At 27.5% G+C, this 57671-nt stretch carries 62 protein-coding genes, 2 tRNA genes and 1 rRNA gene (1 of these 65 running past the window's edge); 43 read left to right on the forward strand and 22 right to left on the reverse strand.

The window, feature by feature from the left end; all coding sequences use genetic code 11:
- The 9 genes from ACTTA6_RS00005 to ACTTA6_RS00045 form a co-directional block, all read left to right on the forward strand.
- Window positions 1–234 (forward strand): GDP-mannose 4,6-dehydratase (locus tag ACTTA6_RS00005; RefSeq protein ID WP_440680337.1); only part of this gene is annotated, 234 nt, incomplete at its 5' end.
- Window positions 235–244: 10 nt separating this feature from the next.
- On the forward strand, window positions 245–1249 hold the full coding sequence (locus ACTTA6_RS00010; protein WP_440680338.1) for an NAD-dependent epimerase/dehydratase family protein: 1005 nt from the start codon (window positions 245–247) through the stop codon (window positions 1247–1249).
- On the forward strand, window positions 1246–2418 hold the full coding sequence (locus tag ACTTA6_RS00015; RefSeq protein WP_440680339.1) for a hypothetical protein: 1173 nt from the start codon (window positions 1246–1248) through the stop codon (window positions 2416–2418). Before ACTTA6_RS00010 ends, ACTTA6_RS00015 begins: the two co-directional genes overlap by 4 nt.
- Window positions 2415–3866 (forward strand): hypothetical protein, encoded by a 1452-nt coding sequence (locus tag ACTTA6_RS00020; RefSeq protein ID WP_440680340.1) that lies wholly within the window; start codon window positions 2415–2417, stop codon window positions 3864–3866. Before ACTTA6_RS00015 ends, ACTTA6_RS00020 begins: the two co-directional genes overlap by 4 nt.
- On the forward strand, window positions 3863–5599 hold the full coding sequence (locus ACTTA6_RS00025) for a carbamoyltransferase family protein (protein ID WP_440680341.1): 1737 nt from the start codon (window positions 3863–3865) through the stop codon (window positions 5597–5599). Before ACTTA6_RS00020 ends, ACTTA6_RS00025 begins: the two co-directional genes overlap by 4 nt.
- Window positions 5592–7079: a hypothetical protein gene (locus tag ACTTA6_RS00030; RefSeq protein ID WP_440680342.1), complete on the forward strand. Its 1488-nt coding sequence runs from the start codon at window positions 5592–5594 to the stop codon at window positions 7077–7079. The genes ACTTA6_RS00025 and ACTTA6_RS00030 overlap by 8 nt, the downstream gene beginning before the upstream one ends.
- Window positions 7080–8243: a hypothetical protein gene (locus tag ACTTA6_RS00035; RefSeq protein WP_440613965.1), complete on the forward strand. Its 1164-nt coding sequence runs from the start codon at window positions 7080–7082 to the stop codon at window positions 8241–8243.
- On the forward strand, window positions 8244–9887 hold the full coding sequence (locus tag ACTTA6_RS00040) for an LIC_10190 family membrane protein (RefSeq protein ID WP_440613966.1): 1644 nt from the start codon (window positions 8244–8246) through the stop codon (window positions 9885–9887).
- A gap of 25 nt (window positions 9888–9912) precedes the next feature.
- Window positions 9913–11046, forward strand: coding sequence for a glycosyltransferase family 2 protein (locus tag ACTTA6_RS00045; RefSeq protein ID WP_440613967.1), 1134 nt, complete (start codon window positions 9913–9915; stop codon window positions 11044–11046).
- On the opposite strand, the gene ACTTA6_RS00050 is transcribed toward ACTTA6_RS00045, so the two are convergent.
- The 3 genes from ACTTA6_RS00050 to ACTTA6_RS00060 are packed head-to-tail and all read right to left on the reverse strand — an operon-like array spanning window position 11015 to window position 13144.
- Entirely contained in the window at window positions 11015–11713 is a 699-nt protein-coding gene (locus ACTTA6_RS00050; RefSeq protein WP_440613968.1) for a glycosyltransferase family 2 protein, read from the reverse strand. The two genes, ACTTA6_RS00045 and ACTTA6_RS00050, sit on opposite strands and share 32 nt — an antisense overlap.
- A complete protein-coding gene (locus ACTTA6_RS00055) occupies window positions 11713–12384 on the reverse strand; it encodes a methyltransferase domain-containing protein (protein WP_440613969.1) in 672 nt (223 codons plus the stop codon). The genes ACTTA6_RS00050 and ACTTA6_RS00055 overlap by 1 nt, the downstream gene beginning before the upstream one ends.
- 4 nt (window positions 12385–12388) lie before the next feature.
- Complete coding sequence (locus ACTTA6_RS00060; RefSeq protein ID WP_440613970.1) at window positions 12389–13144, reverse strand: TylF/MycF/NovP-related O-methyltransferase; 756 nt, start codon at window positions 13142–13144, stop codon at window positions 12389–12391.
- A gap of 64 nt (window positions 13145–13208) precedes the next feature.
- Here ACTTA6_RS00060 and ACTTA6_RS00065 point away from each other — a divergent pair, with 64 nt between their 5' ends.
- Genes ACTTA6_RS00065 through ACTTA6_RS00075 form a run of 3 tightly spaced genes read left to right on the forward strand, consistent with a single transcriptional unit; the run spans window position 13209 to window position 17316 of the window.
- The gene (locus tag ACTTA6_RS00065) at window positions 13209–14210 is read left to right on the forward strand and encodes an NAD-dependent epimerase/dehydratase family protein (protein WP_440613971.1); all 1002 of its coding nucleotides are present in this window, start codon (window positions 13209–13211) and stop codon (window positions 14208–14210) included.
- Complete coding sequence (locus tag ACTTA6_RS00070) at window positions 14170–15465, forward strand: nucleotide sugar dehydrogenase (protein WP_440613972.1); 1296 nt, start codon at window positions 14170–14172, stop codon at window positions 15463–15465. Before ACTTA6_RS00065 ends, ACTTA6_RS00070 begins: the two co-directional genes overlap by 41 nt.
- 42 nt (window positions 15466–15507) lie before the next feature.
- The gene (locus ACTTA6_RS00075; RefSeq protein WP_440613973.1) at window positions 15508–17316 is read left to right on the forward strand and encodes a DUF1420 family protein; all 1809 of its coding nucleotides are present in this window, start codon (window positions 15508–15510) and stop codon (window positions 17314–17316) included.
- Window positions 17317–17318: 2 nt separating this feature from the next.
- On the opposite strand, the gene ACTTA6_RS00080 is transcribed toward ACTTA6_RS00075, so the two are convergent.
- Window positions 17319–19013: an LIC_10190 family membrane protein gene (locus ACTTA6_RS00080; RefSeq protein ID WP_440613974.1), complete on the reverse strand. Its 1695-nt coding sequence runs from the start codon at window positions 19011–19013 to the stop codon at window positions 17319–17321.
- Between the two features lie 94 nt (window positions 19014–19107).
- On the opposite strand from ACTTA6_RS00080, the gene ACTTA6_RS00085 reads away from it, so the two are divergent.
- The 8 genes from ACTTA6_RS00085 (at window position 19108) to ACTTA6_RS00120 (ending at window position 23736) form a co-directional block, all read left to right on the forward strand.
- Window positions 19108–19806, forward strand: coding sequence for a glycosyltransferase family 2 protein (locus tag ACTTA6_RS00085; protein WP_440613975.1), 699 nt, complete (start codon window positions 19108–19110; stop codon window positions 19804–19806).
- 39 nt (window positions 19807–19845) lie between these two features.
- Window positions 19846–19960 (forward strand): 5S ribosomal RNA (gene rrf / locus ACTTA6_RS00090).
- Window positions 19961–19974: 14 nt separating this feature from the next.
- Complete coding sequence (gene ykgO, locus ACTTA6_RS00095; protein ID WP_008545413.1) at window positions 19975–20100, forward strand: type B 50S ribosomal protein L36; 126 nt, start codon at window positions 19975–19977, stop codon at window positions 20098–20100.
- A gap of 3 nt (window positions 20101–20103) precedes the next feature.
- Window positions 20104–20214, forward strand: coding sequence for an aa3-type cytochrome c oxidase subunit IV (locus ACTTA6_RS00100; protein ID WP_440613976.1), 111 nt, complete (start codon window positions 20104–20106; stop codon window positions 20212–20214).
- A gap of 18 nt (window positions 20215–20232) precedes the next feature.
- Window positions 20233–21321 (forward strand): Re/Si-specific NAD(P)(+) transhydrogenase subunit alpha, encoded by a 1089-nt coding sequence (locus ACTTA6_RS00105; protein WP_440613977.1) that lies wholly within the window; start codon window positions 20233–20235, stop codon window positions 21319–21321.
- 4 nt (window positions 21322–21325) lie between these two features.
- A complete protein-coding gene (locus ACTTA6_RS00110; protein ID WP_262590263.1) occupies window positions 21326–21634 on the forward strand; it encodes a proton-translocating transhydrogenase family protein in 309 nt (102 codons plus the stop codon).
- A 3-nt stretch (window positions 21635–21637) separates the two neighbouring features.
- The gene (locus ACTTA6_RS00115; RefSeq protein ID WP_440613978.1) at window positions 21638–23032 is read left to right on the forward strand and encodes an NAD(P)(+) transhydrogenase (Re/Si-specific) subunit beta; all 1395 of its coding nucleotides are present in this window, start codon (window positions 21638–21640) and stop codon (window positions 23030–23032) included.
- Between the two features lie 5 nt (window positions 23033–23037).
- Window positions 23038–23736 (forward strand): transaldolase family protein, encoded by a 699-nt coding sequence (locus tag ACTTA6_RS00120; RefSeq protein WP_440613979.1) that lies wholly within the window; start codon window positions 23038–23040, stop codon window positions 23734–23736.
- Window positions 23737–23742: 6 nt separating this feature from the next.
- On the opposite strand, the gene ACTTA6_RS00125 is transcribed toward ACTTA6_RS00120, so the two are convergent.
- The 11 genes from ACTTA6_RS00125 to tkt all read right to left on the reverse strand — a co-directional run bounded on the left by ACTTA6_RS00125 (window position 23743) and on the right by tkt (window position 31990).
- Window positions 23743–23819: transfer RNA gene (locus tag ACTTA6_RS00125), tRNA-Met, on the reverse strand.
- Window positions 23820–23825: 6 nt separating this feature from the next.
- A complete protein-coding gene (gene rpsU, locus ACTTA6_RS00130) occupies window positions 23826–24020 on the reverse strand; it encodes a 30S ribosomal protein S21 (RefSeq protein ID WP_075484443.1) in 195 nt (64 codons plus the stop codon).
- Window positions 24021–24083: 63 nt separating this feature from the next.
- The gene (locus ACTTA6_RS00135; protein ID WP_440613980.1) at window positions 24084–24665 is read right to left on the reverse strand and encodes a cell cycle transcriptional regulator TrcR; all 582 of its coding nucleotides are present in this window, start codon (window positions 24663–24665) and stop codon (window positions 24084–24086) included.
- Window positions 24666–24896, reverse strand: a complete 231-nt coding sequence (gene rpmE, locus ACTTA6_RS00140) for a 50S ribosomal protein L31 (protein WP_075506043.1) — start codon at window positions 24894–24896, stop codon at window positions 24666–24668.
- A 35-nt stretch (window positions 24897–24931) separates the two neighbouring features.
- Window positions 24932–25672 carry an inositol monophosphatase family protein gene (locus tag ACTTA6_RS00145; RefSeq protein WP_440613981.1) on the reverse strand — a complete coding sequence of 247 codons (741 nt, stop codon included), beginning with the start codon at window positions 25670–25672 and terminating at the stop codon, window positions 24932–24934.
- Between the two features lies 1 nt (window position 25673).
- The gene (gene efp, locus ACTTA6_RS00150; RefSeq protein ID WP_440613982.1) at window positions 25674–26234 is read right to left on the reverse strand and encodes an elongation factor P; all 561 of its coding nucleotides are present in this window, start codon (window positions 26232–26234) and stop codon (window positions 25674–25676) included.
- Window positions 26231–26845 (reverse strand): thiamine phosphate synthase, encoded by a 615-nt coding sequence (thiE, locus tag ACTTA6_RS00155; protein ID WP_440613983.1) that lies wholly within the window; start codon window positions 26843–26845, stop codon window positions 26231–26233. The genes efp and thiE overlap by 4 nt, the downstream gene beginning before the upstream one ends.
- Window positions 26832–27842, reverse strand: coding sequence for a class I fructose-bisphosphate aldolase (locus ACTTA6_RS00160; protein WP_440613984.1), 1011 nt, complete (start codon window positions 27840–27842; stop codon window positions 26832–26834). The genes thiE and ACTTA6_RS00160 overlap by 14 nt, the downstream gene beginning before the upstream one ends.
- Window position 27843: 1 nt before the next feature.
- Window positions 27844–29019, reverse strand: a complete 1176-nt coding sequence (locus tag ACTTA6_RS00165) for a phosphoglycerate kinase (RefSeq protein ID WP_440613985.1) — start codon at window positions 29017–29019, stop codon at window positions 27844–27846.
- On the reverse strand, window positions 29019–30026 hold the full coding sequence (gap, locus tag ACTTA6_RS00170) for a type I glyceraldehyde-3-phosphate dehydrogenase (protein WP_440613986.1): 1008 nt from the start codon (window positions 30024–30026) through the stop codon (window positions 29019–29021). Before gap ends, ACTTA6_RS00165 begins: the two co-directional genes overlap by 1 nt.
- A 2-nt stretch (window positions 30027–30028) precedes the next feature.
- Window positions 30029–31990 carry a transketolase gene (gene tkt / locus ACTTA6_RS00175; protein ID WP_440613987.1) on the reverse strand — a complete coding sequence of 654 codons (1962 nt, stop codon included), beginning with the start codon at window positions 31988–31990 and terminating at the stop codon, window positions 30029–30031.
- A 53-nt stretch (window positions 31991–32043) separates the two neighbouring features.
- On the opposite strand from tkt, the gene ACTTA6_RS00180 reads away from it, so the two are divergent.
- The 18 genes from ACTTA6_RS00180 to ACTTA6_RS00265 all read left to right on the forward strand — a co-directional run bounded on the left by ACTTA6_RS00180 (window position 32044) and on the right by ACTTA6_RS00265 (window position 47920).
- Window positions 32044–32367 (forward strand): 5-formyltetrahydrofolate cyclo-ligase, encoded by a 324-nt coding sequence (locus tag ACTTA6_RS00180; protein ID WP_075506051.1) that lies wholly within the window; start codon window positions 32044–32046, stop codon window positions 32365–32367.
- The gene (locus tag ACTTA6_RS00185; protein ID WP_440613988.1) at window positions 32355–32801 is read left to right on the forward strand and encodes a cell division protein ZapA; all 447 of its coding nucleotides are present in this window, start codon (window positions 32355–32357) and stop codon (window positions 32799–32801) included. Before ACTTA6_RS00180 ends, ACTTA6_RS00185 begins: the two co-directional genes overlap by 13 nt.
- A gap of 4 nt (window positions 32802–32805) precedes the next feature.
- Window positions 32806–33351: a 5-formyltetrahydrofolate cyclo-ligase gene (locus ACTTA6_RS00190; RefSeq protein WP_440613989.1), complete on the forward strand. Its 546-nt coding sequence runs from the start codon at window positions 32806–32808 to the stop codon at window positions 33349–33351.
- Window positions 33348–34151, forward strand: coding sequence for a TIGR00282 family metallophosphoesterase (locus ACTTA6_RS00195; protein WP_440613990.1), 804 nt, complete (start codon window positions 33348–33350; stop codon window positions 34149–34151). The genes ACTTA6_RS00190 and ACTTA6_RS00195 overlap by 4 nt, the downstream gene beginning before the upstream one ends.
- Before the next feature lie 7 nt (window positions 34152–34158).
- Complete coding sequence (locus tag ACTTA6_RS00200) at window positions 34159–34884, forward strand: YebC/PmpR family DNA-binding transcriptional regulator (RefSeq protein WP_440613991.1); 726 nt, start codon at window positions 34159–34161, stop codon at window positions 34882–34884.
- Window positions 34884–35375 (forward strand): crossover junction endodeoxyribonuclease, encoded by a 492-nt coding sequence (locus ACTTA6_RS00205; RefSeq protein WP_440613992.1) that lies wholly within the window; start codon window positions 34884–34886, stop codon window positions 35373–35375. The genes ACTTA6_RS00200 and ACTTA6_RS00205 overlap by 1 nt, the downstream gene beginning before the upstream one ends.
- A 53-nt stretch (window positions 35376–35428) precedes the next feature.
- Entirely contained in the window at window positions 35429–36103 is a 675-nt protein-coding gene (gene tolQ / locus ACTTA6_RS00210; RefSeq protein ID WP_440613993.1) for a protein TolQ, read from the forward strand.
- The gene (tolR, locus tag ACTTA6_RS00215; protein WP_075506058.1) at window positions 36104–36520 is read left to right on the forward strand and encodes a protein TolR; all 417 of its coding nucleotides are present in this window, start codon (window positions 36104–36106) and stop codon (window positions 36518–36520) included. It abuts the gene before it with no gap.
- Window positions 36521–36525: 5 nt separating this feature from the next.
- Complete coding sequence (locus ACTTA6_RS00220) at window positions 36526–37389, forward strand: energy transducer TonB (protein WP_440613994.1); 864 nt, start codon at window positions 36526–36528, stop codon at window positions 37387–37389.
- 12 nt (window positions 37390–37401) lie between these two features.
- Window positions 37402–38742: a Tol-Pal system beta propeller repeat protein TolB gene (gene tolB / locus ACTTA6_RS00225; protein WP_440613995.1), complete on the forward strand. Its 1341-nt coding sequence runs from the start codon at window positions 37402–37404 to the stop codon at window positions 38740–38742.
- A 106-nt stretch (window positions 38743–38848) separates the two neighbouring features.
- Window positions 38849–39388: a peptidoglycan-associated lipoprotein Pal gene (pal, locus tag ACTTA6_RS00230; RefSeq protein ID WP_440614677.1), complete on the forward strand. Its 540-nt coding sequence runs from the start codon at window positions 38849–38851 to the stop codon at window positions 39386–39388.
- 78 nt (window positions 39389–39466) lie between these two features.
- Window positions 39467–40471 (forward strand): tol-pal system protein YbgF, encoded by a 1005-nt coding sequence (gene ybgF / locus ACTTA6_RS00235; protein WP_440613996.1) that lies wholly within the window; start codon window positions 39467–39469, stop codon window positions 40469–40471.
- On the forward strand, window positions 40431–41453 hold the full coding sequence (tilS, locus tag ACTTA6_RS00240) for a tRNA lysidine(34) synthetase TilS (RefSeq protein ID WP_440613997.1): 1023 nt from the start codon (window positions 40431–40433) through the stop codon (window positions 41451–41453). Before ybgF ends, tilS begins: the two co-directional genes overlap by 41 nt.
- A gap of 63 nt (window positions 41454–41516) precedes the next feature.
- The gene (gene ftsH, locus ACTTA6_RS00245) at window positions 41517–43424 is read left to right on the forward strand and encodes an ATP-dependent zinc metalloprotease FtsH (RefSeq protein WP_440613998.1); all 1908 of its coding nucleotides are present in this window, start codon (window positions 41517–41519) and stop codon (window positions 43422–43424) included.
- A 6-nt stretch (window positions 43425–43430) separates the two neighbouring features.
- Entirely contained in the window at window positions 43431–44483 is a 1053-nt protein-coding gene (gene folP, locus ACTTA6_RS00250) for a dihydropteroate synthase (RefSeq protein ID WP_440613999.1), read from the forward strand.
- On the forward strand, window positions 44483–45814 hold the full coding sequence (gene glmM, locus ACTTA6_RS00255; RefSeq protein WP_440614000.1) for a phosphoglucosamine mutase: 1332 nt from the start codon (window positions 44483–44485) through the stop codon (window positions 45812–45814). The genes folP and glmM overlap by 1 nt, the downstream gene beginning before the upstream one ends.
- Before the next feature lies 1 nt (window position 45815).
- The gene (thiD, locus tag ACTTA6_RS00260; RefSeq protein ID WP_440614001.1) at window positions 45816–46628 is read left to right on the forward strand and encodes a bifunctional hydroxymethylpyrimidine kinase/phosphomethylpyrimidine kinase; all 813 of its coding nucleotides are present in this window, start codon (window positions 45816–45818) and stop codon (window positions 46626–46628) included.
- Entirely contained in the window at window positions 46628–47920 is a 1293-nt protein-coding gene (locus ACTTA6_RS00265; RefSeq protein ID WP_440614002.1) for an adenylosuccinate synthase, read from the forward strand. The genes thiD and ACTTA6_RS00265 overlap by 1 nt, the downstream gene beginning before the upstream one ends.
- Here ACTTA6_RS00265 and rpoH read toward each other — a convergent pair.
- On the reverse strand, window positions 47917–48798 hold the full coding sequence (gene rpoH, locus ACTTA6_RS00270; RefSeq protein ID WP_440614678.1) for an RNA polymerase sigma factor RpoH: 882 nt from the start codon (window positions 48796–48798) through the stop codon (window positions 47917–47919). The two genes, ACTTA6_RS00265 and rpoH, sit on opposite strands and share 4 nt — an antisense overlap.
- A gap of 53 nt (window positions 48799–48851) precedes the next feature.
- Window positions 48852–49832 (reverse strand): RluA family pseudouridine synthase, encoded by a 981-nt coding sequence (locus tag ACTTA6_RS00275; protein WP_440614003.1) that lies wholly within the window; start codon window positions 49830–49832, stop codon window positions 48852–48854.
- 23 nt (window positions 49833–49855) lie between these two features.
- On the opposite strand from ACTTA6_RS00275, the gene ACTTA6_RS00280 reads away from it, so the two are divergent.
- Window positions 49856–49932: transfer RNA gene (locus ACTTA6_RS00280), tRNA-Arg, on the forward strand.
- A gap of 1 nt (window position 49933) precedes the next feature.
- On the opposite strand, the gene ACTTA6_RS00285 is transcribed toward ACTTA6_RS00280, so the two are convergent.
- From ACTTA6_RS00285 to ACTTA6_RS00295, 3 genes are read right to left on the reverse strand one after another with little or no spacing between them, the layout of a single operon-like run.
- Window positions 49934–50725, reverse strand: a complete 792-nt coding sequence (locus tag ACTTA6_RS00285; RefSeq protein WP_440614004.1) for an ABC transporter permease — start codon at window positions 50723–50725, stop codon at window positions 49934–49936.
- On the reverse strand, window positions 50722–51450 hold the full coding sequence (locus ACTTA6_RS00290; RefSeq protein WP_440614005.1) for an ABC transporter ATP-binding protein: 729 nt from the start codon (window positions 51448–51450) through the stop codon (window positions 50722–50724). Before ACTTA6_RS00290 ends, ACTTA6_RS00285 begins: the two co-directional genes overlap by 4 nt.
- Entirely contained in the window at window positions 51447–52382 is a 936-nt protein-coding gene (locus ACTTA6_RS00295; protein WP_440614006.1) for an L-threonylcarbamoyladenylate synthase, read from the reverse strand. Before ACTTA6_RS00295 ends, ACTTA6_RS00290 begins: the two co-directional genes overlap by 4 nt.
- A 20-nt stretch (window positions 52383–52402) precedes the next feature.
- On the opposite strand from ACTTA6_RS00295, the gene ACTTA6_RS00300 reads away from it, so the two are divergent.
- The 3 genes from ACTTA6_RS00300 to dxs are packed head-to-tail and all read left to right on the forward strand — an operon-like array spanning window position 52403 to window position 55421.
- Window positions 52403–52639, forward strand: coding sequence for an exonuclease VII small subunit (locus ACTTA6_RS00300; protein WP_262590296.1), 237 nt, complete (start codon window positions 52403–52405; stop codon window positions 52637–52639).
- Window positions 52636–53508: a polyprenyl synthetase family protein gene (locus ACTTA6_RS00305; RefSeq protein WP_440614007.1), complete on the forward strand. Its 873-nt coding sequence runs from the start codon at window positions 52636–52638 to the stop codon at window positions 53506–53508. The genes ACTTA6_RS00300 and ACTTA6_RS00305 overlap by 4 nt, the downstream gene beginning before the upstream one ends.
- Window positions 53505–55421 carry a 1-deoxy-D-xylulose-5-phosphate synthase gene (gene dxs / locus ACTTA6_RS00310; protein ID WP_440614008.1) on the forward strand — a complete coding sequence of 639 codons (1917 nt, stop codon included), beginning with the start codon at window positions 53505–53507 and terminating at the stop codon, window positions 55419–55421. The genes ACTTA6_RS00305 and dxs overlap by 4 nt, the downstream gene beginning before the upstream one ends.
- Window positions 55422–55425: 4 nt before the next feature.
- Here the strand turns inward: dxs and aroC are convergent, their stop codons facing one another.
- Entirely contained in the window at window positions 55426–56508 is a 1083-nt protein-coding gene (gene aroC / locus ACTTA6_RS00315) for a chorismate synthase (protein WP_440614009.1), read from the reverse strand.
- Between the two features lie 33 nt (window positions 56509–56541).
- Here aroC and pdxH point away from each other — a divergent pair, with 33 nt between their 5' ends.
- Window positions 56542–57168, forward strand: a complete 627-nt coding sequence (pdxH, locus tag ACTTA6_RS00320; RefSeq protein WP_440614010.1) for a pyridoxamine 5'-phosphate oxidase — start codon at window positions 56542–56544, stop codon at window positions 57166–57168.
- On the opposite strand, the gene ACTTA6_RS00325 is transcribed toward pdxH, so the two are convergent.
- On the reverse strand, window positions 57165–57671 hold the final stretch of the coding sequence (locus ACTTA6_RS00325; RefSeq protein WP_440614011.1) for a polyprenyl synthetase family protein. It continues 507 nt past the right edge of the window; 507 of the gene's 1014 nt are visible here — the last part of the coding sequence; the start codon falls outside the window, past its right edge; it ends in the stop codon at window positions 57165–57167. The two genes, pdxH and ACTTA6_RS00325, sit on opposite strands and share 4 nt — an antisense overlap.

The raw sequence follows: 57671 nt of genomic DNA on the forward strand, positions 1-57671 counted from the left end.
GCAAAGTATTTAAATTTAAAATTAAAATGGAAGGGTACAGGAATCAATACCAAGGCTTATGACACTGAAGGGAATTGTATAATTGAATGTGATAAAAAATACTTTAGACCTACCGAAGTTGATATTTTATTGGGAAATGCAAATAAAGCAAAAAAAATCTTAAAGTGGAAACCAATAACTACAATAGACTCTTTGGTTAAAGAGATGATAGATGCAGATTTAAAAAGTATATAAAATTATTAAAATGCAAATTTTCATAACTGGTATTGCAGGTTTTCTTGGTTCAAATTTAGCTGATTATTATATTAAAAAAGGATTTAAAGTTTCTGGCTGTGATAATCTTATTGGTGGCGACTTATATAATGTTGATCCAAAAGTAAAATTTTATAATGCAGATTGTGAAGACCTTGTAAAGATGAAGAAGATTATAAAGGATGTTGATGTAGTTATCCATGCTGCAGCTTATGCTCATGAAAATTTATCAATTTTTTCTCCCAACCTAATTTCAAAAAATATTATTAATGGTTCAACATCAGTTTTTAGTGCAGCGATTTCTAACAAAGTAAAACGTATAGTTTTTTGTTCTTCAATTGCTAGGTATGGTGAAGTTAAAATACCTTATTTAGAAAGTGGACCAACAATGCCATCTGACCCCTACGGCATCTCAAAATTAGCAGCAGAAAAAATTCTAATTAATCTATGTAATACTTATGGAGTTGAATATAATATCGCAGTTCCGCATAATATAATTGGAATTAAGCAAAAATATGATGATCCATTTAGAAATGTTGCATCAATAATGATAAATTTAATGTTACAAAATAGACAACCAATAATTTATGGAGATGGCGAACAAAAGAGAAGTTTTTCAGATGTTGATGATTGTGTTTACTGTATAGATAAACTTGCTACAGATCCTGATATAAAATTTGAATTAGTTAATATAGGCCCAGGTCCAGAAAATGAAATATCAGTAAATGATTTATTTAAAAAAATATCTAACCAAGTTCGGTTTAATCAAAAACCTATTTACAAACCAGAGAGAGTAAATGAGGTTAAAAATGCTATTTGCTCTTCTTCTTTGGCTGAAAAATTGTTTAAGGTGAAATCAAATCAAGATATTGAGAGCATAATATCTAAAATGATACAATTTATAAAAACAAAAGGTGTTAAAAAATTCAATTATAATTATGAAATAGAGATTAATAACGAACTAACCCCAGATACATGGAGTAAAAAATTAATTTGACATTTTTTGAAAATTTATTTTCTAAAGAAAAAGATATTGAAATTCAGTCACTTACATATGGATTGAACCTTTTTATTCCAACATTTGTATTAATTTTGTCTTCTCTGTTCCAAAATTATGATTTAACAGCTGAGCTTGGTATTTTAATTGGTTTTAATATTATTTTTACGCAAATATTTTCATCTAATGCTAGAAGTTTAATAATTTCAAATAAATCACTTTCTTCACTAAGAAATTTTCTTTTATTCAGAATTTTAATATCGATTATAATTTTAATATTTAATTTAATTATTATTCATCATTATGACTTTGTTTATAAGCATATATTATTACAATTATCAATTTTAATCGTTTTGCAATGGTTAAATGAATTGATTTTAACATATTTTGAAATTTACAAAAAAAAAAATGAAATTAAGTTTTATCTTTATTTTAAAATAATTTTTTTAATAATTTTAATTGTAGATTTTATTTTTTTTGAATACTTATTATATACTTTTTTAGCTTTTAATTTTTTAATTTTTTTATTTTTTTTAAAATACTTTTCAATATTTAAAAAAAAAAATTTTTATTCAAATAATATTAAAAAGTTATTTATAAAATCAATATCTTCATTGTCTTTTTATTCATCTTTTTCAATTTCTTTTGCAAATTTGATATGGAGATTATTTATAATTATGTTTTGTGGAAAAATTTTGGCCGGTATATACTTTGCAGGCTTTGCAATAGGATCTCTTCCAGGAACTTTTTTTAATAATACATTTGGACCCTCTATTATAAAAAAAAAAATTAAATATAGAAAAATGAAAAATTTTTTAAAATATTTTGCTATTATCTTGATGTTATTTTTATTTATTTATGTGACAAATATTTATAGCAATATTTTCAAAATTAACTTTGATACTCAAATAATATGTACATTTTTATCCTTGTTAGGATCTTTTTTTATGATGAAAGGTTTGTATATGAGGCAATATTTAATACAAAAAACTGAGTATAAATCTCAAGTATTTAAAACTGATATTTTATATTCAGTTTTAATAACATCTATTGTCCCTTTATTGTTTTTATTTGGTGGATATAAATTTATCATTTTGGCTTTTCTACTTTCTTCAATCACATCAAATATCATTTATGGTGTAATTTATCGATTTTATTTTAAACAATGAGCTTAATTAAAATTTTTGCATATAGTTTAGGAATATTAATAATAATTATTTTTCCTTTTGCTTACAGTGAGTATAGAGGAGATAAATTTTATTATATTTTATTTACCCTAATCTACTCTTTTGCGCTGTTTTATAATTTAAGAAAAGGTTCTATATCTTTTGAAACCTTTTTCTGCTTACTATTATGGTTAGGTTTTTGGTTTAAATTTTCAGTTCAAATTGCTTTTTTAAATTCAATGTTTCCTGAAGGTATTGGTAAATTTTCTCATGATCCCAAAGCTTATGACGAAGTTATCTTAGTATCGCAAGTTGCTATTTTAGCGTTAGTTTTTGCATCTTACATAAGAGAAAAATTTTTTTTCTCTTATGTAAAATTAGAGGAAAAAAAAAAAGAACCTCAAAAATTAATTAAATTTTATTTAAAATTTAAAAAAAAAATAATTTATATACTACTCTTTGTTCTAATAATAATAACTTCTATAAATTTAGGTTTTAGTTTTTTTCAAAAAGGTACAATCCCAGATCTAATTCTTCCAATGGGGTTAAATAATATTTTTAAATGGTTATTGATGTTTGGCCTAAGTTCTTTTTTTACTGTGATAATTTACTTTGAGTTCTTAATTAAAAAAAAAAATAGCAATAATATTTTAAAATATGGATTTTTAGAAAATTTCCTTTCATCTATTTCTTCAATTAGTAGAGGAATGATCTTTAATAGTACTGCTATATTTTACGGCTATTATAGATTAACAGAACTAAATAGATTTAAAATAAGCAAAATAAAGTTTTTTAAATATTTTTTAATAATATGTATTTTATTTTTAATTTCTTTATTGATAGTGAGCAAAATCAGACAAGCAAATGATTTTCCTGTTGGTCATGAGGTTCATAACTATTTACCCACTTTAGAAAAAGATTCGAATATAATTTCAGAACCGATTAATGATATAATTTTAGAAATGAATCAAATTATATTTCTAATTGCAGGTAGATGGGTGGGTGTAGATTCATTGATGGCGGTACAATCATTTGAAAATAAGGGGCTTCATTTAATATACGAATCTTTAGAAGAAAAATTTGATTACAATAACTCTTTTTATGAAAATAAAATAAAGAATAGTTATTTCACGTTTAAAAGCGAACCAAAAGTTTATACAATTTACGTACCAGGAATAGTTGCATATTTATATTATTCTAATTCAATATTTTTCGTTTTTATCTCTATTTTTTTAATAAGTTTTTTCTGTGCATTAATTGAGTTACTTTCTTACAAAATATCAGAAAGCAATATTATTTTTTCTAGTTTAATAGGAAATGTTTTAGCTTATAGATTGGCTCATTTTGGATACATGCCATTGAATTCATATAAATTAATTTTTGCTATATTTTTAAATTTATTAATTTTATATTTTATCTTTAAAGTTATAAATTATCTCAATAAAAAATGAACATACTTGGATTAAATGTCTTTCATGCAGACACCTCAGCTTGTATTTTAAAGAATGGAAAAATAGTTGTAGCTATTGAAGAGGAAAGATTTACAAGAATAAAACATTTTACAGGATTTCCAAAAAATTCTATTGATTTTTGTCTTAAAAAAGCTAGACTAAATTTAAGTGAAATAGATTATATCTGTGTAAATTTTAACAATAATTACAATCTTAGAGAAAAATTATATTTTTCTATAAAAAATTTAAATTCTTTAAATATATACAATAAACTTTTTAGTCTGATTAAAAAAAAATCTTTATCAGGTTTATTTAAAAAGTTTTATAATTATGAAGCTACAAATAAAATAAAATATATTCCTCATCATTTAGCTCATATTTATTCAACTTTTTATTATCAAGATATTGAAGATGCTATTGGTTTTTCATTTGACGGATCTGGTGATTTTTCAACTGTTGAAATTTATAAACTTGAAAAGGGAAAGAAAATTGAAATACTTGAAAAAACAAATTACCCAGACTCTATAGGTATTTTTTACCAGGCTTTCACACAATTCTTGGGATTTAAAAATTATGGTGATGAATATAAAGTAATGGGACTAGCCTCTTATGGCAAGCCTATTTACAAGGAGAGAATTAAAAAAGTGTTAAAAAAGGGAAAAAATTTTTTTCAATTAGATTTATCATATTTTGATTTCAAAAATACAATAATTGATTATGATTTTGACTCAGGAACTCCTTTTTTTGATGATTTGTATTCAAATAAAATTGAAAAACTTTTTGGTAAACCTAGGGAAATTAATGAACCAATTAAACAAATCCATAAAGATATTGCATCCTCGCTTCAAGTTGGTTTAGAAGAAGTTGTTTTAGAAAAAATTTATGAACTAAAAAACAAATATAAATCTAAAAATCTTTGTTTGTCAGGTGGTTGTGCTTTTAATTCAACACTTAATGGAAAAATAATTAAATATTCAGGTTTTGATAATGTTTATTTATCTCCAAACCCAGGCGATGCGGGTGGAGCAGCTGGTGCAGCTTTATACTATGCTGCAGAAAAAAAAGTAAATATAATAACTGATTGTAATCCTTACTTAGGTACCAATTATAGTAATCATTATATTGAAAATAATATTATTTCAAAAATAAAAAACTTTAAGCATATAAAAGTTACCAAATTTGAGGAATTTGATGATCTTTGCACAGCTACAGCTAAAATTTTAATGGGACCAAATGTTATTGGATGGTTTCAGGATAGAATGGAATGGGGCCCTAGAGCTCTTGGAAATAGGTCAATTCTTGCAAACCCATCTTATGAGACAATGAGAGAAATAATTAACATTAAAATCAAAAGAAGAGAAGAATTTAGGCCATTTGCGCCAGCAATTTTAGAAGAAAAAGTTGACGATTATTTTGAGGTAAAAGATAATAATGCCGCTAGCTATATGGGTGCAATTTATGATGTTAAAGATTATGCCAAAAAAAAAATTCCATCAGTAATTCATGTAGACAATACAGCTAGAGTTCAAATTGTATCAAATCAAAGCAATTTAAAGTTTTATAATCTTATTAAAGAATTTGATAAATTAACAAATATACCAGTTCTTCTAAATACATCATTGAATGTAAACGAACCAATTTGTGAGAGCCCAGAGAATGCATTAGAAGTTTTCACAAAAACATCAATGGATGCACTCATAATTGAAAACTGGCTACTTTTGAAAAATGAATAAAGAATATATTAATAATGATCTATTTTTTATAATATTATTCTCTTTTTCAATATTTCTCTCTTATACCTCGATTTATAACTTAGAATTTAGATTTTTATATTTAATAATTTTACCATTTGTTTTTTTTGATAAACAAAAATTAAAAATTTTATTTACATCAAATAAATTTTTAATTTCAAGTCTTTTGATATTTTTTATCTATTTCTACTCAAGTTATTTTTATTTTTATGAATTTAAAAATTTTGCAGGAACTAAATTAAATTTTGAACTTATAATTAATGAATTTAACATTAAAACATTAGGTCAAGTAATAATTATTGGAATTACATTATTAATCATTTATTTTTATAAAAATTTAATTATTAAAAATCTCATAAAACTAGTTGATATTTTTGTTGTCTCTTTTGTAGTTTTAATACTTATTTATAATTTTAATAAAAATAATATTTTAGTTGATACATTGTTTAGTTGTAATTTAGGTTTTTTTTATTACACAAGATTTTTATTTTTTGAAAATTCACATTTTGCTGTTATTTCAGCAAGTATTATTACTTATTTTTTTTTTTACATTAAGGATTACTTTAATAAAAAAATTTTATTTTGTTTTTATATATTGTTTTTCATTTTTTCGATAGGGAGTACGACAATTACATTAACATTTTTTCTATGCATGATTTTATCAATCTTAACAAGTTTAATATTTTGTAGAAGAAAAAAAAATTATTCAATTTATTCTCTAATAATATTGTTAATATTTGTAAACTTAAATTTTTTTTATGGTAAAGAATTTTTTTTAAATTTAAATACCAATAAATATTTTAGTTTAGACCCGAGTAAAAAACGAAGTGTAGGTAGTGAAGTTTTTCATTCTATGTCGCCAACAAATTTTAAATCACAATACTGTTCTGTAAAAAATAATAATGTTAAAAATAAAATTGACCTTAAATCAAGGGATTTATTTAAAGGAAGCTTAATTTACGATAAATCTAAACTTAATCATATATTAAGAAAAGATGTTGTAAATTTATCAGTAGGTATTCAACTATATTCTTTGTACTTTGCTAAAAACACAATTACTAAATATCCATTTGGTATTGGTTTAAATAATTATAGCAATTTCAGAGAAGTTTTTGATAAAGATCAAGTAATTGAAGGAGAAAAGCCATATCAAAAAATTATCTTCAATGATTTGTTTATTAAATCTATGCCTGCAATTGTTTTAGATTTTAATAAGAATTCAGGATCGAATAATTTTTCAAAACTAATTGTAGAATTTGGTATCTTGGGATTAATATTGTTAACCATAATTTTTTATATGCTGTGTTCAAATAAAATTGATAATTCTGTAAAAATTATTTTTTTGACATTGTTTGTAAACCAACTTTTTATAAGAGGGACAGGCTATTTTAACAGTGGGTTCTTGATAATAATTATTTTTATGATTTTAATTTTTTTTGAAAAAAAAGTAAAAGTCAATTAAATGTTTAAAATTTTAAGATTAGAATTAATATTTTTATTTATCTTATTGATTTTTGGAATTTATCTTAGTTTTATTTCTGGATATGGTTCTGACGAAGATACTCTTGCTTTAATAGGGGCATATGAGTCAATGATGGGTGGACAAAAACTCATGGCGTCTCGTTTTACACCTTATCCAGTAGCAGAAATTGGAATAGGATTTCTATCTTATCAGTTTGGGAGCTGGGCTTCTAACTTGTCAACTTTCATTTTTTCTGTATTAAGTTATTTATTTTTCTTTAAAGCCGTAGAGAAAAAAATTACATTTCAAAATATTTCTATTTTTGTAATTCTTTGCCTTTCCAATCCAATTCTATTTTATGATAATTTAGAACCAATTGATTATTCTTGGGCGTTACTTCCGTTCACAATAGGTGTTTTCTTTTTGAGAAAAAATAAATTTGAACTCGCAATTGTTTTTTTTGGAATTTCAATTGGGGCTAGAATAAATTTTGTCTTATTTGTTTTTATTGGAATAATGTTGTTTGATTATGTACCAACCCTAAAAATAAAAAAAAAATTAATATTATTTGTCATATCCTTTTTTATTGGAGGTTTATTTTATTTACCAATCTGGTTCTCAAACGGTTTAAGTTTAAGTTGGCTCACTGCTGTTACACCTAACGATCAAGGTAATTTTGGTTTATTTGCTAGATTTATTTATAAAACTATTTTGTCTCTAACGGTTTTAAGTTTATTATTTATTCTAATTAACTTTATTATAAAAAAAAAAGTTATTTATTTTGATAATCTTAGATTTATTTTAGGTATTATAATTTCCAATTTAATTTTATTTTTTTTTATACCAGCAGAAATATCATATTTGCAGCCTTTTATTATCGCTCTATATTATTTTCTTTATAAAAATTTTAAAAAAAAAATTATTATTACTTTAGTAATTTTAAATCTACTTTCATGGGTTACAGAAATTGACTTTTTAAAAATAAAATATAAATCACAAAATAAATGTGATAATGTGCAAGCAGTATCAGCAGAGATCTTTATAAATTTAAAACCAGGAAGATTTTTTCAATTTACAAATTCTAGAGATAAAATTTCTTGCTGGGTTAAAGATGATAGTGAAAGATCTAGAAAAATTTTAAGCGGAAAAGCATTAAAAAAATAAATGTTAGAGAGTTATTTATCCACATTATTTTTGTTGTTTTGTATATTTGGATATGCTGCTTTTTTAAAGAAAATATTAAATGGTTCAAAAAAAATTTATAATATTGACTTCATATATGGGCTATTATTTTTAACAATCATTGCAATTTTTTTAAATTTATTTTTTCCTTTAAAATATTTTTCTTTATTAATTTTATTAACTGGATTTATAATATTTATACGATTTTTTTGGACTAGATCTTATCAATTCAATTTAAATTTATTATTATTAGTATCATTATTTGTAGTTTTTATAAGTCATGGCCAAGGCATTTCTTATGATAGTCAATTATATCATTTGCAGATTTTACAACAAAGTTTAAATAACAAATCTATTTTTGGCATAGGAAATTTACAACCACATTATGCTATGAATTCGTCTTGGCATAGCATGTTGGGTATTCTTAATTTAAAATTAATTCATACAAATTTTATATATTTAGCAAACTTGGTGCTTTTAATCATTTTAATAAATGAAAGTTTAATAAAATTTTTAAATAAAAATAAACTTTTAAGCAATTATTTTTTACTTTTATCTGTTTTATATATTTTATTTTATTCAATGGTTCACCCATATGGAAATGGCACGATGTTAAATTCGTTAGGCTCACCTGAGGTAGATATTCCAGCTGCAATTTTATTTTTAATCACAATTTATCTTTTGATCACTTACCACGAGAAAAAAGATAAGGACTTATTAAAATTAATTTTAATTTCATCTTTTTTGGTTGTTACAATAAAAATAAGTTACATTGGAATTATTTTAGTAACACTGTACACAATATTTTATATTAAGAAAAATTTTTTTTTATATGACAAAATAAATTGGATTTTATTTTTTGGGTGTATTTTCTGGTTATTCAAAAGTTTTATATATTCAGGTTGTTTCATTTTCCCCATAAGTTTTACATGTACCTCATTTTTTTGGTCAGTTGATATAAATGATGTAAAAAGTTATAGTTATATAGTTCAATCATTTGCAAGAGATACACCTTTAAGATTAAATTTTACTAATTTTGATTATACATTAAACTCCTGGCAATGGTTTTTTCCTTGGATTAAAGAATATTTTTTGAAAACAGAATTTTTATTTGTTTCATTTTTGTTAGTATCTATACTAACTAGTTATTTCGTTTTTTTATTTATTCACTTAAAATATAAATTGATCGTATTAAAAAAAAATTTTTATTTCCATTTATATATTATACTAATTATTAATATATTAATTTGGATGAGGGCACCAGAAATTAGATTTGGGTATGGTTCAATTATTTCATTAACATGTTTTTGTTTAGCGATACTATTATTTAAAAATTCTAAAAAAAACCTTTTTAATAAAAAAATTTTATGGAATTATATTATTTTAGTTACTTTTGTATCACTAACATTTAAAAATATTAATAATTTTAAAAGTTTTAGTGATATCTCTTTTGTAAGAAATTTTGAAAATTCTAATTTTAAAAATATTTACAATACAAATGGTTATAGAATTTATCAACCAAGTGATAATTTTTGTAATAATTTTGAGGGTTTTTGTACCTACCAAGGTTTTAAAGTTAATGTTGAAAAAAAAGGGGGTTATGTATTAGTTACAAGAAAAAAATAAAATTTAAAATATATTAAACACACTTATGGAATTAAGTATTGTCATACCTTGCCTCAATGAAATTGAAACGATAGAAATTTGCATAAATAAATGTAAGACAGCAATAAAAAAAATGGACATTGACGCTGAAATTATCTTGGCAGATAATGGAAGCAATGATGGATCGGTCGAAATAGCAAAACAATTAGGTGCTAGAGTAGTGAGTGTAAATCAAAAGGGTTATGGAAATGCATTGAAGGGGGGAATTAATTCAGCTAAGGGCAAATATATTATTATGGCTGACTGTGACAATAGTTATGATTTTTTACAAATTGATAAATTTTATAAAAAATTGAAAGATGGATTCGATATAGTTCAAGGGTGCAGATTCCCAATAGGTGGTGGAAAAATAGAATATAAAGCGATGCCTATTTCACATAAATATATTGGAAACCCTTTTTTTAGTTTTATATCAAAGATATTTTTTTCTTTACCATTTAATGATGTTTATTGTGGTTACAGAGGATTTAACAGATTGAAGTTTCTAGAATTAGATCATTTTTCTAATGGAATGGTTTTTGCAATTGAAAATTTAATTAAATTTAAGGTTGCGGGTTCAAAATGTGCAGAAATTCCAGTAACACTTCATAGAGATGGAAGAAAAACAAATAAAAGCCATCTTAATACAATCTCTGATGGCTGGAATACTCTTAGATTCCTAATGATTACATGTCCTAAATGGTTATTTTTTTTTCCATCCTTTATATTTTTTATTATCTCTTTATTTTATTTCAACAATGTTTTGGAATTATTTTTATTTAAGACAAATTATGTATCTATAGAAAATATTTTATTATTTGTTTTTTATTTTTTAATTAGTTTTCAAATTTTTATGTTTGGATTATTTTCTTCATTAATAGCAACAAAATTAAAAATGTTAGAGTCAAAAAACATTAATAGTTTTTTTAGAATATTTAAAATGAGATATGCTTTTTTAATTAGCTTTAGTATATTAAGTTTTATGTTTATTGATCATGTATTTTTTGATTTTTTTATTAATAATATAAATTTAAAAAAAATATTTTATTATTTTGGTATTTTTTTTAGTTTAATTTTAATCACAAATTCTTTTTTTGTATCTTTAATAACTATCGATCAACAGAACAAAAAAAATATTTAAAAATTAGGTAAACTGCCATCAAACCATCTCTGAATTTTATTTTTTTTCCTTCTTCGTAAGATCTTCCATTATAGGATATTCCAACCTCAAAAATTTTTAGTTTCATTTTAGATATTTTCATAGTTAATTCAATTTCTATACCAAAAGAATTCTCGTTTAGAGTTAATTTTTTTAGTGTAGATTTTCGAAAAACTTTATATCCCGTCTCAACATCAGTGAAGTTTATATTTGTAAAAATATTTACTAGATTTGTTAAAAAAAAATTTGCCGCCCTATGAGAATAATAAATTAACCTGTGAGCAGAAGAACCCATAAATCGTGAACCATAAACAACATCTGCCTGGTTATTAATAAATGGTTTGATGAGTTTTTTATAATCCTCAGGGTCATACTCAAGATCAGAATCTTGAAAAATTATGATCTCTCCTGTTGAAATTTTAATTGCCTCTTTGAGCGCCGCACCTTTTCCTCTATTTTCTTTACCTAAAATTAATTTATCAAAAAAGTTTTTATTTTCCTTCAATAATTGAATTGTTTTATCATTTGATCCATCATCTGAGACAATTATTTCTAGGTCAAAATTTTTTTTTTGTAAGTTAACTTTTTTTAATATTTCTATGATTGTATTCTCTTCATTATAACAAGGTATAATTATTGTAATTTTCATTATTTTATCCAATCATTATATTCTAAATTTTTCTTGTTTTTACTTATATAAATTGACAAAAGATTTTTTTGTTTTTTAAAAATCATGAAAAAAATACTAAATAATAAATTAATTAATTTAGAGTTTGTAAATTTAATTTGATAATCATAATCAAAAAAAATTTTATGTTTAAGTTCGGGCCTAAATGATTTCATCAATTTAATAACTTCTCTCTCTGTCCATCTATAAACATAATTTGGTATATTTGTATTGTCCACTCCACCACTAATAATATTTTTTTTTATTGCAGATAATTCATATTCTTCTGAGAAACCTAATTTACAAGATAATCTTGATAACAAACTATCATTTGCCTCAATAATTAATGATCCTTCAGAACAAACTCTGAATAGTTCAAGTATAGCTAAATGAGGCTTTGAGGAATGATGAATACATGCATGAGCCACACAATAATCGTAAGAATTATCATTTAATTTTATATCATGAAGATTATTAAAGTGATCCAAATTATCTTCTTTTGAATTTTCAATATTAGTAAATTTTACATTTTTATAATTTAAATTTTTAAATATATCCTGATCAAGTTTACCAGCACCTAATACTAAAATTTTTGCATTTTTATTTTTAATATATTTAGCAACTTGTTTTTGATAAAAGACTTCTCTACCCATATAGTCAATCTTTAATAATTAGCCTGCATGCATAATCTACATAATGCATCCATACAAATTTATCTGAAAAAAATTCGTCTACTGCTTTTTTGGATCCTCCCCAGTGGCCATAATCATCAATAATAATTATGCCACCAATTGAAACTTTTTTATAAAGAACTTCAAGCTCTTTCTTGGTACTTTGATACCAATCTGTATCTAATCTAAGAAGACTAATTTTTTCTGGAATATTTTTATTTTCATTTAAAGTTTTTTCTACAGCACCCTTAACAAAGTAAATATTTCTTAAATCTTTGGTATGCTTGGAAATATTTTTTTTTACTTGGTCTAAACTACATATACCCCAAACATTAGTTTTTTTATTTTTATCTTTTTGTAATAATTTTGTTGCTGTATCTTTGCTACTAATTTCAATATCATTTTCATCAGGATCTGTCATTCCCTGAAAAGTATCAAATGCATAAATATTTCTCAGGCTGGAGTCTTCATTCTCTAAAAATTTTTTAAATAATAAAATATTCCCTCCTTTCCAAACTCCACATTCAACATAATCACCTTCAATTTTTTTTATTTTTATGTGTCTCAGTGCTTGCAGTAGATTATATATTCTAATTTTTGGCGTCATTGAATAATTCTTAACTAAATTAATTAACTCATCATCTTTTTTTGAGAGTTCTACTATTTTTTGGTTATGGTTTATTACTGAGTAACCCATTTTACCTAAAGCTTTAGAGATTAAACTTTTTAAGGCGTTAATCATTTTATGATAAATTTAATTTTATATTGATAGACATTTTCATACTAATACTATATTTGACCTGATTATGAACATTTTTATAACAGGAATAGCAGGTTTTCTTGGTTCAAATTTAGCTGATTATTATATTAAAAAAGGATTTAAAGTTTCTGGCTGTGATAATTTAGTTGGTGGTGATTTAGAAAATATTGATCCTAAAGTAAATTTTACAAAATCAGACTGTGAAGATCTTAGATCAATGAAGGAATTAACAAGAAATTGTGATATAGTTATCCATGCTGCAGCTTATGCTCATGAAGGTCTTTCAGTAGTTTCTCCAAATATAATTTGTTCTAATATTGTTAATGCATCAACTTCTGTCTTCAGTGCTTCAATTCAAAATAAAATAAAGAGAATAGTATTTTGTTCTTCAATGGCAAGATATGGAAATATCAAACAACCTTTTAGTGAAGAAGATACACCCAATCCAGTTGACCCCTACGGCATCTCAAAATTAGCAGCAGAAAAAATTCTAATTAATCTATGTAATACTTATGGAGTTGAATATAATATCGCAGTTCCGCATAATATAATTGGAATTAAGCAAAAATATGATGATCCATTTAGAAATGTTGCATCAATAATGATAAATTTAATGTTACAAAATAGACAACCAATAATTTATGGAGATGGCGAACAAAAGAGAAGTTTTTCAGATGTTGATGATTGTGTTTACTGTATAGATAAACTTGCTACAGATCCTGATATTACCAGTCAATTAGTTAACATTGGTCCTGAAGATAACTTTATTTCTGTTAATGATTTATTTAAAAAACTTTCAAATAAACTTAAATTTAACCAAGAACCTATTTTTTTTAAAGATAGACCTAATGAAGTTAAATTTGCAAATTGCTCTGCCTATAAAGCAGAAAAATTACTTAACTATAGAAAAAGAATATCTTTAGATGAATCTTTGGACAAGATGATTGATTACATAAAAAAATTAGGTCCTAGAAAATTTAAATATAATTACGATTTAGAAATAATTAATGAAAAAACACCGAAAACTTGGCTTGAAAAAAAATTCTAGAAAAGTAATTGGAGTGATTGGAGCAGGTTATGTAGGTTTGCCACTTGCTGTTAATCTTTCTAAATATTTTAAGGTGATAGCGTACGATAAAAATAATAAAAGAATTATAGATTTAAAAAAAGGTATTGATACAAACAGAGAGTTTAATAATAAAGAATTAAAAATCAAAAAAATTAATTATACAAGCGACTATAAAAATTTAAAACAATGTAATGTATTTATAATTACTCTACCAACACCACTTAATAATAAAAAGCTTCCAGACATTTCACTTGTTATTAATGCTACTAAAAATTTGTCAAAAATAATTCATAAAGGAAGTTTAATAATTTATGAGTCTACATTTTATCCAGGAACTGTAGAAGATTATCTTATTCCAATATTAGAAAATGTTTCCAAACTTAAATGTAATAAAGATTTTTTTGTTGGTTATAGTCCTGAAAGGATCAATCCTGGAGACAAAGTGCATACTTTTTCAAATGTTGTGAAGGTTGTTTCTGGAAGTAACAAAAAAACACTTAAAAAAGTAAAAGAAATATATTCAAAAGTTGTTAAAGCAGGTGTTTTTGAGGCATCAAATATTAAAGCAGCAGAATTAAGTAAAATTTTAGAAAATACACAAAGATTTATAAATATTGCTCTGATGAATAACATATCAACTCTGTGTAATAAAATGAAAATTAACACAAAAGAAGTAATAGATATTGCATCAACAAAATGGAACTTTAATAAATTTTACCCTGGTTATGTTGGAGGTCATTGTGTTGCAGTTGATCCTCTTTATTTAACATACAAACAAAGAAAACTTAGAGTTTCTTCTGACTTCATACAGGAAGCTGAACGAATAAATAGCTCAAAACATATTGAGGTGGTTAACAAGCTTAAGAAAATCTATTCTAAATATAAAAAATTTAAATTGTTAATGTTAGGTGTAACTTTTAAAGAAAATTGTCCAGATTTGAGAAATTCTGGATCTTTAAATCTTATCAAAGAACTTAATAAAAGCAAAATTAAACCATTTATACATGATCCATATCTAAAAAAGGATGATTTAAAAAATCTAAAAAAATTTAAGTTTGAATTTTTACCAACTATCAAAAAGAACAGTTATGATTGTATAATTCTAACTGTTCCACACAATTATTATAAAAAGCTTGGAGTTAATAGAATTAAAAGTATTTCTAGAAATAAGAATTGTTTGATATTCGATTTAAAAAGTGTTTTTAAAAAAGAAAGTGTGAATTATCAGATGTAAAATTAAATTTTAATTTAATTATACATTAGTTTAATTATATTAATGGAAAATTTTATATTATCACCAATACAATCAACTATAATTTCAGTATTATTATTATCTGGTTGTTACGAATTTGGAAAATTTATTTCTTCAAAAGTCAAACTTCAAGATACTTTATCTAAGGTTTCTATTTTAGAATTTCAGTATTGTTCAATTGGAATAGTTTTTTTGTTAATTATCTTATTTCCTATCACTGCATTTACTGATTTTTCTAAAGAAGCATTTAAAATTACTGCAATTTTTTTATTATTTTTAGGAGTAAAATTTTTATTTTTTTTAAAAAAAAATTTTAAAAAAATATTAATCAAATTAAAGCAAAATAAAGATTTTTTTTTTTACACAGCTCTTTTTTTATTTGTATTATATTTTTTTTTAGCTTTAGCGCCATTAACTGCAGCAGATGTTTTAGATTATCATTCAGGGGTTGCATTAAATATTTTGCGATTTGGAAAATATTTACTTTTTCCAGAATGGTTTACAGGATTGCAAGCAGGTACTGGAGAGGTATTAATCTCTCTAGGTTTTTCAATTGGATCAGAACAATTTGGTTCGTTAGTTCAGTTTGTGTCTATTATATCAATTACAGGAATTATAATCAAAAAATTCGATAAAAATTATATTTTTTCATCAAAATATTTAATTGTTTCGATTATATTAACTTGTCCGATTTTAATATTTTTATTAAGTGGAAATAAACCACAAATTTTTTTCTCAAGTTTAATTTTTCTTGCACTAAGTATGGGTTTTTCAAAAATTCATTCTCAAAATCAATTTATTAAAACGTTCTTAATAATTAATATTTTATTATGCACATCGGTTATGGGTAAATTTTCTTTTGGTCTATCTGCTTTTTTAGTTTGGATTGTTAGTGCCATTAATCTAATAAATAAAAAAAATTGTAAATTCATAATATTAATACCTGTATTAGTTTTTTTATTTCAATTTTTTCCTTTTTTATTATGGAAAATAGAAAATTTAGGAGGCACATTGATTAATTATGTTTTTAGCCCTTTTCCATTGCATTTGCCTGGATATGAAAATTTTTTGAATCATAACAAAGGTTCGCAAGAAATCCCATTTCCAAAATTTTTAATTTATACATCTTTATCAAGAGCTACAGAATTTCTTGGTTTAAATACATTGTTAATAATTTTTCTTTTGTTAAATTTTTATAAAAATAAAAATATTTTTTCAATTTTTATAATTTCATTTCTTTTTATTACCTTTTCAAATTTATATGCATCTCCAAGTGCAAGGTATTATTTAGATCCAATACTCTGGTCAGTATTGGGAATTTCTTTCTTAAAAAATATTAAATTAAGCAAATTTTTTGAATATTTGTTTTATCCACAAATTTTGGCAGTGATCATAATTCTTTTATATTCAAATTATATTTTTTTACCTGGAGCTTTAATGAAAGAAAATTATTTAAAAGTTAAAAATAATTATGCATATATGTACTCAGGTATAAGTTGGGCTAATAAAAATATTCCTGATGAAGCAAGGGTAATTATAATTAATCGACCTATCGCAAATTATAAAGATTTTGCAGTATCAGGTGGATTTAATTATTTTACAAATTCAGAGGAAGCAAAATACTATAAACAATTAATTAAAAATTATAAAATAGATTATTTGGTATATTTAGGAAACGCACCTGATTTAATGCACTTAAAAAACTGTGTTGGTGAAATTTATAAATTCAAGGAGAATGTAGGTTTTCATGCAACTAGAAATCCTTTTAATAAAGGAAGTTACTACAATGCATATATATTTGAGTTTGAAAATAACAAACTTGATAAATGTTAGAATTATTTTGTGATGCTATAGATATCAAAGGAAAACTTATTTATTTTTTCAATTTGATTTAGTTTAAAATTTGTGCAGGGAGGTCTGCTGTACATACATAATTCTCCACTACTATAATAATATAAATTTTGATTTCTTGATTTTATAATTTGAAAATTTTTTTCAATATTTTTATCTTCATCTTTTAATGAATAAATACGAGGCCATGGATATTCAAAATAATCTTGATTAAAATTATCAATTATTTTTATTGAATTTTTTGAAAAAAAACCAAAAAAAGCCAAAATAATAATGAAATTGAAGTATTTTTTATAAATAAAAAAATTTACTTTCTTGCAAATAAAAAATGCTAGTAAAATTATAGTTAGACAAACAAAGGAAGAGCCATATCTGTAAAGAGGAAATTTTAAAAACCAAAATAACAAGAAAATTAAATTAAAAACAATAATAAGTTTTAATGAAGAATTAATTTTATAATCATTTTTATTTTTTCCACCAGATTTAAAAAAATTATAATAAAAAAATATTATTGTTATTGTTAAAAAAATTATTAAAGGTAGCGTTTTTTCAAATATTTTCTTTAGATGATGGTTAGACCAAGTGCTTAGCCAATTAAAATTCTCATTATATTGCTTTTGATCAAAAATTTTTGGATTTTGATCACTCCATCCCTTCGACCAAGCCTCGCTAGCACTTATTACATTTGAAATATTTCTATCATCATAAAAGCTAAGTTTTGCAATGCAGGTAGATTTTATAGGGTATATAAAACAACCAGTTGTTAGAATATTTTTTATGATCCAGCTGGAAAAAAATAATGTACATAGAACAAAATTTTTATTTATTAAAATTTGTTTTTTTATTTTTGAATAAAAAAATAAAAATAGAGGGATTAAACCAGTCAATCCCATAAAAACTTTTAAAGATATTAAATAAACAGATATATAGGTAATTTTATAAAAATGAATTTCATCTATTTTCTTTAATTTGGATATTTTTAACAAAACAATAATTAAGAATAAATAGTAGAAATGAGCAGGTGCATCATTTCCATAACTACTATATCTATTAAAACTCAATATTACATAAATAAAAATAAAAAAAAATATTAAGCTATAAAATTTATTTGAGTTGAATGATTTAAGAAATTCTTTAACTGTGAACATTATAAATATTGAAGCTATAGAAGCTAATGGCATAGTTATAGATGATGTTGAAAATAAAATATTATTATAAATTGCTGAAAGATATTGAGCTGAAGATATATGGCCAAATCTAAAATGAATGTTAGAGACTCCTAAAATTATTTTACTTTCATTAATAATACTTATGTAGGGTAAGTGATATAAGCCAGCGTCAGGTCTATTTACATTTGCTAGAACAATTAAAACAAAAGATATTAAGGATGTATATAATAAAAATTTAATCGATGTTTTAACATTTTTTGATTTAAAAATAAAAAAAACAAAAATTATCAGTCCTGTTAAAATTGAAAAAGTTCCAACAATTTTATTTAGTGGTAAAAAAAAATTTATTAATAATGCTATGAAGCTTAAAAAAATTACACCGAATAGTGAAGTTTCATAGAAATTAATATTATCAGAAATTTTTTGGTTAAAAGATAAATAACAAAATACTAAACCATATGAAAATAGAATAATTGAGCTAATTAAGGATAAGATTATTATTTCTATCATTACAGGTTTTAATTTATTTTCTATGAATATTAATATAAAAGTTTTAACAAGTTTTATATTAATTAATTTTAGATTTTTTTAGTGATTACTCAAAATGTTGTTAACAGTAATTATACCTTGTTTTAATGAAGAAAATACTATCATAAAAATTTTAGAGAAAATTAACAATCAAAAAAATTACCTAAATATAGAAATTATTGTTTCAGATGATGGTTCCACGGATGAAACTATAAATTTATTAAAAAAAAATAAAAACTTGTATGATAAATTAGTTGATGGAAAAATAAATAAAGGCAAAGGCGCTGCAATTAAAAACTCACTAGAATTTATAAATGGAGATATAATTCTTATTCAAGATGCAGACCTAGAGTACGATCCACAAGATTATAAAAATCTTGTTGATCCAATTTTAAATAATGAATCAGAAGTGGTCTATGGTTCAAGAGTTTTAAAAAATGGTAGATATAAAAATAAACAATTTACATCTTTGTTTAGAATTCTTTGTAACCATATTCTTACGGAGGTATCAAATTTTGTTAATAATCAAAAACTTACTGATGCTCATACTTGTTACAAAGTATTTAATTCTAGGGTATTAAAATTGGTTAAACTAGAACAAAATGATTTTAGTTTTTGCCCAGAAATTAATACAAAATTATCTAATTTAAAAATTGATATAATAGAAGTTCCAATCAGTTATAATGGCCGCACATATAAAGACGGAAAAAAAATTCGGTTTATTGACGGTATAATTGCAATAATTACAATAATTAAATATAAATTTTTTAAATAATCTCACTTTACTTTGAAAGCTGTAATGATATAAGGCCTTGCCGGTGATTATTGCAAAGGTGTTATACCCGATCCCATTCCGAACTCGGAAGTCAAGCCCTTTAGCGCCGATGGTACTTTGTCTTAAGACATGGAAGAGTAGGTCATTGCCGGCATAAAATTCTAAAATATGAAAATTAAAAGTTCACTAAAATCTATAAAAAAAAGAGACTTGAATTCAAAGTTAGTCAGACGGAGAGGTAGAGTCTACGTAATAAATAAAACAAATCCTAAATTTAAAGCAAGACAAAAATAGTTTATGGATAACGAGAGCCATAAGAATACTTGGAATAATTTCACCAAGTTTGTTTTATGGGGAACAATTGCTGTAATTTTAGTTTTAGTTTTGATGGCAATATTCCTTTTATAACATTTAATAAATTTTATTATGAATTTATCTTCAATTTCTGAAAACCAAAATTTTGAAAAGAGGATAGCTATCACACCAGAGATAGCAAAAAAATATATAAGTTTAGGATTTAATTTAACATTATCAAATAATTATGGAGCTCATTTAGGTTTTAATGATGAAGATTATAAAAGTTTAGGAGTCAATTTTTTAGATAAAGATGAAGAAATAATTAAAAAATCTGAGATTGTTGTTCAACTAGGATTACCAGATGAAGAAAAATTATCTTTATTTAAAGAAAACCAAACTTTGATTGGTTCATTGAATGCTTTTTTAAATAAAGAGAAGTTAGAAAATTTAAAATCAAAAAAAATAAATTGTTTTTCCTTAGAGATGCTTCCAAGAATAACAAGAGCACAATCTATGGATATCTTATCGTCACAAGCTAACTTAGCAGGTTATAAAGCAGTAGTTGAAGCTTTTCAAGCTTATGAGAGAGCAATACCAATGATGATGACTGCGGCTGGAACAATTCCTGCAGCAAAAGTATTAGTAGTTGGAGCAGGTGTTGCTGGATTGCAAGCAATTGCAACTGCAAAAAGAATGGGGGCTGTTGTATTTGCAACTGATGTAAGAATGGCATCTAAAGAACAAGTTGAAAGTTTAGGTGGCAAGTTTCTTACAGTTGAGGGATCAGAGAACTTAGAAACTGAAGGTGGTTACGCAAAGGAGGCTTCAGATGAGTTTAAAAAGAAACAGGAAGAATTATTATCAGAGACATTAAAAAAAATTGATATAATAATTTGCACTGCTTTAATTCCAGGAAGAGAAGCTCCAAAGATTATTAAAGAAGATATGTTCAAAAATTTACAACCAGGATCAGTGATTTATGACTTAGCAGCCGTTCAAGGAGGAAATACGGTTTTTACTGAAGTTGATAAAACTGTTGAAAAAGATGGTGTTAAAATTTTAGGGGAGGCAAATATACTAAACAAATTACCTGTATCAGCTTCTAATTTGTATGCTAAGAATGTGTTCAATTTTATCTCTAATTTATATGATAAAGAAAACAAGAAATTAAATTTTAATTTAGAAGATGAAATAATAGAGAAAACACTTATTAAATAGAATTATGGAAATAGATCCTTTTATATTCAGATTGAGCATATTTATATTGTCAATATTTGTTGGATATTATGTGGTGTGGAGTGTAACCCCCTCATTACATACACCATTGATGTCAGTAACTAATGCAATTTCCTCAGTAATTATCGTTGGTGCAATCATTGCAGCTTTATCGGGGAGTGATGGAGTAGTGTTTTCATCATCAAGTATTTATGGATTTTTAGCGATTATTTTAGCAGCTGTTAATATTTTTGGTGGATTTTTAGTTACCCAAAGAATGTTAGCTATGTATAAAAAAAAGAAAAAGGATAAATAACTAATGTCAGCAAATTTATCTGCAATTTTATATTTAGTATCTGGGGTATTGTTTATCTTGGCTTTAAGAGGATTGTCATCTCCAGAAACCTCAAGACAAGGAAATTTATTTGGAATAATCGGAATGGTTATTGCTGTAACAGTTACATTTCTTTCTGTCGGAAATTTTTCATCAGGATTTATTTATGTTTTAATATTTTTAGCAATTGGAGGAAGTATTGGCGCATTTATAGCATATCGTATACCAATGACGGCAATGCCAGAATTAGTTGCAGGTTTTCATAGTTTGGTTGGACTAGCAGCAGTATTTGTTGCAATATCTGCATTTATTAATCCTGCTGCATTTAATCTTGGTGCACCTGGCAATATTAAGCTTGCGAGCTTGATTGAAATGGCAATAGGAGCAGCAGTTGGTGCAATTACTTTTTCTGGATCAGTTATAGCTTTCTTAAAATTACAGGGAATAATGTCTGGAGCGCCTATTACTTTTAAAGGTCAGCATTTATTAAATGCTTTGTTATTAATAGTAATTGTAATACTTACAATTTATCTTTGTTCTACTCAATCACCTAATTTATTTTGGATATTAATTGCTGTTTCTTTTTTAATAGGATTTCTAATTATTATTCCTATTGGTGGTGCGGATATGCCAGTTGTAATCTCAATGTTAAATTCATATTCAGGTTGGGCTGCAGCAGGAATAGGATTTACTTTAGAAAATACTGCTTTAATTATTACAGGTGCTTTAGTTGGATCATCTGGCGCAATACTCTCTTACATAATGTGTAAAGGAATGAACAGATCATTCTTTAACGTAATATTAGGTGGTTTTGGTGCTACAGACCAATCAACTGGAGGTCAAACTAAAGAACAAAGACCAGTAAAAAGTGGCAATGCAGATGACGCAGCTTTTTTAATGAAAAATGCTTCTTCAGTTATAATTGTTCCAGGATATGGAATGGCTGTTGCGCAAGCTCAACATGCTCTTAGAGAGATGGTAGATACGTTAAAGAAAAATGATATTAAGGTTTCATACGCTATTCATCCAGTTGCAGGACGAATGCCTGGACACATGAATGTATTGTTGGCAGAAGCAAATGTGCCATACGATGAAGTATTTGAATTAGAGGAGATTAATAACGATTTTGCAAATGCAGATGTTGCATTTGTAATTGGTGCAAATGACGTTACTAATCCTGTAGCAAAAACAGACCCACAAAGTCCAATATATGGAATGCCAGTTTTAGATGTGGAGAAATGTAAGTCAGTATTATTTGTTAAAAGAAGTTTATCCCCTGGATACGCAGGAATTGATAACGATTTGTTCTATAAAGAGAACACTTTAATGTTATTCGCAGATGCAAAAAAAATGACTGAAGATATAACAAAGAATTTATAGATCTTATGATTACTAAAATTTTTTGTGATATTGCAGATATTTCATCTATTAAAAAATTTAATAAAAAATCAATTGTAAAAGGATTTACCACAAATCCAAGTTTAATGAGAAAAGCTGGAGCAAAAGATTACAAATCATACTCTAAACAAATACTTAAAGTTTGTAAAATTAAACCAATTTCATTTGAAGTGTTTGCTGATGATCAAAAATCTATGATTGAACAAGGAAAAGAAATAAATACTTGGGGAGAAAATGTATACGTCAAAGTTCCAGTAGTTAATTCAAAAAATAAATTTTCAGGTAAAGTTATTAAAGAGTTAAATAGTAAAAATATTAAGTTGAATATAACAGCAGTATACACAGCTAAACAAACTTCAAAAATACTTAAAGTAATAAATAAAAAAACAAATGTAATTATATCTATTTTTGCTGGAAGGGCAGGAGACGTTGGTAAAGATCCAATTCCAGAATTTGTTAAAAGTATAAAATTAGCAAAGAAATTTAAAAATGTAGAAATCTTATGGGCTAGTGTGAGAGAACCTTATAATTTTTTGCAAGCTAAACAATTAGGATGTAATATAATTACTATCCCGCCAACTTTAATTGAAAAAATTGAAAAGTTCGGTAAGTCTTTTAATCAGCTAACTGTTGAAACAGTCAAAGCATTTCTAATCGATAGCAAAAAATCTAATTTTAAATTATAGCTAAATTGGTTGCGGGGGACGGATTTGAACCGCCGACCTTCAGGTTATGAGCCTGACGAGCTACCAGACTGCTCCACCCCGCGATATATTTAAATTCTATTCTTAAGTTTGTTTAACTTTTTAACTCTTTTAATGTTTTCTTGAAGAATTCTTTTTTTCTTTTCGGAAGGTTTTTCGTATGTATTTTTTAATTTAATAACCTTAAAGAAACCATCTCTTTGCAGTTTTCTTTTTAATACTCTTAATGCTTGTTCAACATTATTATCTTTAACTTCTATTTTAATAACTACCTCCGAAAAAGTGGTTTGTTATCACTTTTATTAATTTATGTCTATTAGTTTTGTTCATTATATACTTGTTTGATTAACTTTATTTTGTTTTTCTTTTTCTTTTTTTTCTCTCTTAATTCTTCTTTCAGCTTTTTCTATTGCGTCTATCAGATCTTTTTGAGAAAATAAATTTAATGCTACAGGATCTTTTGGGTTAAGATTGTTGTAATTCCAATAACTTTTATTTCTTATTGAAGTTACAGAATTTTTTGTAATTCCAACCAATTTAGCTATTTGTGAATCTTTTAAAATATTATGCTGTCTTATAAGCCACAAAGCAGAATCTGGCTTGTCTTGTCTTTTTGAAAGAGGGATATATTTTTTTATTTTCTTTTCATCATTTGAAATCTCAATATCACTACTTTTGATTTGTAGTGGTCTGCTCTCATCTTTAGATGATAGTTCTATTTCCTCTCTTGAAAGTTGTCCTGAAATAATTGGATTATAAGCTTTAATCCCTTTCGCAACCTCACCATCTGCTATACCTTGTATCTCTACTTCGTGTAGTTTACAAAAATCTGCTATCTGTTTGAATGTTAGAGTCGTATTTTCTACTAACCAAACGGCTGTAGCCATTGGCATTAGAGGCGCATTTGACATTTAATTTTTCTTTTCCGATTTAAAGTTTTGAAATTTTTTATTAAATTTACTTATTCGACCTTTATCCATCAATTTCTGTTTTCCACCTGTCCAAGCAGCGTGTGATTTTGGATCAATTTCAAGTTTAAGCAAATCACCTTCAGCACCCCAAGTTGATTTAGTTTCAAATTGTGTACCGTCAGTCATTTCTACTTTTATAGTATGATAATTTGGATGAATATTTTTTTTCATGCGGAGACTTATAGCAAAAGAATTTTTTAAAACAATTAAAAGTTAACTAATTTTTCAAGCATTTTATCGTTAATTGCACTACTTGAAGCTCGTATATCAATACTTTTTATATCAAATTTGTTAATTTCGTTAACTATTCCACCAGCCTCTTTAACCATTAAAGCACCAGCTGCTACATCCCAAATATTAATTTTATTATGAAAAAAACCATCAAGTCTTCCAGAGGCTACATATGCAAGATCAAGCGCTGCACATCCACTACATCTCATATTTAGATCACTAAATTTTGTACCTTCATGATTACTTGAGAATAAACAATCTTCAGTAGAAGTTTTTTTTGACACTCTTAGTCTTTGATTGTTCAAGTATGCTCCCTTATTTCTTTCAGAAAAAAACATTTCATCTTTTATTGGATCAAAAATTAATCCACTTATAACTTCGTTGTTTGACATGTGCGCAATACAAATAGCGAAGTGAGGAATACCGTGAAGAAAATTAGTTGTTCCATCTATTGGATCAATAATCCAAAAATTTTCTTTATCCTTGTTATTTATCTTGCCAGTTTCTTCTGTAATAAATGAGTAATTTTTTTTTGATTTAGATAATTCTTCAATTAAAATTTTTTCTACATTTTTATCTGTTTTTGTAACAAAATCATAAGGACCCTTTTTAGAAACCTGTAATTTTTCCACTTCACCAAAATCTCTTATCACTGATTTAGATGCTTTTTCAGCAGCTTTTATCATCAAGTTAAGATTCGAAGATATAGATAACATTTCAAATCTTTTTTACGTACTCTAAATTTCTGGTATCAACAATGACTTCGTCACCAGCTTCTATGAATGGTGGAACTTGAATATTTAAACCATTATCTAAAGTGGCAGGCTTGTAAGACGAAGATACAGTTTGACCTTTTAATGCTGCATCAGTAGTTTCTATTTTACAATGTACCTGATTTGGTAATTCAACTGAAATTGGATTTTCATTATAAAAACTTACAGATACTTCAAGATTTTCAGTTAATAATTTACCCTGCTCTCCAATGATTTCTTTTTTAATTTCAATTTGTTCAAAAGTTTTAGGTTCCATAAAAAAGTAATTAGTATCGTCTTCATACATATAATTGTATTTATTTTCATCTAATGATGCTTTTTCTACAGTTTCACTAGATCTAAATCTTTCATTTAGTTTGGTATTTTTACCAACACTTTTCATTTCTACTTGTGCAAATGCACCACCTTTTCCAGGTTTTACATGTTGTGTTTTTAGAACTTGCCAAAGATCATTTTTATATTCTAAAAGCATCCCAACTCTAATTTCACTTGCATTTATTTTCATATTAAACTTTCTATAGCTTCTTTAGGTTTGTATTTTTTATTATTCCAAATGTAGCCTGAGATAGCTAAAAAATTTGCATTGTTCAATAAAAGTTTTTTATAGTTCTCATTTGTTATTCCACCTATAGCTACGATGGGAATATTTGTTAATTTTTTTACTTTATTCAAAGTTTTTATATTAGCCCTGTATTTAGCTTTTTTTGTTTTCGTTGGAAAAAAAGCACCAAACGCAATGTAATTAGCTCTATTTTTAATTGCTTCTTTTGCAATTTTAATTGAGTTGTGACATGTTATTCCAATAATTTTATTTCCAATTATTTTTTTGGCTTCTTTAATATTCATATCTTTTTGCCCTAAATGACATCCATCAGCATCCAATTTTTTCGCAAGAACTGGGTCATCATTAACAATAAATTTTACATTATTTTTTTTACATAATTGTCTGATCTTTTTTCCTATCAAAATTTTTTTTTTAAATGAGTATTTTTTAAATCTCATTTGAAAAAAACTTATTTTACTTGATTTCAATACCTCATTCAGCATCTTGTAAAAATTTTTTGTTATTTTATTTGGAGAGATAAGATAAATAAATTTTTTTTTATTTATTCTCAAGATCTTTTGTCCATTTTCCTTGAGCAGCTAAAGTACACATTCTTGCTCTATGATTAAACACATCCTGTGTTTCGTTAGTTTTAGCGTTGTCTTTAGACCAAAATTTAAGTGCACTTTGTTGTAAAGCTCGACCATATGAATAGGTCATTATAAAATTTGTACTATTGTTTTTGCTAATTAAATTGAGATTTTCTGTTGCTTCTACTTCGGATTGACCTCCAGACAGGAAAGCAATTCCTGGTACTTCTGTAGGTACTGAATTTTTAAGACATTCGAGTGTCTTGTCTGAAACTTCTTCATTAGAGATTTTGTTTTTTGAGTTACTTCCAGCTAAAATCATATTTGGTTTTAATATGATCCCTGATAAATCAATTTTATGCATAATTAATTCCTCAAAACATTTTTTTATAACTTCTGAAGTTTTTTCCAAACACTCATCAGCTGAATGATCACCATCCATTAAAACTTCTGGTTCTACTATAGGAACCATTTCACATTCTTGAACTAAAGCGGCATATCTTGCAAGTGCATGAGCATTAGAATGAATTGCAAGTTTGCTAGGATAGTTATTGCTTATCGAATAAACACCTCTCCATTTTGTAAATCTTGCACCAAGCTCATAGTATTTTTTTAATCTTTCTCTTAGCCCGTCTAGTCCTTCTGTAATTTTTTCCTCTGGAGAGTTTGCTAAAATTTTTGCACCTGTATCTACTTTAATTCCAGGTACTGCTCCACTAGCAGAGATTAATTCAGGAATTGATTTACCTAAACTTGAAATTTGGTTTATTGTTTCATCGTATAAGATCACACCACCGATACAATCTTTCATGCTTTCTGAACTTAAAAGTGTTTCTCTAAAAGAGAGTCTGTTTTTTGGTGTAGACTCAATATTTACAGCCTCAAGTCTTTTTGTCATAGTTCCGTTACTTTCATCTGCCGCAAATATTCCTTTGCCATTTGAAAGTATTTTAAGAGCTATTTTATTTAGTTCTGACATATCAATTCAAGGAGCTTATACCAGGAAGTTCTTTTCCTTCAAGATATTCCAAAAATGCTCCACCTGCAGTTGAAACAAAATTAAAGTCATTAACAGCATTCAAAGAATTAATTAATGAAACGGTATCTCCACCACCTACAACAGAGTAAATTTTATCTTCTTTATTTTTTTCAACTATTTTTTTTGCAATTGCAGCACTTCCATTAGCAAAATTAGGATTTTCAAAATATCCAGCAGGACCGTTCCATAATATGGTATTTGTATTATCAATAATATTACATATACTTTCAATAGTTTTTGGACCTATATCCAAAATCATTTCATCTAATTTAATTTGATTCAATTCTTTAATTTTAGGCTGACCATTTAAACCATTTGCCACTATTACATCTTCTGGAAAAATTATATTACATTTTTTTTCTTTTGAATATGAGAGTATGTCATTAACTATAGAATTAACATTTTCTTCTTTAAGAGATTTTCCAATGTTGTATCCATCGTGTTCAATTAAGTTATTCGCCATTGCACCTACAATTATTATGTTATCAAATTTTGGAATTAAATTTTTAATAATATTAATTTTAGTAGAAATTTTAGATCCTCCAATTATGCAAGTAACAGGTTTAATTATATTAGATGTAATTTTTTTTAATGCACCAATCTCTAAATCTAGTTGTAATCCTGAAAAAGACGGTAAAAATTTTGAAATTTCACAAACAGATGTATGAGCTCTATGTGAGCATGAAAAAGCATCATTTACATAAATATCACCTAAACTTGCTAAATGTTTTGCAAAATTAGTGTCATTTTTTTCTTCTTCTGGATAAAATCTAATATTTTCAATTAATAAAATTTTTTCACTGAAATTATCAAGTAAGTCTTTATTTATCTCATAAATACTTTTTTCAATAAGGTTTATTTTTTCATTTAATTTTTTTTCTATATCATTTTGAATTGGTTTTAACGAAAGATCTTTAATTACTTTTCCTTTAGGTCGACCAACGTGAGATAAGATAACTATTTTTGAATTTTGCTCTAATAAAAATTCTATTGTTGGAAGAACTTTGTCAATTCTCGTTGTATCAGTTATCTCACCATTGTTAAGAGGGACATTTAAATCCAATCTTAAAATAACTTTTTTACCTTGTAGGTTGGTTAGTTTGGAAACACTTTGCATTAAGAATTTTGATGAATAAATTCTGCAATATCACACATACGATTTGAGAAACCCCATTCATTATCATACCATGCTGAAATTTTACCCATATTGTCTCCAACAACATTGGTAAGAGATCCATCAACAATCGCAGATGCAGGATTATGATTAAAATCTATTGATACTAACTTTTCATGAGTGATTTCTAATACATTTTTAAGATTATTTTTTGATGCTAATTCAAATGATTTATTTATATTTTCTTTGTTGATATTTTTTTTTGTACAGAAAACTAATTCTACAAGTGAAACATTTGGGGTAGGTACTCTCATTGCAACTCCCTCTAATTTACCTTTCAAGCTAGGAATTATTTCACCAATTGCTTTTGATGAACCAGTAGATGTTGGGACAATTGATTGACTTGCTGATCTTGCTCTTCTTGGGTCTTTATGTGAATTATCCAGAATTCTTTGATCACTTGTAAACGCATGAATAGTGGTCATAAACCCTTTTTCAATTTCAAAATTTTCATTTAGTGTATGTACAACTGGAGCCAAACAGTTTGTGGTGCATGATGCGGCTGAGATTATTTGGTCCTTACTGGTTATATCTTTTTCATTTACACCAAATACAATTGTTTTATCTGCGTTTTTACATGGCGCAGATACTATTACTTTTTTTGCTCCATTTTTAACATGAGCTAAAAGTTTTTCTTTAGAATTAAATTTTCCTGTACACTCAAAAACATAATCAACATCAAATTTTTTCCAGTCTATGTTTTCAATATTAGACTCCTGTGAAAATGTAATTTTTTCATTATTTATTATTAAGTGATTTTCATCAAAATCTAAATCAGCATCAAATCTACCATGAATTGAGTCATATTTTATTAATGTACAAGTAGTCTCAGAATTTGATCTATTGTTTATGTGTTGTATTTTTATTTTTTTATCCTGGTTTTCTATAATTGATCGAACTACCATTCGACCAATTCTACCCATTCCATTAATTCCAACTTTAATTGTCATAATTAATTTTTAATTAAATTTTTTGATTTATTGGTTATATTTTCTTTTGTTAGCCCAAAATATTTATATATTTCTTTAAATGGTGCACTTTTACCAAATTCATTAATTCCAAAATTCTTTCCATTTTCACCAACATACTTTTTCCAACAATCACTTGAACCAGCTTCTATAGAGATTTTATTTTTGGTTTCATTTAGTATTTTATTTCTATAAGTTTTACTTTGTTTATCAAAAAGCTCCATACAAGGTACTGATATAACTTTAGAATAAATTTTATCTTTAGCAAGTTTATGGCTAGCCTCGATTGCAAGATTTACTTCTGAACCACTTGCCAAAATTGTTAATTTAATTTTCTTATTTGTTCTAAGCACCTCATAAGCTCCAAGTGAACATTTATTATTTGAGGAATATTTTTTTCTAATCGGATTTAAATTTTGTCTTGTTAGAGACAACACACTTGGGGTCTTTGTAGTTTTTAAAGCATGCTCCCAGCATTCAATTGTTTCAATTCTGTCTGCAGGTCTAAATACATTAAGGTTTGGAATTGATCTTAAACCAGATAATTGCTCAATTGGCTGATGTGTTGGTCCATCTTCACCTAAGCCTATTGAATCATGTGTCATTACATAAATAACTCTTTGTTGCATTAGAGCTGACAATCTTATTGATGGTTTGCAGTAATCAGAAAATATTAAAAAAGTTCCACCATAAGGAATAAAATTACTATGGAGTGCGATCCCATTCATAACTCCACTCATTGCATGTTCTCTTACACCATAGTGAATATAATTTCCCTCAAAATTACCTGGTGTAATAATTTTATGTTTTTTTGTTTTTGTATTGTTAGATCCAGCCAAATCTGCAGAACCACCAATAAGATTATTATTTGAATTGGTTAATGCGCTTAAAGTTAACTCAGAACATTTTCTTGTTGCTAAGCTTTTAGGTTCTTTGATTGCAAGTTTCTTTTCTGTATTTAAAACATTTTTAAAGTTATTATTATTTTTGATTAGATTTAATTTTTTACTTTGTTTTTTAGTTAATTTGTCCCATTTTTTTTCAATTAACTGACCCTTTCTTCCAATAGCTCTCCATTGGTCTAATAATTTATTTGGAATTTCAAAAGGTTTATATTTCCATTTAAGTAATTTTCTTACTAATTTAATTTCATCTAATCCCAAAGGACTACCATGTGAAGACGACTTACCAGATTTATTTGGAGAACCATATCCAATTTTTGTTTTACAAGAAATTACTGTTGGTTTTTTTGCATTTTGAACTCTTTTTAAAGCTCTATAAATATGATTTTGATTGTGACCATCAATTAATATGTAATCCCATCCATAGCTTTCAAATCTTTTTTTAAAATTATCTGATACAGTAAGGCTTGTTGGACCATCAATTGAAATATTATTATTATCGAAAAGCATCACCAAATTTTTTAATTTTAAGTGACCAGCTAAACTCATTGCTTCGTGACTAATACCTTCCATTAAGCAACCATCGCCAGCTAGAACATAAGTTTTGTGATTAATTAGATTTTTACCTAATTTTTTTTTGAGGATTTCTTCAGCTATTGCAAATCCAACTGCATTAGCTATTCCTTGTCCAAGTGGTCCAGTGGTTGTTTCAATTCCAGTTTTTGGATGATACTCTGGATGACCTGCACAAATGGATTTTAGTTGTCTAAACTTTTTAATCGAATTTAACGAAATACTTTTATAACCAGTTAAGTATAATAATGAATAAAGAAGCATTGAGCCATGCCCAGCTGATAAAACAAATCTATCTCTATTTATCCAATTTGGATTTTGTGGATTGAATTTTAAAAAATACCTAAAAAGTACTGTCGCAACGTCCGCCATACCCATTGGCATTCCTGGGTGGCCAGAATTAGCTTTTTGAACTGCATCAATAGATAAAAATCTAATACAATTTGCTAAATCGTTATGTATTTTACTCAAAATTATCCTGACTAGACTAAGAAGATTCTATTTAATATTATAAGTATATATATATGAATTCTATAAACGAAAAAGAAAAAAAACTTAATCAAGCTTTAGAAGAATTAAAAAATTTAGATCTAACTAATCCAGATTTGAAAAATAATATTCAAAATCTTAATTTGCAAAAAAATCAATTAGAGATTGAAAAAAATGAGCTAGAAAAAAAATATAAAGAGCTATCAGATCAGAACGAAATTTTGTCAAAAAGATTAGATGAGTTCAGAAGTAAAGAAAAGGCTGAAGAAAGAAAACAAATAGAGTTTTCTGAGAAAATTGATGAATTAAATCAAGAAACAGATACTTTGTTGGAAGAGATTGATAAATGGCAAATGTAAGTATTAAATTTAATAATAAAGAGTTTTTACTATCTTGTGATGATGGGCAAGAGGAACATCTAGAAGAATTGTTAATACAAATAAACCAAAAATTTAATCATTTAAAAAATGATCTTGGCAATTTAGGAGAGAATAAACTCTTATTAATTACGGCAGTTAAAATAATGGATGAATACTACGAAACAAAAAAGAAAGTTGAACAAAAAAAACAAGAATTAAAAGATTTATCAAATAAATTTAAGGAATTAAAAACTCTAATTTATGAATATAAAGATAAAAAAGAAGAAGAAATAAAAGAGTTAAATTTAAATCATGATAAATTAAAAATCGAGATTGAAACTAATCAAAAAAAATATGAAGATTTAATTGATACTGCAGCAGAGAAAATTTCAAGTTTTGTGGAAAAAGCAAAACAAGAAAATTTACCTCAATAAATTTGTGAATAAATCTAAATTAAGAAGAAAGATAACATCACTTAGAAAAAAAAATTTTCAAGAAAATTTGAAAATCAATTCTTTAAAATTAATTAAATTCCTAAGTGATAATAAGCTTAAAACAAGAATTGTTGGAGGATATTATCCATGCAATCATGAAATAGATGACTTAGAAGTTTTAAATTTATTTAGTAAAAATAAAAAAATTACCTCATTACCGATCATCAAGAAAGATAACCAAATGGACTTTTATGAATGGTCCAAAGATAATCCATTAAAGATAAACAAATATGGGATTATTGAACCATTATCTCAAAAGAAAGTTTATCCAGATATTTTATTAGTTCCACTATTAGCTTTTGATAAGCAATTTAACCGTTTAGGTTATGGTGGTGGTTTTTATGATCGTTATGTTGAAAAAATTGAAATTAAAAAAAAGGTCTTTAAAGTTGGATTTGCTTTTTCTTTCCAAGAATTAAAAGAGGTACCAATTAATAATTATGATAAGAAGCTTGATTTAATAATTACAGAAAGAGGTTTAATATTTTGAGAATTTTATTTTTAGGCGATGTTGTTGGTATTTCGGGGTGCTCTAAACTTACAAGCAGCTTACTTAGTGAAGTTGAATTAAAAAAAATAGATTTTGTTATTGCCAACGGTGAAAATGCTGCAGCCCAAGGTGTTGGTTTGACTGAAGAAATTTGCAAAGATTTTTATAACTGTGGTGTTAACGTAATCACAACAGGTAATCATGTTTGGGATCAAAAAGAAATCATGAAATACATAGAAAAAGAAGAGAGATTGTTACGTCCTAAAAATCTTTTTGAGCCTGCACCTGGTCGAGGTTTTCAAATTTTTAAAACAGATAAAAATATAAGAGTTGGGGTACTTAACCTCATGGGAAATGTTTTTATGAAAAAGTGTGAAGATGTTTTTGAAACTTCAAAAAAATTTTTAAGTGAATATAAATTAAAAGATGATTACGATTTATTAGTGGTTGATTTTCATGGTGAAATTACCAGTGAGAAAAATGCCATAGGTCATTTTTTTGATGGTCATGCAACTTTGGTTGTCGGAACTCATACACATGTACCAACTAATGATGCCAGAATACTAAACAAAGGCACTGGATATCAAACTGATGCAGGCATGTGTGGAGATTACGACTCTGTAATTGGGATGGACAAAGAGAATTCATTAAACAGATTTTTAAAAAAAGACTCGGTTAAACATTTTCCTGCTGTTGGAGAAGGGACTTTGTCTGGTGTTATTGTTGATTGTGATATAAATACTGGTTTAGCTAAAAGTATTAATAGTTATATATTTGGAGAAAAATTAAAAAATTTTTAATTTAGATATGGCAGGTCATTCTCATTGGGCGGGTATTAAACATAAAAAAGGAAAAGCTGATAAGCAACGTTCAAAAATATTCTCAAAGTTATCTAAAGAAATTACAGTAGCTGCAAAACTTGGAGACAAAGATCCTGCAATGAATCCAAGATTAAGATCAGCAGTACAGGCTGCTAGATCAGCAAATATGCCAAAAGATAATATAGAAAGAGCAATAGATAAGTCTTCTGCTGCATCTGGTGCAAATTTTGAAAACTTGAGGTATGAGGGATTTGGACCAAAGAAAATTGCAGTAATTGTAGAAACTTTAACTGACAATAAAAATAGAACAGCTTCCAATGTGAGAACTATTTTTCAAAAATCTGGTGGAAGTCTAGGTACCCAAGGATCAGCATCTCATAACTTTAAACAACTTGGGATAATAAAAATTGATAAAAATGAAATATCAGATGATAAAATTTTTGAATTGGCTATAGAAGCTGGTGCAGAGGAATGTATTTCTCACCAGGATTTTCATGAAGTTCAATGTGTTTCAAATGAAATATATAATGTTAAAAAAAATTTAGAAAATACAATAGCAAACTTTATTTCAACAGAAATTGAGTGGGTGCCTATAAATAGTGTTGATATTCAAAATGATGAGAAAGAAAGTGTGATTGAGTTTTTAGAAAATTTAGAAGATGATGATGATGTTCAGAACGTTTTTTCAAACGTAAATTTGGGAAATATTTGATGTTAATAATTGGAATAGATCCAGGAATATCAGGATCTATATGTTTTTTAGAAGATGGAATAATCAAAGATGTGATTGAAATGCCAACAATGATCGAAGGAAAAAAAAATAAAAAACAAGTAAATGGATCTCAAATATTTAATGAAATTTCTCTAAGAATAAAAACATATGAAAAAAAAAATATTAAAGTTGTTGTAGAACAAGTTTCAGCCATGCCAGGTCAAGGTGTAACTAGTATGTTTAATTTTGGTCAATCTTTTGGAATTTTAAAAGGAATTTGCAGCGCAATGCAGTTGCCAATTTATTTTGTAAGACCAGCAAAATGGAAAAAATATTTTAATTTAATTAACTCAGAAAAGGATGCTAGCAGGACAAGAGCTATTGAAATATTTCCTTATTTTTCGTCAAATTTATCAAAAAAAAAAGATTCTAATAAAGCAGATGCAATTCTGATAGCCAGTTATTTTCATGAAACATACAAAAATGACTAATCTTTAAAATTATATAGTCAAATTCATGACACAATTAAGTGTGATGAGTGATTATGGAAGCAGACATAGCCGCAAATGCAATAGACTTAGGAACAAATACAGATTTTTCACTTTTTAGTTTATTTTTAAAAGCAGACATAATTGTTAAAGCAGTAATGATTAGCTTAATACTTTGCTCAGTATACTCATGGGCGGTGATTATAGAAAAATATCGACTATTTAAAAAAATAAATAAATCTTCAGAGGAATTTGAAGAAAAATTTTGGAACTCTAAATCTGCTGAAAATTTTTATAATAGTTTACCAAATAATTTAGAAGACCCAATGTCTTTGGTATTCCAAAATGCCATGGAAAACTTACTAAAGAAAAAATCTAAAACAAACTTGAGTGAAAGAATGACAGCCTTCCTTGAGGGTGGAATAGAAAAAGAAATGTCAAAGATTGAAAAAGGATTTACTTTTTTAGCAACTGTTGGTTCAACGGCACCATTTATTGGATTATTTGGAACAGTTTGGGGAATTATGAATTCTTTTCAGTCAATTGCTATTTCAAGAAATACTAGTCTTGCAATAGTTGCACCTGGTATCGCGGAAGCATTATTTGCAACAGCGTTAGGACTCTTAGCAGCTATACCTGCGGTAGTTGCTTATAATAAATTTAATACTGACGCAAAAAAATACTCAGAAAAATTAGAGAATTTTTCAAAAAGATTTTTAACAATAATTTAAATGGCTTTTAAATTAAATCGCTCATCTAAGGAACCAATGAGTGAGATTAACGTCACTCCTTTTGTTGATGTGATGTTGGTTCTATTAATTATATTCATGGTCACGGCACCGCTCTTAACAGTTGGTGTTCAAGTTGACTTACCTGAGAGTTCAGCAGATTCTTTACCTGAGGAAACAGAACCTTTAACATTATCTATCAATGCTAAAGGTGAAATTTTTATACAGGAGTCAAAAGTTGAATATGACAATATAATTGCTAAAGTTTTAGCTGTTTCAAAAAATAGAACTGATACAAGAATTTATGTAAGAGGTGATAAAACAATAAACTATGGAAGAGTTTTAGAGATAATGGGTTTATTATCTGGATCTGGTTTTACAAAAGTTGCTTTAATCTCTGAGCCTCTTAAACAAAGGTAGTTGCGGTGAAGAGTAGTAGTATAGCTATATCCTCAGCTTTACACATATCTTTAGTTGTCCTTACAGCTTTAAGTTTGCCTTTTCTATCAAAAAAACCAATAGACCTTCCACCCATAGTTTCTGTTGAATTAATTCAAATAACAGAAGAAACAAATATTCCTTTTGCGCCTAAAGCAAAAAAAATTATTGAAAAAGTAAAAGAAAAAGAAAAAAAACTTGTTTCAGAACAAGCTCCACCCAAAAAGGTAAAAAAAACTAAAACTAAGACTGTTGTCTCAGAGAAAAAAAACAAAACGATAGAAAAACAAAATCCTGAAGCTGTCCCTTTGCCAGATAAAGAGGTAAAAAAACTAAAGACTAAAGAAGAAAAAAAACAAAATCCAGAAAAGGTAGATAATGAAGTAAAACAAGTATCTGAATTTGAAAAAAAAGATTTATTTGATCCAAATAACATTGCTGCATTGATAGATAAATCAAAAGAGGAAACAGCGGAAAAAGTTAAAACCAATAATGATGTTACACAAGATCAAGTAAGAAACGTTGAAAACTCTAAGCTTACTCTAAGTGAGGAAGATGCTTTAAAAGCCCAAATTTTTGGTTGTTGGAGTATCCCGTTAGGTTTGCCATATGATGAAAATTTACTGGTTAGAATAAAATTAAAGCTTAAACCAGATGGTTCAGTCACCAAAACTGAGATATTAGATCATGCTAGAATGAATAAACCTGGCCAAGGTTTCTATAAAGTCTTAGCAGAAAGTGCCTTAAGAGCAGTAAGATTATGTCAACCTTTAAGAGTTCCAGCTTCTGGCTATGAGAGGTGGAAAGAATTACAATTAAATTTTGATGCAAGAGAGATGTTAGGAGGTTAGTATAAAGAGTTTATGATTAAAAAACTAATAATTGTGATCTTTGTTTTAATTCCAATAAAAGCTTTAGCGTTAATTGAAGTTGATATTACAAGGGGAAATTTAAACCCTCTTCCACTTGCAGTCTCACCATTATCAATAGATGAAACGTCTAGAAAAAATTTTGAGCAAATTTTAGATAAAGAGAACATTGGATCTGAAATATCATTAATTGTTGAAAATAATTTAAGAACTTCAGGTTTATTTAATCCTTTGGATAAAAAAGCATTTTTACAAGCTCCAGATATAGCAAATTTAAAACCAAGATTTGAGGATTGGAATTTAATTAAAGCTCAAGCTCTTATCACCGGTAAAGTAAATTTTATTAATGATAAATTAAGAGTTGAGTTTAGACTTTGGGATGTGCTTGCTGCAAAAGAGATGATGGCTTTAGCATTTACAACTGTACCAACAAATTGGAGAAGAGTTGGGCATATCATATCAGATAAAGTATATGAGAGGTTAACAGGAGAAAAAGGGTATTTTGATACAAGAATAATTTATGTAGCTGAAGAAGGACCAAAAACACAAAGAATAAAAAAATTAGCTATCATGGATCAAGATGGTGCAAATAACAAATTTCTAACTTTAGGAAATGAGCTTGTACTTACTCCACGATTTAACCCTGCTAGCCAAATGGTTACTTATCTATCTTATTTTAAAAATATGCCACGTGTTTATCTTTTAGATATTGAAACCGGAACACAGGAAGTAGTTGGAGATTTTCCTGGAATGACATTTGCTCCTAGATTTTCACCTGATGGTAAAAAAATAATCATGAGTTTCGCAAAAGATGGAAAATCAGATATTTATACAATGAATTTAGAAACTCGATTAGTAGAGAGAATAACAAATCATCCTTCAATTGATACATCACCTTCTTATTCTCCAGATGGAAAATATATAACTTTTAACTCTGACAGAAGTGGTTACCAACAAATTTATGTCATGAAAAATGATGGAAGTGACGTGAAAAGAATTTCTTTTGGTAATGGTTTGTACGGAACACCAGTTTGGTCTCCTAGAGGTGATTTAATTGCATTTACAAAATTACATAAAGGAAAATTTTATATTGGAGTGATGAGAACGGATGGAACTGGTGAAAGATTGTTAACAGAAAACTATTATCAAGAGGCCCCATCTTGGTCACCCAATGGAAGAGTTTTGATATTTTATAGAGAAACAAAAACTAATTCTAAAGGCGAAGGTTTTTCTGCTAAATTATGGTCTATTGATTTAACTGGTTATAATGAAAGATTGATAACAACTGAGACGGACGCATCTGACCCATCTTGGTCGTCTTTATTAAGTAATTAATATCATTTTATCTTTAAATACGATGAAATTTCTTGATTTTTTGGGTTGAAACATCTAATTAGTTGTGAAAAAAATAGTATTTGAAAAAGCAGCAAGGAGCAAATTAATGAGATTAAACAAAATTTTCAAAAACACGTTATTAGTTATTTCAGCTGGAATAATCTTAACAGCGTGTGCAACAAAAAAAGAGGTAGCTGTAGAGGCGCCAAAAGAAGAAACTAAAAAAGAAGAAGTAACTAAAATTGAAAAAATTGCAGGTCAAATGCAAGGAGACGTTTACGTTGGAACAGATAGCGTAAAATATTTAGCAGATGGTGTTGCTGATAGAGTGTTCTTTGCAACTAACGAATCTATATTAACTACAGCTTCAAGAGAAACTTTAAGAGCTCAAGCTGCTTGGTTAAGAGAAAATTCTAACATCACTGTAGTTTTAGAAGGTCATGCAGATGAAAGAGGAACAAGAGAATATAACTTAGCACTTGGAGAAAGAAGAGCTAACGCTGCAAAAGATTATCTAATGACTTATGGTGTTTCATCAGACAGAATTACTGTAATCAGTTATGGTAAAGAAAGACCTGTTGACTCAGGATCAAATCCTTTAGCATGGTCTAAAAACAGAAGATCAGTTACTGTTAAAGCAAACTAAAGAATTTTTAAAAAAGACCCTAAAATTAAAAACTTTTAGGGTCTTTTTTTTGCCTTTTTATAATCATATAAAAATTTAATGAGATCACTTTTTAGATCAACATTATTTAATTTAATAATAATATTAAATTTCTTTTTTTCGGGAATTGCTTACTCAGATAACCATAATATTTATGAAATTTTAGATTTAATTAAAAAAGATTTAAAAACTCTTGAAAGAGCCGTTTACTCAGGATCAATAGAAATAGAAAGTACAACAAATAATCAATCAGTATCAAGTCTTGATAATAATTCCGAGGATGTCTTAACTAGACATTTGTTAAAGTTATCAGAGGTAGAGGAGCAGTTTAGAGAACTTACTAATAAATTTGAGGAAATTAATTTTAAGCTTGATAAACTTTCGAACAGAGTATCCAAGCTACAGTCTGATAATCAGATAAGGTTTCAAGATATAGAAAATGATTTAAGTTCTGTTAATGTAATTGATAGCAGTCAACAACTCAGTTCTGCGCCTAAAATTGAGAAGCAAATTCTTCCTGGAAGCTCGCAGCCTCAGGACTTAGGTACAATTTCTTATAAAGATATGGAAACTTCAGAGGAGAATCAACAGATTCAATCGGTTGATACTACAGCTTCTATTGTAGAAGAAACTTTTCAAGCTGAAGATAAAATTTTACCAATAGATTTAACTCCAAAAGAACAATATGAATTTGCAACAAGTTTCTTAAAAGTTGGAGATTACAGTACAGCAGAAAGAGCTTTTAGAGAATTTGTGTTATTAAATCCTGAAGATGAATTAGCAGGTAGTGCTCAATATTGGTATGCAGAAACTTTCAGGATAAGACAACTTTATACTGATGCTGCTTCAGCTTATCTCGAAGGATATCAAAAATATCCAAAAGGAAAGAAAGCTCCAATAAATTTATTAAAACTTGGAGTTTCAATGGTTCAAATTGGTGAAAAAGATCAAGGCTGTAAGATGATTAATGGTGTAGAGTTGCAGTATCCAAACGCAAATCAGTCTGTAATACAAAAAGCAAAATATGAGTCTAAAAAATTTGAATGCGTCAAGCAAGATTCATAAACAACTTCTTAATAAGCTAAGAGATAAAAGAATTTATAAAATCTATAATAAATTTGAAAATAATTTAAATTTAAATAACGATTTTACAGTTGCTGTGTCAGGTGGCCCTGATAGTCTTGCTTTAGCTTTTTTTTCAAAAATTTATTCAATTAAAAAATCTTTAAAAATTAAATACTTTCTAGTTGACCATAAATTGAGAAATAATTCATCTGTAGAAGCTTTATTTGTAAAAAATCTTTTGAAGGATTTTTCTATAGATTTAGATATTTTAAAATGGAATGGGAAAAAACCCAAAAATAATATCCAATCTCTTGCAAGAAAAAAAAGATATAATCTCTTAATTAACCAATCAAAAAAATTTAAAATTAATCATATTTTATTTGGTCATCATGAAGATGATGTTTATGAAAATTTTTTAATTAGGCTTTTAAGAGGTAGTGGTTTAAAGGGTATCGTATCTTTAGACAAAACGACTTTAATTAATAATGCAAATATCTTAAGACCTTTAATAAACGTTGAAAAAAAAGATTTAATCTACATCTCAAAAAAGGTGTTTAATAAATATGTAGAAGACCCTTCAAATGAAGATGAAATTTTTACAAGAGTGAGAGTAAGAAATTTAATTAAAAATCTTGAAAGTGAAGGTTTGGATAAAAGTAAATTTAAATTATCAATTAGTAATTTAAAAAGTGTCGACCAATCAATCCAGTTTTTTTGTGAAAAAAATTTAAAAGAAAATTCGATTATTTCTAAAAATAAAGTTGTATTAAAAGAAGAATTTTTTAATTTTCCTCAAGAAGTTTTGTTCAGGTCATTTTCAAAGATCTTACAGTTAGTTGGGAAAAAGTATTTTCCGCCCAGAGGTAAAAAAATTACCAATATTTTAGAAAATCTACAGAGTAAAATTACTTTTAAGTCTACACTTGGGAATTGTGTAATAAAAAAAATCAAGAAAACTGTAATTGTATATAAAGAGCGTTAATATCACTAAATTTATAGTTATTTTGTCACTTGTTTAATTTGCAATAATTCTTATCTTTACACCATGAATTTTAAAAATCTGGCTATGTGGGGAATAATAGTTTTTTTAACTATTGGTCTTTATAACATGTTTAAAAATCCTCAATCAAATATTAGAGGAGGAAATCAAATAATTTTTTCAGATTTTTTAACTTCAGTTGAAAATGGAGAAGTTTTAAAAGTTGAGATACAGGGAAACAACATCAAGGGTGTTTACTCAAATGGAAATTCATTTTCAACTTATGCTCCAAACGATCCAAATTTAATTGAAAAATTATCAGACAAAGGAGTAAGTATTTCAGCAGCTCCGTTAGAAGAAAAAATGCCATCTTTATTTGGCGTACTACTTTCTTGGTTCCCAATGCTTTTATTAATTGCTGTTTGGATATTTTTTATGCGACAGATGCAAGGTGGAAAAGGTGGAGCAATGGGATTTGGCAAGTCAAAAGCTAAGATGATGAATGAACTTAAAGGCAAAGTAACATTTAATGATGTTGCTGGAGTAGAAGAGGCAAAAGAAGAAGTAGAAGAAATTGTAGAATTTTTAAAAGACCCTAAAAAATTTAGTAGACTTGGTGGAAAGATACCTAGAGGTGCTTTATTGGTTGGACCTCCAGGAACGGGAAAAACTTTGTTAGCAAGAGCTATTGCAGGTGAAGCAGGAGTTCCTTTCTTTACTATCTCTGGTTCAGATTTTGTTGAAATGTTTGTTGGTGTTGGAGCATCAAGAGTAAGAGATATGTTTGAACAAGGTAAAAAAAATTCTCCGTGCATAATATTCATTGATGAAATAGATGCAGTTGGAAGAAGTAGAGGTGCGGGTTTAGGTGGAGGTAATGATGAAAGAGAGCAAACTTTAAACCAATTATTAGTAGAGATGGATGGGTTTGATACTAATGAGGGAGTTATCATAATTGCAGCAACAAATAGACCTGATGTTCTTGATCCAGCACTATTAAGACCTGGAAGATTTGACAGACAAGTAGTTGTTTCAAACCCAGATATTATTGGAAGAGAAAAAATTTTAAAAGTCCATGTGAAAAAAATTAAGATGGCACCCGATGTAAATTTAAGAACTATTGCAAGAGGGACCCCCGGTTTTTCAGGAGCAGATTTAGCTAACTTAGTCAATGAAGCTGCTTTATTAGCAGCTAGAAAAAATAAAAGAATTGTAACTTTATTAGAATTTGAAGAAGCAAAAGATAAAGTATTAATGGGTGCTGAAAGAAGATCAATGGTAATGACTGAGGATGAAAAAAAGCTTACCGCATATCACGAAGGTGGCCATGCTTTAGTCTCGTTTAATATGCCTAGTTATGATCCAATTCACAAAGCCACTATCATTCCAAGAGGAAGAGCTTTGGGAATGGTTATGAATTTACCAGAAAGAGATAAACATGGATATTCAATCAAATATTTAAAAGCTAGACTAGCAGTTTGTTTTGGAGGAAGAGTTGCAGAAGAATTAATTTTTGGAAAAGATAACATTTCTACAGGAGCAGGTGGAGGAAGTGGTTCAGATATTAATCAAGCTACTCAACTTGCAAGAGCGATGGTAACTAAATATGGTATGAGTGAGGAAATGGGTCCAGTTGAGTATGGAGAAAATCAAGAGGAAGTTTTCTTAGGTAGATCTGTTACTCAAACACAATCAGTTTCTGAAGAAGTTGCTCAAAAAATTGATAAGGAAATTAGGAAACTAGTCGACGAAGGATATAATCAAGCAAAGAAAATTTTGAATGAGAAAATTGACGATCTACATAAAATTGCTAAAGCATTAATTACTTACGAAACCTTAACAGGTGAAGAGATTGAGAACATAATTAACAAAAACTTATATCCAAAAGATAAAATTTTAGAAAATCAAGACTCAAAAGATGATCATGACTCGGCTTTAGGAGCCATGGGTCTAAAACCAAAAATTGTTCATTAATTTATAATGCAAAGATATTACACAAGAGCGTGTAATTTCTATTATGGTAATCAATCAAAAATTTTAGTAAGTAAAAAAAAAGCCATACCATTACATCAAATTAAGGAAATATCGTTTGATCATATTGAAATAATAACTAGAAAATCAAAGAAAAAAATTTCAATTAATCAAATAAAATATTTACCAAATGATTTAAAGAAAAAAGTTAATTTAGATTTAAAAAAAATTAAAACTAAAAAAAAAAATTTTTCTAACTTAGAATTTAAAAAAGTTCCAAATATACTAGGTGTCTTAAATCTTACCCCAGATAGTTTTTCTGATGGAGGAAAATTTAATACAAAACAAAGAGGAATAAGTCATGCTTTTAAACTATATAACGATGGTGCTGATTTAATCGATGTTGGAGGAGAGTCAACAAGACCAGGTTCAAAGACAGTAAATAAGGAAGATGAATGGAAAAGAATTAATGAAATCTTAAAATCTATTGTAAAAAAAATTCCGATTTCTTTGGATACTAGAAAATCTGATATAATGAAAAATGGAATTAAATTAGGTGTAAAACTAATTAATGATGTTTCAGGCTTAAGTTTTGATACAGAAACAATAAACGTATTAAAAAAAAATAAAGTTCCTTTTGTCATTCAGCACACGCTTGGAACACCAGAAAATATGCAAAAAAATCCAAAATATAATAATGAATTACTAGATATTTATGATTTTTTTGAGGAGAAAATAAAACTTCTAAGGTCTAAAGGTATTAAACATAACAATATAATTTTAGACCCTGGAATCGGGTTTGGAAAAAAACTGAAACATAATATGAATTTAATCAGAAGTGTTTCTATTTTTCATTCATTAGGATTTCCTATACTTGTAGGAAATTCTAGAAAAAGATTTATTAGAGATATTTCCAAAAAAAATGATAGCTTTACTAGAATTGGAGGAACAATATCGTCATCATTATATTTGATGACACAAGGAGTTCAGATTTTAAGAATTCATGATGTTAATGAAGTTATGCAAGCAATTAAAGTTTTTAAAGAGATAACAAATAAATAATGGCAAAAAAATATTTTGGAACAGATGGAATAAGAGGAGCTATTAATAGTAAAAATATTAATGGAGATATGTTTTTTAAGTTTGGACTAGCTAGTGGTACATATTTTAAATCCCAAAAGAAAAAAAAACAAACAGCAATAATAGCAAAAGATACAAGATTGTCAGGATATACTCTCGAACCTGCGCTTGTTTCTGGTTTGGCTTCTGCTGGCATGCATGTTTACACATTGGGTCCTTTACCAACCAATGGATTAGCTATGCTTACAAAAGAAATGAAGGCTAATATGGGTATTATGATTACAGCTTCTCATAATCCTCATTATGACAATGGATTAAAATTATTTGGTCCTGATGGAATGAAATTATCAGATAAAATAGAAAAAAAAATAGAAGCTCTTATAGATAAAAAAATATCAAATAACCTTTCCAGTCCTGAAAACTTAGGAAGAGTTAAAAGATTAGAAACAGGAACTAAACAATATATTAAAATATTAAAAAAAAATTTCACAAAAGAGTTCAATTTAAGAGGATTAAGAATTGTTATAGATTGTGCCAATGGTGCTGGTTATAAAGCAGGGCCTGAGTTATTAAAATCATTAGGCGCTAAAGTTATAGCAATAGGTGTAAACCCAAATGGTTTAAACATTAATAAAGATTGTGGCTCAACTTTTCCAAGAAAAATTAGAACAGCTGTAAAAAAATATAAAGCTCATATTGGCATTTCTTTAGATGGAGATGCTGATAGAATCATAATGTGCGATGAAAAAGGTAACATTGTAGATGGTGATCAAATAATAGCTGCTTTAGCTGCAAGATGGAAAAATAAAAAAATGTTAAAAGGTGGTGTTGTTGGAACTCTAATGTCGAATTATGGATTGGAAAAATATTTAAAATCTAAAAGAATAAAATTTTTAAGAGCTAATGTAGGCGATAGATATGTTAAAGAAAAAATGCAAAAATATAAATTTAATTTAGGTGGTGAACAATCAGGACATATTATTTTAGGTAAATTTGCAACAACTGGAGACGGGCTGCTTGTAGCTTTAGAAGTTCTTTTTGCTCTGAGAAAAGGAAAAAAAACGAGTGAATTTTTTCAGAGTTTTAAGAAAACTCCTCAATTATTAGAAAATATAACTGTTAAAGATAAAAATATTATTAATAAACCTGAAATAAAAAAAGTTATAAAACTCGCAGAAAAATTAATTCATGGTAAAGGAAGAGTTTTAGTTAGAAAATCGGGAACAGAAGCTAAAATTAGAGTGATGGCAGAAAGTGATAATAAAATACTTTTATCCAGATGTGTAAACATGATATCCAAAAAAATAAAATAAATTGAAACCAAATTCGAAAATTTTAATTATTGCTGGTTCAGATTCATCTGGTGGGGCTGGTATACAAGCTGATATTAAAACTGTTACAGCTCTAGGTTCTTATGCGATGACAGCTATAACTGCAGTTACAATTCAAAATACTACAGGTGTGAAATCAATTGTTGGTATTAATCCGAAAGAAATTTTCAATCAAATAGTTTTTACTTCAAAAGATATTAAGCCTGATGCAATCAAAATAGGAATGTTACACTCATCTAATGTTATCAAGATGGTAATTAAAGCATTAAATTTAATTAAAGTTAAAAGTATTATTTTAGACCCTGTCATGGTTGCAAAAGGTGGTGCCAAATTAATAGATAATAAAGCAATTAAGTTATTAAAATCGGAATTAATAAAAAAAGTTTCACTAGTTACCCCTAATATTCCTGAAGCTGAAATTTTGACTGAAACAAAAATCATATCTGTTGAAGATATGATTTACGCTGCAAATAAGCTTATGGAATTTGGAGCTAAAAATGTTCTTATTAAAGGTGGACATTCAAAAAATAAAATAGTTAAGGATGTTTTTGTTAATAAAAAAGATATTAAGATTTTTAATAGTACGCGTTATAAAACAAATAATACTCATGGTACAGGTTGTACTTTATCAAGTGCAGTTACTACATTTGTATCGTGTGGAAAACCAGCAAAGAAATCTTGTGAGCTTGGAATTAAGTATGTAAATTCAGCCATTAAAACAAACCCAAATTATGGAAGAGGTCATGGTCCAATTAATCATCTCACTTCTATAAAAGTAAATAAAAAATTTAATTAATGAAAAACATAGTTGTTGTTGGATCTCAATGGGGTGATGAAGGAAAAGGTAAGATTGTTGATTGGTTATCTGAACAGGCAGATGTAGTTATTAGATTTCAAGGTGGTCATAATGCGGGCCACACTCTCGTTATTGATGGCGTTACTTATAAGCTGAGATTACTTCCATCTGGCATTGTTAGAAAAGGTAAAATATCAATAATTGGTAATGGTGTTGTTGTAGATCCTTGGGCCTTATTGGAAGAAATTGAAGAGATTAAATCTAAAGGTGTAGAAGTAGATGTAGATAACTTCATAATATCAGAATCTGCAAATCTGATTTTGCCATTCCATAGAGAAATGGATGAAATTAGAGAAGATACGGCAGGAAAAAGTAAAATAGGAACTACCAGAAGAGGAATTGGTCCTGCTTATGAGGATAAAGTAGGAAGAAGATCAATAAGGGTTATGGATTTAAGATCAGAAAAAAATTTAGATCAAAGATTAGATTCTGTATTGATACATCATAATGCAATCAGAAAAGGACTTGGAAAAAAAATTTTTGAAAAAGATCAACTTAAATCTGATTTACTCAAAATTGCTCCTAAAATATTAAAATTTTCACAGCCTGTATGGCTTAAAATTGATCAATTTAAAAAGCAAAAAAAGAAAATCTTATTTGAAGGTGCCCAAGGTATTTTACTTGATGTAGATCATGGAACTTATCCTTTTGTAACTTCATCTAATACAGTTGCTTCGAGCGCAGCTACTGGAACAGGCTGTGGTCCTAATTCAATAAACTATGTTTTAGGAATTACAAAAGCTTACACAACAAGAGTAGGGGAAGGGCCTTTTCCAACAGAACTAACTGATGAAGTAGGTGAACTTTTGGGCACACGTGGAAAAGAATTTGGAACTGTTACAAGTAGAAAAAGGAGATGTGGGTGGTTTGATGGTGTTCTAGTAAGACAAACAATTAAAGTTTCAGGTATAGATGGTATAGCTTTAACAAAATTGGACGTTCTTGATGAATTAGATGAAATTAAAATGTGCATTGCTTATGAACTAGATGGAGAAAAATTAGATTATTTGCCTGCTGCTGTAGAGGATCAAATTAAAATAAAACCAATTTACAAATCTTTTCCAGGCTGGAAAGTATCTACTAGTGGAATTAAAAATATGGACTCATTACCTGATAATGCAAAAAAATATATTTTTGCAGTAGAAGATTTTATAGGTGCAAAAATATCAAGCGTCTCTACTAGTCCTGAAAGAGATGATACTATTTTAATTGAAAATCCTTTTGAAGCTTAATTTGCAGGTAATAAATTTTTAGATTTAGCAAGAAGTAGCATTTGTTTTTGAAGTTTTTCAAATGCTTTATTTTCTATTTGTCTAACTCTTTCTCTACTAATTTTATATTTTTTACTTAAATCTTCCAGAGTAGTTGGATCATCATTAAGTCTTCTTGAATACAATATCTCTCTTTCTCTATCATTAAGCACTGTAATAGAATCTTTTAATAAGTCTTTTCTTTGCTCCATTTCCTCATGTTGAGCAAATTTTAAATCATGATCAAGATCTTTATCTACTAACCAGTCTTGCCATTCATCACCATCCTCTCCAACTTGAGCATTCAATGAAAACTCTTTTCCAGAAAGTCTTCTGTTCATTGAAACAACTTCTTCTTTACTAACATCAAGTTTGTTGGCAATATGGTTTACGTGTTCGTCCCTTAAATCACCTTCAGTTTCAGGGGATATTTGGTTTTTAATTTTTTTTAAATTAAAAAATAATTTTTTTTGAGCAGTTGTTGTTCCAATTTTTACAAGACTCCAAGATCTTAAAATATATTCTTGGATGGATGCTTTAATCCACCACATAGCATAAGTTGCTAATCTAAAACCTTTTTCAGGTTCAAATTTTTTAACAGCCTGCATCAAACCAACATTTCCTTCTGAAATCATTTCATTAATTGGCAGACCATAGCCTTTGTATCCCATAGCAATTTTTGCAACTAATCTTAAGTGACTAGTTACTAATTTTTCAGCAGCTTTAATATTTCCAGTTGTTTTCCAATTTTTGGCTAACATATATTCTTCTTCTGCGGCCAACATTGGGAATTTTTTAATCTGTTCTAAATATGCAGAAAGACCACCCTCATTGGATAGTGTAGGAAGATTGTTGCTCATAGTTGTGTTCATAGCAGAGTTTATTTAGTTAATTATACTTAATTTTCAATAATTTATTCTTCAGTGTTTCTAAGCATTTTTAAAATATTATTTAGTTCTTGAGGCAAAATTGAGGTAAAAATCAGCTCTTTCTGAGTTCTAGGATGAACAAAGCCTAAAGTCTTTGCGTGTAGAAATTGTCTGTCTAAATTTGTAATTGAATTTTGAATGTCAAAATCAACGTTTTTTAATTTTTTATATTTTTTTTTATATTTGTCATCACCAACTAAACTATTTCCTTTATAGTTCATGTGCACTCTGATTTGATGAGTTCTGCCAGTTTCTAATTTGCATTCGACTAAACTTAATGTAGGTATTTTTTTATTTTCGAAAATTTCAATTGTTTTATAGTTTGTTACAGCTTTCTTACCCTTTGAACCGCTCACTTCCATAAGTTGTCTGTTTTTTGAACTACGAGTAATAAATGTTTCTATCCTACCAAAAGATGGTCTTAGCTTTCCCCATATTAAAAGTTGGTATTCTCTAATAATTGTGTGCTCACTGAATTGTTTTGATAAATTTTCATGGGTCTCATTATTTTTTGCCACAACAACTAAACCTGAAGTATTTTTATCAATTCTATGGACAATTCCTGGTCTTAATTCATCCCCAATAGTTGATAAAGATTCTTTATTATAATGCATCAATGCATTTACAATTGTTTTGTCATAATTGCCTGCTCCAGGATGCATTATAATTCCTGAAGGTTTATCGATGACTAATAAATCAGAATCTTCATAAACAATATTTAATTTAAAATCATAAGGCTTTAGAGATGCAATCTCTGGTTCTGGAATCGTAAGATTTACAACATCACCAATCGAAACTTTTTTAGATGGACTTTTAATTATTTCATTATTTAGTTTTAATTTTTCTTTTAAAATTAAATTTTTAACTCTGGTTCTACTAATAATTTCGTCTCTTTTGTTAATTAATACATCTACTCTTAAATTCTTTTCTTCTTCTTCAACTATAAAATTAATGCTTTTTTCCATAAAATATAATATTAATACTAAATGCGCTTGTAGCTCAACTGGATAGAGCGCCAGATTTCGGCTCTGGAGGTTCAGGGTTCGACTCCTTGCAGGCGCACCATTTACTCTCCAATATTAATTAATGTCCCTTTTTCTCTAGCTTTATCAAACGAAAAATAAAAAGTTGCTATAGCAACTGTGAAATAAAATGCATTTAATGAAAGTGCGATACGAATATTTTCATAGCTAACAATTCCATTGACCAAGATATTTCTGGTTTCTTCAAATATATAAACTAATGGCAATGCGAAAGCTATTGATTGAAATATTTCAGGTAAAATTTCAACTGGATAATAGATACAGCCAAAAGGTGCCAATAAAAACATTGTAGACCATGCAATATTCTCAAAAGATGGCCCAAATCTTAACAACCCAGCTGATACAAAAAGCCCCAAAGTAATTCCAAAAATGTACAAACTTAAAAAAAGAAAAGCTAATGGTAATCCCAAGTTTAATATAGATATGCCAAATAATGGTGAGGTTAAAAGTATCGCTGGAATTAATCCGATTAAAGCTCTTATTAAAGCGGTGATTACAAGTGCAGTAATTATTTCACTAATTTTCATTGGAGCAATAAATAAATTAGTAAAATTCCTACTCCAAATTTCTTCTAAAAATAACATATTAAAACCAATGCTTGTTCTAAAAAGAAAATCATAAAGAATTGCACAAGACAATATAACTCCAACAGCTCCACTATAGTATGAACTGTGTGCTGCAAAAAAATTGGAAATGAAACCCCAAAGAGTTATTTGTATGGAGGGCCAATATATTAAATCAAGTATTCTTGGGAACGATCTAGTAATTAAATAAAAATGCCTTAAAAATAATCCATATATTCTTGTAATATTCATTTATCTTTCCTAACAATTTCTAAAAAAACTTCTTCGAGGTTTTTTTGTCCATATTTTCTTATTAAATCTTCTGGAGTACCACTGTCTACGATAGTACCATCTTTCATCATCATAACAGAATTACATAATCTTTTTACTTCATCCATGTTATGAGAAGCCAGCAAAACAGATATTTTTTTTTCTTCTTTATACTTTTCTAAAAAGGTTCTAATAAAATCTGCTGTTTCGGGGTCTAGAGCAGCAGTTGGCTCATCTAACAAGAGCACAGTAGGATCATTAATTAATGCTTTCGCAAGACTGACCCTATTTTTTTGTCCTGATGACAGCTCTCCTGTAATTTTATCTAAAAGATCTCCCAATCTTAATTTTTCTGAGAGAAAATTAATTCTCTCATTCAAATTTTGAATATTATATAGTTTCCCATACACAATTAAATTTTGGTTTACTGTTAATTTTTTAGGCAATTCAATATAGGGAGAAATAAAATTCATTTTGTGTAGAATTGAAATCTTATTATTTTCAATATTTTTACCGTTAATTAATACTTGGCCATTTGTGGGTTTTAATAATCCTAGTATCATTCCGATTGTTGTTGTTTTTCCGCAACCATTTGGACCTAACAGTCCTACTATTTCATTTTCATTAATTTTAAAATTTATATTATTAACTGCATTTTTAGTCTTATATGATTTTGATAGATTTATGACTTCTATTGAGTTTTTCATTTGAAGTTTGATGCTCTCTTGAGTCTGTCGTTTATTGTTTTTCCAATTCCTTCATTTGGTATTTTTTCTACAGCTATTGATTTATATTTATCTTTTTTTATTTTCCTTAAAACACTATACAGGTTTCTGGCAGCTTCATTTAAGTTACTTGTTTTGCTTAAATAATAAATATCTTTAGATATATTTTCTCTTTTTTTTAAGAGTACAAAAGCTTCATTTTTTTTGTTTTTTTTTGCATTCATTCTTAAAGGTAATCCTGGAGAATAGTGTAAAGGAAAAAGACCGGGAGAAATTTTATCTTTTGAATTTATATTAATTATTATTTTTTGATTCAAAGTTTTTTTAATCTTTGAAACACTCAATCCTCCATATCTTAGTAATCTAGGTTTATTTGTTATATTTAATATTGTAGACTCGACACCAATTTTACAAACACCACCATTCAAAATAAATTTTATTTTGTTGCCAAATTCATCTTTGACGTCTTCTGCTTTTACAGCACTTAAGCTTGAAGAAATATTAGCACTTGGTGCTGCAACTGGATATTTTAAATTTTTGAGTAATTTTCTAAATAGAGGATGTTTTGGAAATCGTATAGCAACTGTTTTTTTATTATTAGTTACAAACTTAGATATTTTAGAATTTTTTTTGAGCTTCAATATATATGTTATTGGTCCTGGAGAAAATTTTTTATAAAGTTTAATAAAATTATCATTTATCTCGCAGTCTTCTGAAATTTTTTTTAAATTATAGTAGTGAACAATTAGTGGATTGTTAGTAGGTCTTCTTTTTAGGTTAAAAATTTTTTTAACAGCAGTGTCCGAGTATGCGTTGCCTGCGAGTCCGTAAACAGTTTCTGTTGGAACAGCTACACAATGACTTTTATCTAAGTAATTTTTCGCTTTTTTGATGTTTGATTGAATATTTTTCATGTAATAGTAATGATTAATATATGAAAGATAAAAATTTACCACTCGATTATGATAATAGAACGCTTGAAGAGTTAACAGATGAAGCAAATCAAATGATAAAGTCTTTAGAAGAAAAAGATGACTTAGACAATTCTGTAGAAAGCTATCAAGAGTTACTAAAATTAAATAATTTAATTGAAAAAAAATTTCAAAAAAATTTAAGATCTATTAGTGAAAATACAAATAAAAAAATTAAGGATATCATTAAGAGAAAGTGAAAAATCAACTTAATAAAATTGCAAAAGATACCAATTTATTCTTGAAAAAATATATTCAGGAACAAGAAAATTCCAAATTAATTTATCCAATGAAGTATGGATTATTTCCTGGAGGAAAAAAAATTAGATCTAAAATATTAATTGATATTGGATCGTTATTCTCAATTAACTATCACACATTAATTGCTATAGGCGCTGCTGTAGAATGTATTCATGCTTATTCTCTTATTCATGATGATTTACCATGCATGGATAATGATAATATGAGAAGAGGTAAACCATCAACTCATATTAAATTTGGTGAGTCGACAGCTGTCCTCGCTGGAAATTCATTATTAACAATGGCTTTTGAAATTTTAACTAGTTCCAAGATAAAGTTGAGGGACAAAATTAAAGTTAAATTAGTAGATAAACTTTCTATGTGTTCAGGACATTTGGGTATAGCGGGTGGTCAATATTTTGATTTAGATTTTGAAAAAAAGAAAGTTTCAAAAAAACAAATTATAGAAATGGAAATTAAAAAAACAGGAAAACTTTTTAGTTTTTGTTGTGCAGTACCAGCAATCATTAAGGAGAAAAGTCTAAAGGAAATAAAATTTTTTGAGAGTCTTGGTTCTGATATTGGTCTTCTTTTTCAAATAGCAGATGATTTAATAGATTTTAAAGGTAATTCTAAAATTGCTGGGAAGAGAACAAAAAAAGATCAAAAAAAAGGCAAAGCTACGCTTATAAGTTTGCTAGGTTATGATGCTTCAATCAAATATTGTGGTAAGATTATTTCAGATATTAATAGAAATTTAAAAATTTATGGTTCAAAATCAGAAAATTTAAACGATACATTAGAATTTATATTGAATAGAAATAAATGAAAAATAATTACAAGTTTTTAAATAATATTAACTTTCCATCCGATTTAAGAAAAGTTTCTGAAAATGATTTACAACAAGTAGCTGATGAAGTTAGAGAAGAGATGATCAGTGCAGTATCTAAAACTGGTGGACATTTAGGTGCAGGTCTAGGGGTTGTTGAGCTTACTGTAGCTCTGCACTATGTTTTTGACACACCTAATGATAGATTAATTTGGGATGTAGGACACCAAGCATACCCACATAAAATTTTAACAGGAAGAAAACAAAAAATTACAACCTTAAGACAAGGCAACGGTTTATCAGGTTTTACTAAAAGATCTGAGAGTGAGTATGACCCATTTGGTGCAGCTCATAGTTCCACATCTATATCATCTGCACTTGGCATGGCTGAAGCAAATAAATTAGAAAATAAATCTTCAAATGTAATAGCTGTTATTGGAGATGGCGCAATTAGTGCTGGTATGGCATATGAAGCTATGAATAATGCTGGCGCATCAAAAACTAAAATGATCGTTATATTAAATGATAATGACATGTCTATAGCAAAACCAGTAGGAGCAATGAGAACATATTTAGCAAAGTTATTTACTGGAAAAATCTATTTTAGCTTAAGAGAAACTTTAAAATTAATCACCTCAGCTTTTTCAAAAAGATTTAGTGCTAAAGCTGGTAAGGCAGAAGATTTTTTTCGTTCTGCTGTCACCGGTGGAACACTATTTAGCTCACTTGGTTTTTATTATGCAGGACCAATAGATGGACATGATCTTTCTACACTTGTCCCTATTTTAAGAAATGCTAGAGACTCAAAGCATGAGGGTCCAATTATGATACATATTAAAACTCAAAAAGGAAAAGGATATTCTTATGCTGAAAAAGCTAGCGATCACTATCATGGAGTATCAAAATTTAATGTTGAAACTGGAGAGCAACAAAAAAGTGGTTCTAATTTACCTGCATATACAAAAGTTTTTGCAAATACACTTGTTAAGCATGCAAAAAAAGACAGTAAGATTGTTGGAATAACTGCAGCAATGCCAGGTGGAACCGGTATGGATATCTTTGGCAAGGAATTTCCAAAAAGAATGTTTGACGTTGGTATAGCTGAACAGCATGCAGTTACTTTTGCTGCAGGTCTTGCAACAGAAGGGTATAAACCCTATGCCGCTATCTATTCTACCTTTCTTCAGAGAGCTTACGATCAAGTAGTGCATGATGTAGCAATACAGAGTCTACCTGTAAGATTTGCAATTGATAGAGCTGGATTAGTTGGCGCAGATGGATCAACGCATGCAGGGTCTTTTGATATTACTTATTTGTCAACTTTACCAAATTTTATCGTGATGGCAGCTAGTGATGAAGCTGAGTTAATCAAAATGATTAATACTTCGGTTGATATTAATGATAAACCCTGTGCAATAAGATATCCAAGAGGAACAGGTATTGGAGTTGAACTTCCTTCAATAGAGGAAAAAATAAAAATAGGTAAAGGAAAAATTATTCAGCAAGGAACTCAAGTTTGTTTGTTGAGCTTAGGAACTAGACTTGAGGAATGTAAAGTAGCCGCAGAAGAATTGAAAGCAAAAGGTATTTCAACAACAATTATAGATGCCAGATTTGCAAAACCTTTAGATGAAGATTTAATTTTAAAATCTGCAAGAGAACATGAATTAATGATTACAATTGAGGAAGGTTCTATAGGAGGATTTGGTTCCCATGTTAAAAATTTATTAGCTGAAAAAGGAATATTTGATAAAGGGTTAAAATTTAGATCCATGACTCTTCCAGATGAATTCATAGAGCAAGATAATCCAAAAAATATGTATGATATTGCTGGGCTGAATAGTCCACAAATTATAAAAAAAGTTTTAGAAGTTTTATTTAATAAGGATTCAATTAGAGTAGTAAAAAACTAATTATTTATCCGCACTGAGCCTGATTCATTAGGTAGTGGTCTAATAAAACACAATTCATCATAGCTTCTCCAACTGGAACAGCTCTTATTCCTACGCAAGGGTCATGTCTCCCTTTAACAGATATTGTGGTATTTTTTCCGAATTTATTAATCGTTTTTCTTGTAGTTAAAATTGAAGATGTGGGTTTAACTGCAAATGATGCTATTATTTCTTGCCCAGAAGAAATTCCGCCTAAGATCCCGCCTGCATTATTAGAGTTAAATTTTAATTTATTATTTTTTAATGATATTTCATCAGAGTTTTGCTCGCCACTTAGTTGTGCAGAATTCATTCCAGCACCAACATTTACCCCTTTAACTGCATTAATGCTCATAAAAGCTGATGCAATATCAGAATCTAATTTTGAATAAATAGGCGCACCAAGACCTGCGGGAATACCTCTTGCTCTAACCTCTATTACAGCACCACATGATGACCCTGATTTTCTTACACCAAGTAAATATTTTTCCCATAATTTAATCATGGACTTATCTGGACAAAAGAATGGATTTTTTGAAATAATTTTATCATTCCACTGTAACGTGTCACATCCTAAGATTCCTAATTGAGTTACAGCACCTATAACTTTAAATTTTTTTCCTAATTTTTTTTGAAGTACTAGTTTAGCTATAGCACCAGCCGCAACCCTTGAAGCTGTCTCTCTAGCTGAGGATCTTCCTCCACCTCTGTAATCTCTAATTCCATATTTTTTGAAATAGGTAAAGTCCGCATGACCTGGTCTGAATTTATCTTTTATATTTCCATAATCTTTAGATCTCATGTCTTTATTATAGATAATTAAAGAAATTGGTGTGCCAGTAGTTTTTCCTTCAAATACACCTGAAAGTATTTGGACTTTATCGTCTTCTTTTCTTTGTGTGGTAAATTTTGATTGTCCAGGTTTTCTTTTGTCTAATTCAAATTGAATATCTTTTTCATCTAGATGTATATTTGGAGGACAACCGTCAACTATGCAGCCAATAGCAGGTCCATGAGATTCACCCCAAGTTGTGAAACGAAATAGCTTTCCAAAAGTGTTAAATGACATTATTTATATTATATAGATTATTTTGTTTAAATTATGAATGAAAAAAACCAACTTGGTATCAACAGCTGCTTTTTAAATTTAGATGACCCAATTAAGTTATTTGAAATATGGATGGAAAAAGCTAAACAGACTGAACCAAATGATCCAAATGCAGTTGCGTTAGCAACTTCAAGTAAAAATAATGTTCCATCCGTCAGAATGGTGCTCCTTAAGGATTTTAATAAAGATGGATTTGTTTTCTACACTAATTTAAATAGTCGAAAAGGTAATGAACTAAAGGAAAATCCTAACGCTTCAATGTGTTTTCATTGGAAAAGTCTCTTAAGACAAATCAGAATTACTGGAACTGTATCATTAGTTTCTGATGATATTGCAGATGAATATTATTCCTCGAGAGCATATGAAAGTAGAATTGGTGCATGGGCATCAAATCAGAGCCAAGAATTAAAAAACAGAGATGAATTAATAAATTCAATTAAGGTATATAAAAATAAATATTCTGATGAAACAAAAGTTCCTAGACCAAAACACTGGTCTGGATGGAATTTAAATCCACAAAATATAGAGTTTTGGCTAGATGGAGAAAATAGAATTCATGAAAGATTACTTTATACAAAAAGCCAGAATGGATTATGGAATAAAGCTTTATTAAGTCCTTAAAAATTTCTCGCCAAACTGAAAGATGTAAGTTTTTTAAGAATTTCTTTTTCTTTAGTATCCCTGAACACACTTAAAGAATTTGATGCTAAATTAATATAGTGCTGAGCTTTTTGGTAGCACTCATTTATAATCTTATATTTATTCATCAAAGATATAATATTATTAAAATCTTCTTTTGTTCTCTCTTTTTTATTAAACACTTCTTTTAGTTTATTTTTTTCATTATTTTCTAGTTTTTGGTAAAGCAAGATTATTGGTAAAGTTACTTTTCCTTCAAAAAAATCTTTTCCTATTTTTTTTCCAAACAACTTTAATTCAGAATTATAATCTAATGTGTCATCTGCAATTTGAAAAGTTAACCCTAAATTTTTTCCATAAAATTCTAGCGCATCTTTTTCTTTATTTTCTACTTCAGCTAAAATTGCACCTACTTTTGTTGAAGCAGCAAATAGTTCTGCAGTTTTAGCAGAGATAATTTTTAGGTATGTTTCCTCAAGCATATC

The sequence above is a fragment of the Candidatus Pelagibacter sp. HIMB1636 genome (assembly GCF_052047675.1).
Taxonomy (GTDB): Bacteria; Pseudomonadota; Alphaproteobacteria; order Pelagibacterales; family Pelagibacteraceae; genus Pelagibacter.

What these genes read in the sequence shown, in the direction of transcription:
- ACTTA6_RS00010 (WP_440680338.1), top strand. Translation starts at nt 245, where the DNA reads ATGCAAATTTTCATAACTGGTATTGCAGGTTTTCTTGGTTCAAATTTA.
- tolB (WP_440613995.1), top strand. Translation starts at nt 37,402, where the DNA reads ATGATTAAAAAACTAATAATTGTGATCTTTGTTTTAATTCCAATAAAA.
- ACTTA6_RS00040 (WP_440613966.1), top strand. Translation starts at nt 8,244, where the DNA reads ATGTTAGAGAGTTATTTATCCACATTATTTTTGTTGTTTTGTATATTT.
- tolR (WP_075506058.1), top strand. Translation starts at nt 36,104, where the DNA reads ATGGCTTTTAAATTAAATCGCTCATCTAAGGAACCAATGAGTGAGATT.
- ACTTA6_RS00025 (WP_440680341.1), top strand. Translation starts at nt 3,863, where the DNA reads ATGAACATACTTGGATTAAATGTCTTTCATGCAGACACCTCAGCTTGT.
- rpoH (WP_440614678.1), bottom strand. Translation starts at nt 48,798, where the DNA reads ATGAGCAACAATCTTCCTACACTATCCAATGAGGGTGGTCTTTCTGCA.
- ACTTA6_RS00065 (WP_440613971.1), top strand. Translation starts at nt 13,209, where the DNA reads ATGAACATTTTTATAACAGGAATAGCAGGTTTTCTTGGTTCAAATTTA.
- ACTTA6_RS00100 (WP_440613976.1), top strand. Translation starts at nt 20,104, where the DNA reads ATGGATAACGAGAGCCATAAGAATACTTGGAATAATTTCACCAAGTTT.
- ACTTA6_RS00295 (WP_440614006.1), bottom strand. Translation starts at nt 52,382, where the DNA reads ATGAAAAATATTCAATCAAACATCAAAAAAGCGAAAAATTACTTAGAT.
- dxs (WP_440614008.1), top strand. Translation starts at nt 53,505, where the DNA reads ATGAAAAATAATTACAAGTTTTTAAATAATATTAACTTTCCATCCGAT.
- ACTTA6_RS00145 (WP_440613981.1), bottom strand. Translation starts at nt 25,672, where the DNA reads ATGTTATCTATATCTTCGAATCTTAACTTGATGATAAAAGCTGCTGAA.
- ACTTA6_RS00275 (WP_440614003.1), bottom strand. Translation starts at nt 49,832, where the DNA reads ATGGAAAAAAGCATTAATTTTATAGTTGAAGAAGAAGAAAAGAATTTA.
- ACTTA6_RS00165 (WP_440613985.1), bottom strand. Translation starts at nt 29,019, where the DNA reads ATGCAAAGTGTTTCCAAACTAACCAACCTACAAGGTAAAAAAGTTATT.
- pal (WP_440614677.1), top strand. Translation starts at nt 38,849, where the DNA reads ATGAGATTAAACAAAATTTTCAAAAACACGTTATTAGTTATTTCAGCT.
- ACTTA6_RS00135 (WP_440613980.1), bottom strand. Translation starts at nt 24,665, where the DNA reads ATGTCAAATGCGCCTCTAATGCCAATGGCTACAGCCGTTTGGTTAGTA.
- ACTTA6_RS00115 (WP_440613978.1), top strand. Translation starts at nt 21,638, where the DNA reads ATGTCAGCAAATTTATCTGCAATTTTATATTTAGTATCTGGGGTATTG.
- ACTTA6_RS00180 (WP_075506051.1), top strand. Translation starts at nt 32,044, where the DNA reads ATGAATTCTATAAACGAAAAAGAAAAAAAACTTAATCAAGCTTTAGAA.
- ACTTA6_RS00050 (WP_440613968.1), bottom strand. Translation starts at nt 11,713, where the DNA reads ATGAAAATTACAATAATTATACCTTGTTATAATGAAGAGAATACAATC.
- ftsH (WP_440613998.1), top strand. Translation starts at nt 41,517, where the DNA reads ATGAATTTTAAAAATCTGGCTATGTGGGGAATAATAGTTTTTTTAACT.
- efp (WP_440613982.1), bottom strand. Translation starts at nt 26,234, where the DNA reads ATGAAAATAAATGCAAGTGAAATTAGAGTTGGGATGCTTTTAGAATAT.
- ACTTA6_RS00060 (WP_440613970.1), bottom strand. Translation starts at nt 13,144, where the DNA reads ATGATTAACGCCTTAAAAAGTTTAATCTCTAAAGCTTTAGGTAAAATG.
- ACTTA6_RS00110 (WP_262590263.1), top strand. Translation starts at nt 21,326, where the DNA reads ATGGAAATAGATCCTTTTATATTCAGATTGAGCATATTTATATTGTCA.
- ACTTA6_RS00070 (WP_440613972.1), top strand. Translation starts at nt 14,170, where the DNA reads ATGAAAAAACACCGAAAACTTGGCTTGAAAAAAAATTCTAGAAAAGTA.
- ACTTA6_RS00285 (WP_440614004.1), bottom strand. Translation starts at nt 50,725, where the DNA reads ATGAATATTACAAGAATATATGGATTATTTTTAAGGCATTTTTATTTA.
- ACTTA6_RS00030 (WP_440680342.1), top strand. Translation starts at nt 5,592, where the DNA reads ATGAATAAAGAATATATTAATAATGATCTATTTTTTATAATATTATTC.
- tilS (WP_440613997.1), top strand. Translation starts at nt 40,431, where the DNA reads ATGAGTCTAAAAAATTTGAATGCGTCAAGCAAGATTCATAAACAACTT.
- folP (WP_440613999.1), top strand. Translation starts at nt 43,431, where the DNA reads ATGCAAAGATATTACACAAGAGCGTGTAATTTCTATTATGGTAATCAA.
- ACTTA6_RS00035 (WP_440613965.1), top strand. Translation starts at nt 7,080, where the DNA reads ATGTTTAAAATTTTAAGATTAGAATTAATATTTTTATTTATCTTATTG.
- aroC (WP_440614009.1), bottom strand. Translation starts at nt 56,508, where the DNA reads ATGTCATTTAACACTTTTGGAAAGCTATTTCGTTTCACAACTTGGGGT.
- ACTTA6_RS00290 (WP_440614005.1), bottom strand. Translation starts at nt 51,450, where the DNA reads ATGAAAAACTCAATAGAAGTCATAAATCTATCAAAATCATATAAGACT.
- ACTTA6_RS00105 (WP_440613977.1), top strand. Translation starts at nt 20,233, where the DNA reads ATGAATTTATCTTCAATTTCTGAAAACCAAAATTTTGAAAAGAGGATA.
- ybgF (WP_440613996.1), top strand. Translation starts at nt 39,467, where the DNA reads ATGAGATCACTTTTTAGATCAACATTATTTAATTTAATAATAATATTA.
- ACTTA6_RS00205 (WP_440613992.1), top strand. Translation starts at nt 34,884, where the DNA reads ATGTTAATAATTGGAATAGATCCAGGAATATCAGGATCTATATGTTTT.
- gap (WP_440613986.1), bottom strand. Translation starts at nt 30,026, where the DNA reads ATGACAATTAAAGTTGGAATTAATGGAATGGGTAGAATTGGTCGAATG.
- ACTTA6_RS00185 (WP_440613988.1), top strand. Translation starts at nt 32,355, where the DNA reads ATGGCAAATGTAAGTATTAAATTTAATAATAAAGAGTTTTTACTATCT.
- ACTTA6_RS00075 (WP_440613973.1), top strand. Translation starts at nt 15,508, where the DNA reads ATGGAAAATTTTATATTATCACCAATACAATCAACTATAATTTCAGTA.
- ACTTA6_RS00085 (WP_440613975.1), top strand. Translation starts at nt 19,108, where the DNA reads ATGTTGTTAACAGTAATTATACCTTGTTTTAATGAAGAAAATACTATC.
- ACTTA6_RS00160 (WP_440613984.1), bottom strand. Translation starts at nt 27,842, where the DNA reads ATGTCAGAACTAAATAAAATAGCTCTTAAAATACTTTCAAATGGCAAA.
- ACTTA6_RS00020 (WP_440680340.1), top strand. Translation starts at nt 2,415, where the DNA reads ATGAGCTTAATTAAAATTTTTGCATATAGTTTAGGAATATTAATAATA.
- ykgO (WP_008545413.1), top strand. Translation starts at nt 19,975, where the DNA reads ATGAAAATTAAAAGTTCACTAAAATCTATAAAAAAAAGAGACTTGAAT.
- ACTTA6_RS00120 (WP_440613979.1), top strand. Translation starts at nt 23,038, where the DNA reads ATGATTACTAAAATTTTTTGTGATATTGCAGATATTTCATCTATTAAA.
- ACTTA6_RS00045 (WP_440613967.1), top strand. Translation starts at nt 9,913, where the DNA reads ATGGAATTAAGTATTGTCATACCTTGCCTCAATGAAATTGAAACGATA.
- ACTTA6_RS00300 (WP_262590296.1), top strand. Translation starts at nt 52,403, where the DNA reads ATGAAAGATAAAAATTTACCACTCGATTATGATAATAGAACGCTTGAA.
- glmM (WP_440614000.1), top strand. Translation starts at nt 44,483, where the DNA reads ATGGCAAAAAAATATTTTGGAACAGATGGAATAAGAGGAGCTATTAAT.
- tolQ (WP_440613993.1), top strand. Translation starts at nt 35,429, where the DNA reads ATGGAAGCAGACATAGCCGCAAATGCAATAGACTTAGGAACAAATACA.
- ACTTA6_RS00265 (WP_440614002.1), top strand. Translation starts at nt 46,628, where the DNA reads ATGAAAAACATAGTTGTTGTTGGATCTCAATGGGGTGATGAAGGAAAA.
- ACTTA6_RS00080 (WP_440613974.1), bottom strand. Translation starts at nt 19,013, where the DNA reads ATGATAGAAATAATAATCTTATCCTTAATTAGCTCAATTATTCTATTT.
- pdxH (WP_440614010.1), top strand. Translation starts at nt 56,542, where the DNA reads ATGAATGAAAAAAACCAACTTGGTATCAACAGCTGCTTTTTAAATTTA.
- ACTTA6_RS00055 (WP_440613969.1), bottom strand. Translation starts at nt 12,384, where the DNA reads ATGGGTAGAGAAGTCTTTTATCAAAAACAAGTTGCTAAATATATTAAA.
- ACTTA6_RS00200 (WP_440613991.1), top strand. Translation starts at nt 34,159, where the DNA reads ATGGCAGGTCATTCTCATTGGGCGGGTATTAAACATAAAAAAGGAAAA.
- rpmE (WP_075506043.1), bottom strand. Translation starts at nt 24,896, where the DNA reads ATGAAAAAAAATATTCATCCAAATTATCATACTATAAAAGTAGAAATG.